At 65.4% G+C, this 57,671-nt stretch carries 49 protein-coding genes (2 of these 49 cut by a window edge); 25 read left to right on the top strand and 24 right to left on the bottom strand.

The genetic code is table 11. The features are described 5' to 3' along the window. From HPT29_RS11900 to HPT29_RS11880, 5 genes are all read left to right on the top strand, one after another. Positions 1–449, top strand: partial view of an ABC transporter substrate-binding protein gene (locus HPT29_RS11900; RefSeq protein WP_173950339.1) — the end only. 487 nt of this gene lie to the left of the window's left edge; only the last 449 of its 936 coding nucleotides appear in the window; its start codon lies off the left edge, out of view; the stop codon is at positions 447–449. A 76-nt stretch (positions 450–525) separates the two neighbouring features. After that, positions 526–1,221, top strand: a complete 696-nt coding sequence (locus tag HPT29_RS11895; RefSeq protein ID WP_285892607.1) for an L-ribulose-5-phosphate 4-epimerase — start codon at positions 526–528, stop codon at positions 1,219–1,221. 48 nt (positions 1,222–1,269) lie between these two features. Further along, a complete protein-coding gene (locus tag HPT29_RS11890) occupies positions 1,270–2,874 on the top strand; it encodes a ribulokinase (protein WP_173950338.1) in 1,605 nt (534 codons plus the stop codon). A 53-nt stretch (positions 2,875–2,927) separates the two neighbouring features. Next, positions 2,928–3,878, top strand: coding sequence for a carbohydrate kinase family protein (locus HPT29_RS11885; RefSeq protein ID WP_173950337.1), 951 nt, complete (start codon positions 2,928–2,930; stop codon positions 3,876–3,878). A gap of 17 nt (positions 3,879–3,895) precedes the next feature. Next, positions 3,896–5,158 (top strand): AGE family epimerase/isomerase, encoded by a 1,263-nt coding sequence (locus HPT29_RS11880; protein ID WP_173950336.1) that lies wholly within the window; start codon positions 3,896–3,898, stop codon positions 5,156–5,158. Here HPT29_RS11880 and HPT29_RS11875 read toward each other — a convergent pair. Next, positions 5,149–6,084, bottom strand: coding sequence for a ribokinase (locus HPT29_RS11875; protein ID WP_173950335.1), 936 nt, complete (start codon positions 6,082–6,084; stop codon positions 5,149–5,151). The two genes, HPT29_RS11880 and HPT29_RS11875, sit on opposite strands and share 10 nt — an antisense overlap. Positions 6,085–6,501: 417 nt before the next feature. On the opposite strand from HPT29_RS11875, the gene HPT29_RS11870 reads away from it, so the two are divergent. Then, positions 6,502–7,236: a PhoH family protein gene (locus tag HPT29_RS11870; RefSeq protein ID WP_210272488.1), complete on the top strand. Its 735-nt coding sequence runs from the start codon at positions 6,502–6,504 to the stop codon at positions 7,234–7,236. Positions 7,237–7,388: 152 nt separating this feature from the next. Here the strand turns inward: HPT29_RS11870 and HPT29_RS28625 are convergent, their stop codons facing one another. Next, complete coding sequence (locus tag HPT29_RS28625; RefSeq protein WP_285892606.1) at positions 7,389–7,976, bottom strand: cold-shock protein; 588 nt, start codon at positions 7,974–7,976, stop codon at positions 7,389–7,391. A gap of 224 nt (positions 7,977–8,200) precedes the next feature. Next, positions 8,201–9,355 carry a zinc-binding metallopeptidase family protein gene (locus HPT29_RS11855; RefSeq protein ID WP_173950333.1) on the bottom strand — a complete coding sequence of 385 codons (1,155 nt, stop codon included), beginning with the start codon at positions 9,353–9,355 and terminating at the stop codon, positions 8,201–8,203. Positions 9,356–9,571: 216 nt separating this feature from the next. Between HPT29_RS11855 and HPT29_RS11850 the strand changes: the two genes are divergently transcribed. Continuing rightward, positions 9,572–9,700, top strand: coding sequence for a hypothetical protein (locus HPT29_RS11850; protein WP_256439515.1), 129 nt, complete (start codon positions 9,572–9,574; stop codon positions 9,698–9,700). A 673-nt stretch (positions 9,701–10,373) separates the two neighbouring features. Then, positions 10,374–10,760 (top strand): response regulator, encoded by a 387-nt coding sequence (locus HPT29_RS11845; protein ID WP_173950332.1) that lies wholly within the window; start codon positions 10,374–10,376, stop codon positions 10,758–10,760. Positions 10,761–10,771: 11 nt separating this feature from the next. On the opposite strand, the gene HPT29_RS11840 is transcribed toward HPT29_RS11845, so the two are convergent. Beyond that, positions 10,772–12,178, bottom strand: a complete 1,407-nt coding sequence (locus tag HPT29_RS11840) for a cytochrome P450 (RefSeq protein WP_173950331.1) — start codon at positions 12,176–12,178, stop codon at positions 10,772–10,774. Between the two features lie 126 nt (positions 12,179–12,304). Here HPT29_RS11840 and HPT29_RS11835 point away from each other — a divergent pair, with 126 nt between their 5' ends. Both HPT29_RS11835 and HPT29_RS11830 read left to right on the top strand, forming a co-directional pair. Beyond that, positions 12,305–12,985 (top strand): TetR/AcrR family transcriptional regulator, encoded by a 681-nt coding sequence (locus tag HPT29_RS11835; RefSeq protein ID WP_259060601.1) that lies wholly within the window; start codon positions 12,305–12,307, stop codon positions 12,983–12,985. Positions 12,986–13,314: 329 nt separating this feature from the next. Further along, a complete protein-coding gene (locus HPT29_RS11830; protein ID WP_173950330.1) occupies positions 13,315–13,743 on the top strand; it encodes an SET domain-containing protein in 429 nt (142 codons plus the stop codon). A 174-nt stretch (positions 13,744–13,917) separates the two neighbouring features. Here the strand turns inward: HPT29_RS11830 and HPT29_RS11825 are convergent, their stop codons facing one another. From HPT29_RS11825 to uxaC, 6 genes are all read right to left on the bottom strand, one after another. Next, positions 13,918–15,396 carry a mannitol dehydrogenase family protein gene (locus HPT29_RS11825; RefSeq protein ID WP_173950329.1) on the bottom strand — a complete coding sequence of 493 codons (1,479 nt, stop codon included), beginning with the start codon at positions 15,394–15,396 and terminating at the stop codon, positions 13,918–13,920. A 171-nt stretch (positions 15,397–15,567) separates the two neighbouring features. Then, on the bottom strand, positions 15,568–16,410 hold the full coding sequence (locus HPT29_RS11820; RefSeq protein ID WP_173950328.1) for an ABC transporter permease: 843 nt from the start codon (positions 16,408–16,410) through the stop codon (positions 15,568–15,570). A 5-nt stretch (positions 16,411–16,415) separates the two neighbouring features. After that, the gene (locus HPT29_RS11815; RefSeq protein WP_173950327.1) at positions 16,416–17,327 is read right to left on the bottom strand and encodes an ABC transporter permease; all 912 of its coding nucleotides are present in this window, start codon (positions 17,325–17,327) and stop codon (positions 16,416–16,418) included. Beyond that, positions 17,327–18,412, bottom strand: coding sequence for an ABC transporter ATP-binding protein (locus HPT29_RS11810; RefSeq protein ID WP_173950326.1), 1,086 nt, complete (start codon positions 18,410–18,412; stop codon positions 17,327–17,329). Before HPT29_RS11810 ends, HPT29_RS11815 begins: the two co-directional genes overlap by 1 nt. Positions 18,413–18,460: 48 nt before the next feature. Then, positions 18,461–19,648, bottom strand: coding sequence for an ABC transporter substrate-binding protein (locus HPT29_RS11805; RefSeq protein WP_173950325.1), 1,188 nt, complete (start codon positions 19,646–19,648; stop codon positions 18,461–18,463). Positions 19,649–19,698: 50 nt separating this feature from the next. Then, positions 19,699–21,102, bottom strand: coding sequence for a glucuronate isomerase (gene uxaC / locus HPT29_RS11800; RefSeq protein ID WP_173950324.1), 1,404 nt, complete (start codon positions 21,100–21,102; stop codon positions 19,699–19,701). Positions 21,103–21,224: 122 nt separating this feature from the next. On the opposite strand from uxaC, the gene HPT29_RS11795 reads away from it, so the two are divergent. Together HPT29_RS11795 and uxuA are read left to right on the top strand one after the other, a co-directional pair. Next, positions 21,225–21,953 carry a GntR family transcriptional regulator gene (locus HPT29_RS11795; protein WP_173950323.1) on the top strand — a complete coding sequence of 243 codons (729 nt, stop codon included), beginning with the start codon at positions 21,225–21,227 and terminating at the stop codon, positions 21,951–21,953. A 68-nt stretch (positions 21,954–22,021) separates the two neighbouring features. Beyond that, entirely contained in the window at positions 22,022–23,218 is a 1,197-nt protein-coding gene (gene uxuA / locus HPT29_RS11790; protein ID WP_173950322.1) for a mannonate dehydratase, read from the top strand. Positions 23,219–23,407: 189 nt separating this feature from the next. Here uxuA and HPT29_RS11785 read toward each other — a convergent pair whose 3' ends face one another. Beyond that, positions 23,408–24,556: an amidohydrolase gene (locus tag HPT29_RS11785; protein WP_173950321.1), complete on the bottom strand. Its 1,149-nt coding sequence runs from the start codon at positions 24,554–24,556 to the stop codon at positions 23,408–23,410. 393 nt (positions 24,557–24,949) lie between these two features. On the opposite strand from HPT29_RS11785, the gene HPT29_RS11780 reads away from it, so the two are divergent. Continuing rightward, a complete protein-coding gene (locus HPT29_RS11780; protein ID WP_173950556.1) occupies positions 24,950–25,834 on the top strand; it encodes an SDR family oxidoreductase in 885 nt (294 codons plus the stop codon). Here the strand turns inward: HPT29_RS11780 and HPT29_RS11775 are convergent. From HPT29_RS11775 to HPT29_RS11730, 10 genes are all read right to left on the bottom strand, one after another. Next, positions 25,818–26,645 (bottom strand): uroporphyrinogen-III synthase, encoded by an 828-nt coding sequence (locus HPT29_RS11775; RefSeq protein WP_173950320.1) that lies wholly within the window; start codon positions 26,643–26,645, stop codon positions 25,818–25,820. The genes HPT29_RS11780 and HPT29_RS11775 overlap by 17 nt on opposite strands. A 21-nt stretch (positions 26,646–26,666) precedes the next feature. Then, the gene (gene cysG, locus HPT29_RS11770; protein ID WP_173950319.1) at positions 26,667–28,142 is read right to left on the bottom strand and encodes a siroheme synthase CysG; all 1,476 of its coding nucleotides are present in this window, start codon (positions 28,140–28,142) and stop codon (positions 26,667–26,669) included. Beyond that, positions 28,114–30,774, bottom strand: coding sequence for a nitrate reductase (locus HPT29_RS11765; protein WP_173950318.1), 2,661 nt, complete (start codon positions 30,772–30,774; stop codon positions 28,114–28,116). Before HPT29_RS11765 ends, cysG begins: the two co-directional genes overlap by 29 nt. A 9-nt stretch (positions 30,775–30,783) precedes the next feature. After that, positions 30,784–31,116: a nitrite reductase small subunit NirD gene (nirD, locus tag HPT29_RS11760; protein WP_173950317.1), complete on the bottom strand. Its 333-nt coding sequence runs from the start codon at positions 31,114–31,116 to the stop codon at positions 30,784–30,786. Continuing rightward, positions 31,113–33,563 carry a nitrite reductase large subunit NirB gene (nirB, locus tag HPT29_RS11755; RefSeq protein WP_173950316.1) on the bottom strand — a complete coding sequence of 817 codons (2,451 nt, stop codon included), beginning with the start codon at positions 33,561–33,563 and terminating at the stop codon, positions 31,113–31,115. The genes nirD and nirB overlap by 4 nt, the downstream gene beginning before the upstream one ends. A gap of 12 nt (positions 33,564–33,575) precedes the next feature. Further along, positions 33,576–34,370 (bottom strand): ABC transporter ATP-binding protein, encoded by a 795-nt coding sequence (locus tag HPT29_RS11750; RefSeq protein WP_173950315.1) that lies wholly within the window; start codon positions 34,368–34,370, stop codon positions 33,576–33,578. Between the two features lie 12 nt (positions 34,371–34,382). Further along, the gene (gene ntrB, locus HPT29_RS11745) at positions 34,383–35,285 is read right to left on the bottom strand and encodes a nitrate ABC transporter permease (protein ID WP_173950314.1); all 903 of its coding nucleotides are present in this window, start codon (positions 35,283–35,285) and stop codon (positions 34,383–34,385) included. Positions 35,286–35,303: 18 nt separating this feature from the next. Further along, the gene (locus HPT29_RS11740) at positions 35,304–36,596 is read right to left on the bottom strand and encodes a CmpA/NrtA family ABC transporter substrate-binding protein (protein WP_173950313.1); all 1,293 of its coding nucleotides are present in this window, start codon (positions 36,594–36,596) and stop codon (positions 35,304–35,306) included. A 383-nt stretch (positions 36,597–36,979) separates the two neighbouring features. After that, positions 36,980–38,281: a CmpA/NrtA family ABC transporter substrate-binding protein gene (locus HPT29_RS11735; protein WP_432807302.1), complete on the bottom strand. Its 1,302-nt coding sequence runs from the start codon at positions 38,279–38,281 to the stop codon at positions 36,980–36,982. Continuing rightward, the gene (locus tag HPT29_RS11730; protein WP_173950311.1) at positions 38,278–38,910 is read right to left on the bottom strand and encodes an ANTAR domain-containing response regulator; all 633 of its coding nucleotides are present in this window, start codon (positions 38,908–38,910) and stop codon (positions 38,278–38,280) included. The genes HPT29_RS11735 and HPT29_RS11730 overlap by 4 nt, the downstream gene beginning before the upstream one ends. 307 nt (positions 38,911–39,217) lie before the next feature. Here HPT29_RS11730 and HPT29_RS11725 point away from each other — a divergent pair, with 307 nt between their 5' ends. The 10 genes from HPT29_RS11725 (at position 39,218) to HPT29_RS11680 (ending at position 49,586) form a co-directional block, all read left to right on the top strand. Further along, complete coding sequence (locus HPT29_RS11725; protein WP_173950310.1) at positions 39,218–39,994, top strand: FadR/GntR family transcriptional regulator; 777 nt, start codon at positions 39,218–39,220, stop codon at positions 39,992–39,994. Next, on the top strand, positions 39,984–41,042 hold the full coding sequence (locus HPT29_RS11720; RefSeq protein ID WP_259060582.1) for an ABC transporter ATP-binding protein: 1,059 nt from the start codon (positions 39,984–39,986) through the stop codon (positions 41,040–41,042). Before HPT29_RS11725 ends, HPT29_RS11720 begins: the two co-directional genes overlap by 11 nt. A gap of 8 nt (positions 41,043–41,050) precedes the next feature. Next, positions 41,051–42,142, top strand: coding sequence for an ABC transporter ATP-binding protein (locus HPT29_RS11715; RefSeq protein ID WP_371823210.1), 1,092 nt, complete (start codon positions 41,051–41,053; stop codon positions 42,140–42,142). Between the two features lie 42 nt (positions 42,143–42,184). After that, a complete protein-coding gene (locus HPT29_RS11710; protein ID WP_173950308.1) occupies positions 42,185–43,684 on the top strand; it encodes an ABC transporter substrate-binding protein in 1,500 nt (499 codons plus the stop codon). A gap of 77 nt (positions 43,685–43,761) precedes the next feature. Then, positions 43,762–44,709, top strand: coding sequence for an ABC transporter permease (locus HPT29_RS11705; protein ID WP_173950554.1), 948 nt, complete (start codon positions 43,762–43,764; stop codon positions 44,707–44,709). Then, entirely contained in the window at positions 44,706–45,581 is an 876-nt protein-coding gene (locus HPT29_RS11700; protein WP_173950307.1) for an ABC transporter permease, read from the top strand. Before HPT29_RS11705 ends, HPT29_RS11700 begins: the two co-directional genes overlap by 4 nt. A 28-nt stretch (positions 45,582–45,609) precedes the next feature. Beyond that, the gene (locus HPT29_RS11695; protein WP_173950306.1) at positions 45,610–47,403 is read left to right on the top strand and encodes a gamma-glutamyltransferase family protein; all 1,794 of its coding nucleotides are present in this window, start codon (positions 45,610–45,612) and stop codon (positions 47,401–47,403) included. A gap of 12 nt (positions 47,404–47,415) precedes the next feature. Then, positions 47,416–48,141, top strand: a complete 726-nt coding sequence (locus tag HPT29_RS11690) for a DUF1028 domain-containing protein (RefSeq protein WP_173950305.1) — start codon at positions 47,416–47,418, stop codon at positions 48,139–48,141. 79 nt (positions 48,142–48,220) lie between these two features. After that, a complete protein-coding gene (locus HPT29_RS11685) occupies positions 48,221–49,072 on the top strand; it encodes a sulfite exporter TauE/SafE family protein (protein ID WP_173950304.1) in 852 nt (283 codons plus the stop codon). A gap of 4 nt (positions 49,073–49,076) precedes the next feature. Continuing rightward, a complete protein-coding gene (locus tag HPT29_RS11680) occupies positions 49,077–49,586 on the top strand; it encodes an opioid growth factor receptor-related protein (RefSeq protein WP_259060581.1) in 510 nt (169 codons plus the stop codon). 20 nt (positions 49,587–49,606) lie between these two features. Here the strand turns inward: HPT29_RS11680 and HPT29_RS11675 are convergent, their stop codons facing one another. From HPT29_RS11675 to HPT29_RS11665, 3 genes are all read right to left on the bottom strand, one after another. Continuing rightward, positions 49,607–51,328: an ABC transporter ATP-binding protein gene (locus HPT29_RS11675; RefSeq protein WP_173950302.1), complete on the bottom strand. Its 1,722-nt coding sequence runs from the start codon at positions 51,326–51,328 to the stop codon at positions 49,607–49,609. Positions 51,329–51,385: 57 nt separating this feature from the next. Next, positions 51,386–52,108 (bottom strand): ATP-binding cassette domain-containing protein, encoded by a 723-nt coding sequence (locus HPT29_RS11670; protein ID WP_432807292.1) that lies wholly within the window; start codon positions 52,106–52,108, stop codon positions 51,386–51,388. Positions 52,109–52,239: 131 nt separating this feature from the next. After that, on the bottom strand, positions 52,240–54,375 hold the full coding sequence (locus tag HPT29_RS11665) for a TonB-dependent siderophore receptor (protein WP_259060703.1): 2,136 nt from the start codon (positions 54,373–54,375) through the stop codon (positions 52,240–52,242). A 590-nt stretch (positions 54,376–54,965) separates the two neighbouring features. Here HPT29_RS11665 and HPT29_RS11660 point away from each other — a divergent pair. Both HPT29_RS11660 and fhuB read left to right on the top strand, forming a co-directional pair. After that, positions 54,966–55,871 (top strand): iron-siderophore ABC transporter substrate-binding protein, encoded by a 906-nt coding sequence (locus HPT29_RS11660; RefSeq protein WP_173950552.1) that lies wholly within the window; start codon positions 54,966–54,968, stop codon positions 55,869–55,871. 4 nt (positions 55,872–55,875) lie between these two features. Continuing rightward, positions 55,876–57,671: the 5' portion of a Fe(3+)-hydroxamate ABC transporter permease FhuB gene (gene fhuB, locus HPT29_RS11655; RefSeq protein WP_259060578.1), read on the top strand. The gene runs 160 nt beyond the window's last position; only the first 1,796 of its 1,956 coding nucleotides appear in the window; its start codon is at positions 55,876–55,878; its stop codon lies beyond the right edge, outside the window.

The following is a 57,671-nucleotide window of genomic DNA, read 5'->3' as shown; positions in this document are numbered from 1 at the left end:
ATCGCGTAAAGGGCTGCAAGAACGTCTTCTCCAAGTTCCCGGACATCAAGGTTCTCTCGGACAACCAGGACGCCAAGGGCTCCCGTGAAGGCGGCTTTGCCGTCGGTCAGAGCCTGCTGACCCGCTTCCCGAAGGTCGATGCCGTGTTCGCGATCAACGATCCGACCGCCATCGGCATAAACCTGGCCGCCAAGCAGCTCAACCGCAACGAGTTCATCATCACGGCGGTCGACGGGGCCCCGGACATCGAGACCGAGCTGAAGTCGGGCAACTCCCTGATCAAGGCCTCGGCCTCCCAGGACCCCTACGTCATGGCCGCCCAGTCCTATGAGCTCGCGGTCGGCATCGTGAACGGCAAGAAGCCCGAGAAAAACGTGATTCTGCTCGAGCCGAAGCTGATCACGGCCGACAACATCAAGGACTACAAAGGCTGGCAGGCCGTCCGCTGATTTCATTTGACATTCGGCGGCCACGGCGCGAGCTGTGGCCGCCTTTTCCTTTCATGGGCCATCAGGAGCCGCCCCGATGTTGAAGCAGCTGCGCGAGCAGGTTCTGGAAGCCAATCTGGAAGTGGTGCGCCGCGGCCTGGTCCTTTACACGTTCGGCAACGTCAGCGGCATCAGCCGCGAGGACAACCTTGTCGTCATCAAGCCGAGCGGCGTGCCCTACGAGCGCATGAAGGCCGACGATCTCGTCGTCGCGGATTTCGACGGCAAGGTCGTCTGGGGCGAGTTGCGCCCCTCCTCGGACCTCGACACCCACATCCACCTCTATAAGTCCTTTCCGCAGATCGGCGGCGTGGTGCATACCCATTCCGAACACGCAGTTGCCTGGGCGCAGGCCTGTCGTCCAATCCCGGCACTCGGCACCACTCATGCCGATTATTTCTACGGACCGGTCCCGATCACCCGGGAGCTGACGGCCGACGAGATCAGGAACGATTACGTCCGTGCCACGGGCGTGGCCATTACGGATGCTTTCGGCAACCGGGACCCCATGGAGGTGCCGGCCGCCCTCGTGGCCGGCCACGGCCCCTTCGCATGGGGCAGAACGCCCGATGATGCCGTTCACAACGCGGTCGTTCTGGAAGCCGTGGCCCGCATGGCGATGTACACGTTCTCGCTGCAACCGAACGCGCCCGGGGTTTCTCAGGCTCTCCTCGACCGGCATTACTTCCGCAAGCACGGCGCGACCGCGACCTATGGCCAGGCTGAGAAGTAACCTCGTGCCTCCGTTTCAACTGCTTACACCCCGCTCCGGGAGATAAAAATGGCCGTCGTAGCCGGTGTCGATTTCGGCACCCTGAGTGTCCGGGTCACCCTCGTCGACGATCGCAATGGCCCACTCGGCCTCGCCACGGCCGAGTACCCGCTTCACCGGAAGCGCGAGAACCCCGACCACGCCACCCAGGCCCATGCCGATCACATGGATGCGCTCGCCCGCGCCATGCGCGGTGCCCTCGATTCCGCTGGCATCAAGGGAGAGGACGTAGCGGCACTTGCCATCGACACAACCGGCTCCAGCGTGGTCATGGTGGGTGAGGGACTGGAGCCGCTCGACGAGTATTACCTCTGGTGCGACCACCGGGCGAAGGCGGAAGCCGAGCAGATTACCCGCCTCGCCCATCAGGAGGGCCTCGAAGCGATCGAGTGGTGCGGCGGCGTCTATTCGCACGAATGGGGCTTTTCAAAGCTGCTGCACTGGCTGCGCCACAACCCGGACAGGCGCGACCGCCTCGTCACGGCGCTGGAGCATTGCGACATGGTGGCCGCGACCTTGACCGGTGTCACCGATCCCGCTCGCCTCAAGCGGAGCATCTGCGCCATGGGCCATAAATGGATGTGGAACCCGCGTTGGGGAGGCCTGCCCCCGCAGGACTTCCTGTCCAAGGTGGACCCCCTGTTCGACGGAATCCGCGAGAAGCTTGCCGGCGACTATGTCACGTCCGACGTCGTGGCCGGGCACCTCACGCCCGCCTGGGCGGGGCGGCTCGGCCTGAAGGCCGGCATCCCGATTCCAGTCGGAGCCTTCGACGCCCATTGGGACGCCATCGGGGCAGGCTGCCGGGTCGGCGATGTGGTGAACGTGGTCGGCACCTCGACCTGCATCATCGCGATGGCCGAGAATACGAGCCTGATCGAGGGCGTGTGCGGCGTCGTGCCCGGCAGCGTCGACCCCAAGCTCGTCGGCATCGAGGCGGGGCTGTCGGCCACAGGCGACATCTTCGAGGCGATCGCCCGGCGGGCCGGCACGAACGTCAAGGATCTGTCGAAAGGCCTGGAGCAGTACAGGTCCGGCCAGACCGGCCTGCTGCGCCTGACCTGGGACAACGGCGACCGCACGGTTCTCGTCAAAGCGGATCTTGGGGGCATCACCCTCGGCTGGAACCTATTGCACACCGCGCAGGACGAGCTGTTCGCCGCTATCGAAGGCACTGCCTTCCACACCCGCATCATCCTGGAACGCATGGCCGAGGGCGGGGTACCGGTCGAGAGGGTCATCAATGCGGGCGGCATCCCGCAGCACAACGCGGTGCTGAACCAAGTTTACGCAAATGTGCTCGGCCGACCCGTGCTGGTGCCGAACGGCATCCCGACGGGCCTAGGCTCCAGCATCTTCGCGAGCCTCGCTGCCAAATCGCATCCGGATCTCGACAGCGCTCAGGAAGCGATCTGCCTTCCCTTCCGCACCTTCGAGCCGGATCCGGCAGCCCACGCGATCTACGAGCAGCTCTTCGCCCATTACCGGACCCTCTATTTTGGCTTCGGGGGCGTCTCTGGACCGGTCTCGCTGGATCATATATTGCGCGACCTCAAGCGGATCGCGGCTCTTCCCTCTCAGCCCGTTCCGCCAGATGCTATGCCCGACCCTTGACCGGGCAAGGCAGGCGTTCATGACTGTCATTGCGGTGTTGTTCGGAGGCTTTGATGATCCTGGTATGTGGCGAAGCCCTGATCGACCTCTTCATCGGGGCATCCTCTCAGACCGGCTTTCCGGCAGAGGCCGTTGCCGGTGGGTCGCCCTTCAATGTCGCCATCGGGATCGGCCGGCTCGGGCGCCCTGCGGCGTTCCTGTCCACCCTGTCGGACGACGTGTTCGGCACGTTCCTGGCCGGAAAGCTCGCCGAATCCGGGGTGAGCCCGGACTACATCCAGCGCTGCCCGAACTACACGACGCTGAGCGTGGTCGCGACCGACGCGTCGGGGCAACCGCAATACTCCTTTTACGCGCCCAATAGTGCCGACCGAGCTCTCACGCCCGAGGCTCTTCCCACCGAACTGCCGGCGAACGTGAGCGCCATCGCGGCCGGCTCATATGCCCTCGGCGTCGAACCGATCGCGAGCGCCATCGAAACCCTGCTGCGCCGGGAGGCCGGATCGCGTGTGATCTCGCTCGACCCGAATGTCCGGCCGCGCGTCGTGGGCGACTTGGCGATTTATCGCGAGCGCTTCGAGCGCCTGCTTGCCCATGCCGATATCGTCAAGGCGAGCGACGAGGACGTCGAAATTCTCTATTCCACCCACGATCTCGCCGCCGCAGCCCGCGACTGGCTTCAGCGCGGCCCGAAGCTCGTTATCGTGACCCGCGGCGAGAAGGGACCTCTGGCAGCTTTCGGCGACAGGATCGTGGAACGCCTGGCTCCCAGGATCGATGTGGTCGACACGGTCGGTGCCGGCGACACGTTCCATGCCGGTCTGCTCTCCTGGCTCGACGCCAACAATTTGCTCACGCCTCAAGGAATCGCCGGATTGACCGATGCGCAGGTCACGGCAGCCCTCGATTTCGCCGCCGCGGCGGCTGCGATCGTCTGCACCCGCCGCGGCGCCAACCCTCCCTTCTGGGCCGAGGTCGAACAATTCATGGCGGCACGCGCCTGATCACAACGGAACCTGTTATGACGATGTCCCAGCCCGTCCTTCCTCCCGTCGGCCCGACCTGGCGCTCCAACCGGTTCCACCGGAAATGGCTCTTCGAGCAGGCCAACAACCTGTTCGGGTTCTTCCAGCACGGCATCATCAACCCGGCCGGCGGCTTTTTCGATCTCGACGATGCAGGTCAGCCCATCGAGACGGCCAACCCGGTCAGGCAGATCCACAACACCACCCGGATGGTGCATTGCTTCGCCATCGGCACTCTGCTCGGCCGGCCCGGATGCGACGCGATCGTCGATCATGGCATGAACTACCTTTGGAATGCCCATCGCGACGCCCAGCACGGCGGCTATGTCTGGTCGCTCGACAACGATGGTCCTAAGGACGACACGAAGCAGGCCTATGGACATGCGTTCGTGTTGCTGGCTGCGTCGAGCGCCAAGGTCGTCGGTCATCCGCTCGCAGATCGTCTGATCCAGGACATCACCAAGGTCCTCGAAGAACGGTTCTGGGAGGAGCAGCACGGCGCCGTGACCGAGGAGTTCTCCCGGGACTGGCAGCCGTTGAGCCAGTATCGCGGCCAGAACTCCAACATGCACCTGACCGAGTCGCTCATGGCCGCCTTCGAGGCTACCGGCGATCGGAACTATCTCGACAAGGCGGAGCGCATCGCCGGGCTGATCATCGGTCGTCACGCCGCCGCTCTCGGTTATCGTGTCGCCGAGCATTTCCATTCGGATTGGAGCCTGGACAAGGAGTACCGTGGGTACGACGTATTCCGTCCTTACGGCACCACGCCGGGGCACTGGCTCGAATGGGCGCGCCTCGTCCTTCAGCTCTGGACGCTCGGGGGCAAGAGGCATGCCTGGATGCCGGAGGCCGCCCGCGAGCTGTTCCGGCAGTCGATCGAGCTCGGATGGGACAAGGACAAAGGCGGCTTCTTCTATGCGCTGGACTGGGACGATAAGCCGAGGCTCCCCCAAAAGCTCTGGTGGCCCTGTGCGGAAGCCATTGGCGCTGCCGCTTTCCTGAACGAGCACAGCCCCGGCGACTTCCACGAGCAGTGGTACCGCCTTCTCTGGGGCTTCGCCGATCGCCACCTGATTGACCATCGGCAGGGCGGCTGGCGGCCGGAGCTCTCGGAGGACCTCAAGCCGGGAACGACCCTTTTCACCGGCAAGCCCGATCTCTACCACGCCCTGCAGGCCTGCCTGATCCCCCTGTTCCCGGCGGCCGGCAGCCTGACCAAGGTCATCCCCGAGGGCAGCGCCAGCCCTCAGTCCTGAGCGAGGTGCCGGTCCAGAGCCTCACGCAGGGGCATTCCCGCCTGTGCGCCGGCCGTGAGGCAGGACAGGGATGCGGCGGCGCAAGCCCGTTCCATCGCCCGGCCGATCTCCAGTCCCTCGTCCAGTCCATTGGCCAGAACACCGACGAAGGTGTCACCCGCGCCGGTCGTATCCACCGGGGTGATCGGGCGTGCCGTCACATGGGTCTGAGCGCCGTCCGGCGCGATGGCATAAGCGCCGCGTGCACCTGCCGTGACGATGCAGGTCGGCCCGAACGAGCGGGCGATTGCCGATCCGGCCTTGAGGAAATCGTCCCCTGCCGGCTCACCCACGATACCGGCGATCGAGAGAGCCTCGTGCTCGTTGACCACGAGCACATCCGTGACGGCCAGGAGTTCGGACATGGTCGAGCGCTCCCCGACCGCCGGCACGGGCGCGAAGTTCCAGACCACCTTGACGCCGGCGCGGCGCGCCCGCGCGGCGACATCAAGATTGTCGGCGATCGGCACTTCCATCTGGAGCACCAGAACGGAAGCCTTCGACAAGAGGGATTCGGGCAGATCGGATGAACGTAGCGCCATATTGGCGCCGCTGGCGACCGTGATGGCATTCTCTCCCGTCTCGTCGACGGTGATGAACGCGCAGCCGGTAGGCTCGTCGGTGACTCTGATCGTGCTGACGTCGACCCCATTCTCCTCGAGGTTCTTGAGGCAGGCTATCCCGAAAGGATCGTTGCCGACCGCGCCGGTCATAGCGACCTCCATGCCCCCTCCGCGGCTGATCCGAGCGGCGGCGACGGCCTGATTGGCTCCCTTGCCGCCGAAGAAGCTGTCCGCCCGGCGGGACAGAACGGTCTCTCCCGGACGGGCGATCCGCTGGACCCGCGCGACGAGGTCCATGTTGATCGAGCCGAATATGATGATCATTCCGCAAAGCCTTTGTTTTCGGCGATTTCCTTATCATTCGAAGGGCCGAAATGGCGAGTGTCCGCAGTGCCGGAGTGCTCTCGGAGGCTCCCGATCTGAGCCATCCACAGCTATTTCCCTCCTGTACCCTACAGAGGGATTATGCCCTGGAACCAAGCAGGCTGCCTCAACATTTGACTCGCAGGTAGGCGTAGCAGCGGTAAACTGTCATCAGAATCAAAGATAGTTTGCCACTGGCAGCTAGAAGAACAGGCTTTGATGGGCAGGCAGGTTGATCCTCACCGTCCGGATCGCGGAAATCCACCGCCCGCAACGACTCGCTCTCGAATCCACCCCTCTCCCGGAAGTTCCCCCAGACGCCTCTGCGCGGCGCCTGGATAGGTCTCTGTGCGCAGTTTCAAAACCCGGAGTTGGTCATTGAGCAAGCATCATGAGAAGCAGAGACGCAAGACCCGCCGCTCCCTCGAAACAGCGCAGGTCTTCGACCTCACGGGATCAAAATTCCAGGCCGAGCGCAGCCTCCCTCCCATCAAGCCGCTCAATGCAACCCAGGACGAGTATCTCGACGCCCTGAAGAACAGTGCCCAGGTCGTGGTCCTCGGCCCGGCCGGTACCGGAAAGACCTGGATCGCGGCCACTTATGCAGCCGATCTCTTCCGCCAGCGGCGTATCCGGAAGATCATCCTCACCCGTCCCAACGTCCCGAGCGGCCGATCCCTGGGGTTCTTTCCCGGCAGTCTCGAGGAGAAATTCGGTCCTTGGGCGGCGCCCGTGATCGAGGCGATCAAGGAGCGGATCGGCTCAGCCGCCTATGAGATCGCCGTCAAGAACGGCGACATCGAGATGGTGCCTTTCGAAGTCATGCGGGGGCGGTCCTGGCGCGACGCCTTCATCCTGCTGGACGAAGCGCAGAATGCCACGCCGGCCGAAATGAAGACCTTCCTCACCCGCATAGGCGAGGACTGCACCGTGGTGATCAATGGGGATGTGAGCCAGTGCGATCTGCGCGAGAGCTCGGGCCTGCGCACGGTCATCCATCTGATCAAGTCGCAGATGCTACCGGTTCCAATCATCGAGTTCACGCTCAATGAGATCGTGCGGTCCGGCGTCTGCGAGATGTGGGTGCGGGCCTTCGAAGAGGTCCATTGCTAAGGCATTGATCCCAAAAGCGGACCTCGCTTTTGGGATCATCCCTGCCTTGCCGGGGCTGGACCGTATTTCATCCATGCCAAAGCCGGGCCCCTTTCCGCCCGATCAGGCGGAAGGAGACCCGGCTCAGCTTAGGTCGAGAAAGACGGAATGCGTCAGGCGAGTTCGATTGCGCCGACCTCGGGGCCTTTGCGGCCCTCGACGATCGCCACCCGGACCGCTTGCCCCTGCTCGAGCTGGCTGAGGCCCGCGCGTTCCACGACGGAGATGTGCAGGAACAGGTCCTTACTCTCACCTTCAACGGACACGAAGCCGTAGCCCTTCACCGAGTCGAACCACTTGACGGTGGCCGGCACCTCCGGCGGGCCGCTGACCGGGCGGGCGCTCGGACCGCCGCTGGGACGGCCGAAACCGCCGCCTGACTGGCCAGGACCGCCCGACCGCATCGGCCGCGGCGCGCGTGCCCCGCGCGGGGGCTCCGGCTCGGCCGTGCTTGCGTCGACGCTGACGATTTCCTGGACCTGCGGGCCCTTCTGGCCTGCGCCAACCCGGATGACAAGGGTCGTGCCCGATTCGAGTGCGGTATAGCCCGCAGCCTCGACCTGCCGGACGTGCAGGAAGGCCTCGCCTGACCCATCGGTCATTTCGACGAAACCAAATCCCTTTTCGGGATTGAACCATTTCACCCGCGCTTCCGTCTCCGGTCCGGACGCTGGAGCGCCGTAGGATGTCTGCTGCCGCATGGGCCGTTCATAAGATGTTGGTGGAGCGAAATCGCCCCAGTGATCTTCGGGTTGACCGCCAAATTGACGTCGGCGATCACGGTGATCATTTCCCCGGCCCATCAGGACTGCCTTCTAAAGTCTCAAGTTTCGTAAACGCTATAGGCGTAACGCCCCCAACCATTGAGGGCAAGAAAATAACTACTCACACCTAGACATTTCACGCAAGGTCTCAAAAGAGCGTGTCATGCGGATTGTGGGGCGCCGACGCGAGAATTCAGCCCTCCGATCACGGCTTTCAGAATATGATCGCCTTCTCCCTCCCCGGGCCCGCGGCCGCTCCAGGCATGAATGCGCTCGTGGATGAAGCCGAGTTTGGCGATCACGGCCGGGGCGAGCACGAAGGGGTAGAGATCCGGCTGCCCCATGCTGCGGTTCAAAGAGTTCACGGCGAAGGTCAGGGGCAGCCAGGCGGTGATCAGACGATTCAGGTCCGTCTCGCTGTGGGGGTCGAAATCGATCTCCGCCGCTAGTTCCGAGCCGCGACGGATTCCGGGGCGCACCTTCAATCCGAAGGCGCTCGCGGTCTCCAACGTGTCGACGATATGGAGATAGTGCGCCCAGGTCTCGGCGAAATCCTCCCAAGGATGGGAGGCTGCATAGGCACTGACGAATTCGTCCTGCCAGTCCTCCTTCGGGCCCCGGGCGTAATGGACCCGCAGGGCCTCGCCGTAATCCCGCCGCTCGTCCCCGAAAACCTGGCGGAATCGGTCCAGGCTGGGATCGTTCCGGACCAGAACGTTCCAGAAATAGTGGCCGATTTCATGCCGGAAGTGGCCGAGGAGGGTCCGGTAAGGTTCTCCCATTCCGTGGCGTCGCCGCTCCCGCTCGGCATCGTCCGCCTCGGCGATGTTGATGGTGATCAGGCCATTGTCGTGCCCGGTCAGGATCGACGGACCATCGGGAGACTTCTCGGCAGGGTCCGCCAGAAAGTCGAACGCGAGCCCCTGCGGGTCCTCGCTGCGCGTTGCCAGCGGCAGGTCGAGCCTGAGCAAAGTGTAAAATAGACGCCGTTTCGCAGTCTCCAGCCGGCGCCAGCGTTCGCGATTCTGCTCGAGCGCGAGGTCCGGTACGGTGCGATTGTGCCGGCAAGCCCGGCAGTAGGATCCATCGCCATCGGCGGATATCAGCCAGTTGCACGCATTGTGTTCTGCATTCGCGCAGAAGCGGACAGGCGTGTCGGGCTGCGCCAGAGCCGTCCAGCCCCCCTCGCGACCGGGTTCCAAAGCGCTGATCTCCTGAATCGACGGCAGGTACCCGAGCCGGCGGCCGCAACTTTCGCAGCGACTGTTCTCGAAATAAAGTGGCTGACCGCAGGCCTGGCATTCAAAGAGCTTCATGGAACGACCTGCCGCTTCCCGTATCCGCCATATCCGGGCTGGCGAGCCCCGACGGCACTTCAACGGCAACGGCCGGTGAGCCTGTTGGTTCGCAAGTCTTTGCACCGTCGTCAGCGCTTCACTGCTCATAATTTAAGCTTCCTGGATGGAGCCTATCATTTCATCATTCCCGGGCAGCGACCTCATTGTCCGGACTATCCAGAAAAGGGACGGCTCATGACACCTGTTGCCAAGCAGGCGACGCAGGACGGCACGTTCACCGTCTATCTCGGCGACCGCCCCGTTGCCTGGGGCCTGACCAGCCATGCCGCGGATGCCCTGATGGAGAGGCTGCTGCGGCGCTGAAGGCGCGCTCGCCCCGCCCATCGATGCGATCCGGACCGGAGGTCGCGGGAGCCGATGCCGACTGCTGCAGGCAAATGGAAGATCGATGGATGTTGGTGTCACCAGTTCTGGTGAGTCGACGAGAGATCCAGCTGCCACCATCCGGTCTCCATGGGCCGTTGTCAGCGCCCCGCCGCTCCCCCCTAACGGATGCGGCTGAGAGGCCTCTGGACGGCGCCGGGCTCCGGCGAACCGGTGCGGGCGTTCCAGAAACCCGCTCACCCTCGATAGGCTGCTGGTCGTTCGCGTCACGTTATCGTGAGGCCCGCGCACCGCGTCGGCAGCAGGAGGCCCTCAAAGATCTTGGACAGGTCAGCTTCCGGAACGAATTCTTGCAACCGGGTCGCGAATTCGGGCAGTTCAGCATCGGCGCGCAGATCACGCGCCCTATCGACCAGCCGGGCACAAGGGTTGCACCAGTCGTTCGCTCAGAAATTGTACGCCGGCGAGGTGTATAATCAGCCTCCGGCGGGGCCCTTTACTTCGCCGCCTCGCCCGCATTACGATGCTTTCTTAGGCCATACTAACCTAAGATAGTGAAGGCGTGTCAAACCGTCGATTATAGTTGTTGCATCTGATTCGCTTAACGACGTCGCAAGGCGCAGTGTCAGAAGCAATGTGGCTTGGAGGGGCTATGTTCGAGGGTCGCACAAAGCGGGTCCTGATCGTCGAGGACGAGGCGATGATCTCGATGCTGATCGAGGACATGGTTCTCGATTTCGGATGCGAGGTCGTGGGCCCCGCAGCGCGACTGGACCATGCCCTGACCCTCGCGCTCCAGGCCGACATCGACATCGGCATCCTCGACATCAACGTGGACGGAACCGTCGTCTTCCCGGTCGCCGACGTCCTGCGCTTTCGCGGAATCCCGTTCATCTTTTCGACCGGCTACGACTTCCGCTCGCTCCCGGAGCGGTTCCGCGAATGCCCGGCCCTGTCGAAGCCGTTCTCCTACGATAATTTCGCCGACACGCTCCGCACGACGCTGGCCGGCACGTCCGACGCGACCGAAATCGCCTGACGCGTCCGCGCTCACGACATCTGCGTGACCGCCCCCTGGAACGGATGGCGCCGCTCGACCGACATCTCCGCCTCCCGTCTCGGTCGCAGCGTGACCTTCATCATCGGGTCGGGCATGGCGTCCGATCGCGCCCGCAGCCTGACGGCCTGCAGCAGCACCGCCATGATGGCGACCGCCTCCATGGTGGCGAACGCGCTGCCGATGCAGATGCGCGGCCCCGCGCCGAACGGCATATAGGCATAGCGATGCCGGGCTTTCGCCGGCTCGGGCGCGAAGCGCTCCGGATCGAACCGCGCAGGATCGGTCCAGAGCGCGGCATGATGATGGACCGCATGGATCGGCACGATGACGACCGCGCCTTCCGGCACGCGGAAGCCGCCGAGCGCGAAGGAGCGCGTCGCCGTGCGCGTGATGATCGGGGCCGGCGGATAGAGCCGCATCGCCTCCGAGAAGACCTGCCGGGCATAGGCGAGCTGCCCGATGTGCTCAGGCCGGACGGGGCCGCCCTGCGTCACGGCGTCGATCTCCGCGACGACCCGCGCTTCCTGCTCGGGATGGCGGGCCAGCAGAAGGAACGTCCAGGCCAGGCCCAGCGCCGTAGTCTCGTGTCCGGCCGTCACGAAGGTGAGCAGGTTGTCGGCGATCTCCTCGTCGGTCATCGTCCGGCCGCTCTCCGGGTCCGATGCGGCGAGAAGCAGCGCCACGAGATCCTCGCGCCCGTCCGGGTTTCGGCGCCGCTCGGCGATCATCCGGGTGACGGAGGAGCGCAGGTACGCGGCCGCGGCCGCGGCGCGGCGACGGCCCGGATAGGGAAGCCAGTCGGGCAGATCGAGAATGCTCAGCGCGAAGACCCAGCCGGTCGGCTTGAGATAGTCGGTGATGCCGCGCTCCACCCGCGCCACGTCGATCTCGCCCGGCCCCGACATCATGGTGTCGACGATGATGTCGAAGGTGGTGCGCATCATCTCCCGGCCGATGCCGACCGACGCGCCGGCCCCGGGCGCGAGCCAGCGCTCCCGAGTCTTCTCCGCGGCGGCGATCATGGACGGCAGCAGGCCCAGGAGCTTCTCGTGCCGGAACGCGGGCGCCACCGACTGGCGCTGCCAGCGCCAATGGGCGCCGTCCGCCGTCAGCAGCCCGCGACCGAGGGCCGGGCCCAGGGCTCGCCGGACGTCCTCGCCCTTGTTCAGCGCATCGGCATTGCGCACCAGGGCCTCGTGGATCAGGGCCGGATCGGCCAGCAGGATGCGCCGGCGTCCGGCCACCTGGGAGTACACCACCGGCTCGCGATAGATTTCCGGCGGCAGGGCCTGCAACGGGTCCCGCACCAGGGCGGGCACCACCGAGAGCGGCGAGCGGCGGCTCACCGCGACGCCGGGGCACTGATCTGAAATCCACGGAAGGGTCTCGATGCTCATGAAGGTTCCTCTCGCACGGCCCGGCCTCGATGCCGGCCCGCGCCGGCTTATAAGGTGCTCACCTTAGACCGCTTGCGATTTAAGGTGAGCACCTTATATGCGCAAGTGCGACATAGAGGATCAGCCGTGATCGAGCCAGGAGCGACCCCGAGGGCGAAGCGGAGCCGGAAGGCGGCCGGCACGCGCGACCACGTGATCACGGTCTCTCTGTCGCTCTTCAATGCGCGCGGGCCCGACCGGGTCACCACGTCGCAGATCGCCGAAGCGGCCGGCATCAACGAGGGCAATCTCTACTACTACTTCAAGACCAAGCAGGCCCTGATCCTGACCATCTTCGACCGCTTCGAGGAATCGGTGGACCAGCTGTTGAACCGCAGTCCGGGCGCGGGCGCCGACCCGGCCGCCTACGTGGCGTTCCTGACCGAGTGGTTCGAGATCGTGTGGACCTATCGTTTTCTCTACCGGGACTTCATGGGCCTCATCGCCATGGCGCCGGAGCTGCGCCGCCGCATCCGCACCATCAGCGACCGCATCCGTTCGCCCGTCCGGCAGCTCATCGGCCACATGCGCGGGGCCGGATTGATGGAGCTGTCCGACGACGCGCTCGATGCCTTGCTTCACAATCTGTGGATCGTGTCGACCTACTGGGTGGTCTATCTGGATGTGCAGGAAGGAGTGCGGGCCATCAAGAAGGCGCATCTCGAATGGGGCCTCAGGCAGGTCGCGAGCCTGTTTCAGCCGCACCTGACGGAGGCAGCGCGCCACTGGCTCGCCGCGCAGGCGGACCAGGGTCGTCCTTCGCTTTAGAACTCCACGTCATCACCGGCCTCATGCCGGTGATCCCGATCGATGAGCGCGGCGATGTTCCATATCGGGATGGCCGGGACAGGCCCGGCCATGACGTGGAGAGGGTGTAGCGCACACCGGACGACCACCCTCCCCGTCATCACCGGGCTTGTCCCGGTGATCCCGCTTTCATGAAGCGCCGCGGCTCACCGCACAAGGGGCGCCGGCACGTGGCTGGCCAGGATGCCAAAATTGTCCTCTGGATCTGGAGAAGATCGGCCACCGACCCAATTTCATCGCTCCGCGTTTGCCGCTATGGAGCACTCGTGTCCCCTGGAGCGTCCGACCTCATGAAAACCAAGCCGCCGGAAGGTCCCTTTCGCATCGGACGGTCGCCGACCGGCCTCGGCCTGTTCGCCACCGACGTGATCGAGAAGGGCTCCTTCATCATCGAGTATGTCGGGCCGAAGATCACCAACGAGGAAGTCCAGCGCCGGCGCAACACGCGCTATCTGTTCGAGATCAGCAGCCGCTGGACCATCGACGGATCGCCGCGCTGGAACACCGCCCGCTACATCAATCACGGCTGCCGGCCGAACGCCCAGGCGACGGTGTCGAGGGGCCGGATCCGCATCAAGGCGATCAAGCGCATCAAGCCGGGCGACGAGATCACTTACAATTACGGCAAGAACTACTTTGAGACCTTCATCGAGCCGATGGGCTGCAAGTGCCAGTCCTGCGAGCGCAAGCGCGCGAAGCAGGCGCGCGTTCCGACATAAACGCGGCAGCGAAGGCTCGTGGGGCGCCACGCCCCCGCTCCCGTCATGGCCGGGCTCATCCCGGGCATCCCGATGCTGAAAAACACTGCGCCTCTCGGGTCGAGATCACCGGCACAAGGCCGGTGATGACGTGCAGGTGGTGTGAGCCGGTCATAACGGGGAAGACGCGTTCCCTTACTCGGCTGCGAACTCCGCAACGGCGCGCTTCGCGCCTCTCTCGTACAGGCGAGCCAGATTCGCCGTCACGGCTCCCGTGAAGCGCGGATCCTTCGGCAGGTCGTCGCCGAAGATTTCGCGCACGGCGAACAGGGCGCCGGCCAGCGCGTCGGCCGATGGCCCTGCCCGGTCGGCGAGCTCGCGCAGCCGCGTCGCCATGGGATCACGCACATCGATGGGCGCTCCCTTCTCGTCGATGCCCGTGACGTAGCGCATCCAGGCCGCCACACCGAGGGACAGGCGCGCGATGGACGCGCCGCCCTGCAGGCGGTCGCGGACCGTCCCCAGGAGGCGCTGCGGCAACTTCTGGGAACCGTCCATGGCGATCTGCCAAGTGCGATGCTTCAGGGCGGGATTCTTGAAGCGGGCGATGAGCGCCCGCTTGTAGGCGGACAGATCGGCGCCGGGCGGCATGTGCAGGGTCGGCGTGACCTCCTCGTCCATCAGCCCCTCAATCAGCCGCACGAAGGCCGGATCCGCCATGGTGTCGGCAACCGTCTCGTAGCCGGAGAGATAGCCCAGATAGGCGAGCGTCGAATGGCTGCCGTTGAGCAGCCTGAGCTTCATGTGCTCGTAGGGCTCCACGTCGGCGACGAACTCGGCGCCCGCCATCTCCCAGGCGGGCCGGCCCTGCGGGAACCGATCCTCGATCACCCACTGCGTGAACGGCTCGGTCACCACCGGCCAGGCGTCCTCGACACCGAGAGCCTGTCCGATGCGCTCCCGGTCCTGGTCGCTCGTCGCCGGCACGATCCGGTCGACCATGGTCGACGGGCAGGACACCTGGTCGGCCACGAAGCGGCCGAGATCGGGATCGACCAGCTCGGCGAAGCGGGTGAGCACGCGCTTCACCGTACGGCCGTTCGAGGGAAGGTTGTCGCAGGTGAGCACCGTGAAGGGCGGGATCCCGGCCCGCCGCCGGCGGCGAAGCGCCTCGACGATGAAGCCCGGGGCCGAGCGCGGCGTCTTAAGGTAGGCCAGGTCATGCACCACGTCGGGATGGGCCTCGTTCAGGGCGCCGGTGGCCGGATCGTGGCAATAGCCCTTCTCGGTCACCGTCAGGGTGACGATCCTGGTCTGCGGATCGGCCATCGCGTCGAGGAGATCCTCCGTCGCCCGAGGTGCCACGATGACCCGCCGGATCGATCCGATGATCCGAAGCGCCTCGCCGTCCTGCGAGCGGACCGACAGGGTGTAGAGGCCGTCCTGCGGCTGGAGGGCGTCGTAGGTGTCCGGGCTGCGCAGGCTGGCGGCCACGATGCCCCAGCGCGGATCCTGACCGAGCACGTCGTCCGTGTAGACGGCCTGATGGGCCCGGTGGAAGGCCCCGACGCCGAGATGCACGATCCCGGTCTTCAGCGCCCTCCGGTCATAGGCCGGGCGGCGGATACCCTCCGGCAGATCGGCGAGAGAATCATCGTTCAGGCGATCCGGCATCGTGTCCTCGAGGTGTCGGTCATCAGTCTCTGCTCCTGCGCCCTTCGACGATCCTACCACGTCATCACCGGCCTTGTGCCGGTGATCCCGATCATGGAAAGCGCCCTGCTCTTCAAGTCGAGATGGCCGGGACAGGCCCGGCCATGACGTGAGTGGATCCCGGGTGCCCCCTCAATGCGCCGGCTGCTGCTTCGCCCGGGTGACGATCTGCGTCGGGTTGACGAAGCGCAGCGCGATGATGAGCCAGACGAGAGTCGTGACCATGTAGATCACCGCCATGGCGTCGATCGACTGCACGGCCCGTACGCCGGCCGCGAAGACCGCATAATAGAGCGCCACCACGAGGGTCTGGCTCGTCGGGCCGGCGACCAGGAAGGTGAGCTCGAACATGGCGATGGTCCGGACCAGCACCAGCAGCAGGGCCGCCAGGATGCCCGGCAGGAGCAGCGGCAGGAGCACGTGGACGAAGAGCTTGAACGTGTTGGCCCCGAACACCCGGGCGGCCGCCTCGATCTTCGGGTCGATCTGCTCGATGAACGGGATCATGACCAGGATCACGAACGGCACGGTCGGCACGAGGTTGGCCGCCACCACGCCCCAGAACGTGCCCGCAAGGCCGGTCTGGTAGAGCACGGTCGCGAGCGGGATGCCGAAGGTGATCGGCGGGATCATCAGCGGCAGGAGGAACAGCAGGATGAGAAGCCGCTTGCCCGCGAAGTCGCGGCGGGCGAGCGCATAGGCGGCCGTCACGCCGAGAGCGCCGGAGATGAACACCACGGCGGCGATCACCTGGAAGGTGACCATCAGCACGTCCCAGAGCTGGAACTCGCTCCAGGCGGAGGAATACCAGCGCGTGGTGAAGGCCACCGGCAGCCATGTGCCGAGCCAGCGGGTGGCGAACGAGCTCGTCACCACGGTGGCGATCATGGCGAACAGGTTGATGACGAAGAAGCCGACCAGGAACCAGATGGCCGCGGCCCAGAGCTTGGACCCGAGTGTCGTGTCGCGGATCATCGGCTTTACCCTTTCGCGCCGGAGGCAGGACCGCGGTAGAACAACCCGCGGGAGGCGAGCACCGCCACCACGATGGCGAGCTGCACGAAGCCCATGATCATCGCGATCGCCGACGCCATGGAGTAGTCGTATTCCTCGAAGGCCGCCGTGGCCGCGGCGATCGAGATCACGCGGGTCACGCCCGCGGGTTCGCCCAGCAGCACCGCCGACGGGAAGACCGAGAAGGCCTGCACGAAGGACAGGCAGAACGTGATGGCGAAGCCCGGCATCAGCAGCGGCAGGTAGACGTGGCGGAAGCGCTGCCAGGCGCTGGCGCCCAGCGTCGCGGCCGCCTGCTCGAGGGCCGGGTCGATGCCGGTCACGTAGGACAGGGTCAGAAGGAAGGTGAACGGGAAGCCCGTGATCACCAGGGAGGCGAAGACGCCCCAGTAATTGTGCACGAGCTTCAGGGGCTGCGAGATCAGCCCGAAGGTGATCAGGGTGCGGTTGAACCAGCCCTGCGGCCCGAGATAGTTCAGCAGGCCCTCGGCCACGAGCACGGTGCCGAGGGTGATCGGCAGGACGAGGATCGTGGTCAGCAGGCGCTGGCGCCGCATCAGGCGCACGCGGAACGCGATCGGCACCGCCAGCAGCAGGTTGATCAGCGTGACGGGGATCGCGAGCCGGAGCGTGTTGGCGATCGTGTCATACAGGAACGGGTCCGAGAAGAAGCGCTTGTAGTTGGCCAGCCAGTCGCCGCCGGCCTTCGGCTCGAAGGACAGAACGAACCCGAACGCGAACGGATAGACGAAGAGGAGCAGGCTGAAGATCGCCGCCGGAACGACGAGCAGCGTCACCGCGTCGAAGCCTCGCGCGGCGAGGCGCTGGCGCAGGCTCGGGCCGTGCTCGACGGGGGTCACGGGAGCAAGGGCGTCCATCACTGCCTCCCCTGGATCGGCTCCGCGAAGACGAGAACGCGCCCGTCATCCGCCCGCAGATGCACCTGCGAACCGGGCTCGACCGGCTGGTGCGACCGGAACACGAAATCGAGACCGCCGGCCGAATGGGCGGTGCCGACGAACTCGCGTCCGCGGTACTCGATGGTGTCGACGGTGACCGCGATGGCGTTCGGCCCCGCCTCCCCGACCATGAGGTCATCCGGCCGGATGGCCGCATAGGCGGCGGATCCGGCGGACAGGGTCTCGCGGGCGACGCCGCTGATCCGTGCGCCCTCCACATCGAGGACGGCCCGGGCGCCCTCGGTGCCGACGACCTTGCCTTTCAGCTTGTTGCGGAAGCCCATGAAGTCGGCCACGTCGAGATGGCCTGGCGCCTCGTAGAGCTCCTTGGGCGTGCCGACCTGCCGGACCACGCCGTCGCGCAGCACCACGATGCGGTCGGCGAGCGACAGGGCCTCGTCCTGGTCGTGGGTCACGTAGATGGTCGTGGCCCCGAGCTCGTTGTGGATGCGCCGGATCTCGGCGCGCATCTCGAGGCGGAGCTTTGCATCGAGATTGGACAGCGGCTCGTCCATGAGCACGAGCGGCGGCTCGATGACGATCGCGCGGGCGATCGCCACGCGCTGCTGCTGGCCGCCGGAGAGCTGGCCCGGCAGCTTGTTCTCCTGGCCCTGCAGGCGCACGAGGCTGAGCGCCTCGTCGACCTTGCGGTCGATCTCGGCCTTCGGGGTCCCGCGCATCTTGAGCCCGAAGCCGATGTTCTGGCGCACGTTGAGATGGGGAAAGAGCGCGTAGTTCTGGAACACCATCCCGAACCCGCGCTCCTCGGGTCGCAGGGTGTCGACCCGGCTCTTGTCGAGCCAGATCGCCCCGCCGGTCACAGGCAGGAGACCCGCGATGCAGTTCAACGTCGTCGACTTGCCGCAGCCCGACGGCCCGAGCAGCGCGATGAACTCGCGCCGCCGGATCGTGAGGGAAACGTCGCGCAGGGCGTTGAGCGCCCCGAAGTCGCGGCTCACGCGATCGAGCCGGACTTCGTCGAACTGGGAAAGGGCAATGGTCATCGCGGGTCCTTGTTGTCGTCTTGTCTGCGCGGTCTTGCTTGCGCGGACTTACTTGCGCTTGCCGCCGCCGACCTGCTCGTCCCACAGGCGGAAGGCGACCACCATCTGGTCGGGCTGGAGCGGAAGCTCGATCGGGTTCTCGGCGATCCACTTCTCGTATTCAGGACGGCCGAATTCCTTGATCGCCGCCTGGCTCTCGGCGGGCGCCATGTCGAGGGTCACGCCCTTCACGGCCGGGCCCGGATAGAAGTAGCCCTCGTCGTAGGTGTAGGCCTGCTGCTCCTTGGTGAGCAGGAAGCTCATGAGATCGAGCAGCACCGCGAGCTTCTCGTTCGGCAGGCCCTTGGGCACGCACATGTAATGGGCGTCCGCCACCCAGTGGAAGCCCTTGAGCGCCGCCACCTTGGCCTCCTTCGGCACGACGCCCAGAACGCGCGGGTTGATATCCCAGCCGGTGGTCGACACGGTCATGTCGCGGGAGCCTTCGCCGAGCTCCTTCATCACGGCGCCCGTGCCGGACGGATAGTACTCGATGTTCTGGCCGAGCTCCTTCAGGTAGGCCCAGGTCTTGTCCCAGCCCTTGGCCGGATCCTGCGGGTTGCTGTCGCCCAGGATGTAGGGCAGGCCCATGATGAAGGTGCGGCCCGGGCCGGAATTGGCCGGACGCGCATAGAGGAAGCGGCCCGGATTGGCCTTCGTGTAGGCGAGCAGCTCCTCCGCCGTGGTCGGAACATTCTTGACCTTGTCGGGCATGTACTCGAGCAGCGGGCCGGACGGGTAATAGGTCACGACGACGCCCTGCCCTTTCGCCAGACCCTGCATCTTGGCGGCGGCCGGCTGATAGATGTCGTCGAGCTTCGGCAGGGAATTCGCCTGGCCGGGGACGAGGTCGACCCAGAGCTTTTGCTCGATACCGGCGGAAAGCGCGTCCGTGCCGGTGAGCACGAGGTCGATGTCGACCCGGCCCGCATCCTGCTGCGCCTTGATCTTGCCGGCGAGCTCCGGCGCCGTCGCCTTGGTGAAGGTGATGCGCGAGACGAGGTTGGGCTTTGCCTTGCGGTAGTTCTCGATCGCCTTCTGGGTCAGCGCCAGGTTGCCGGCCACGTCGATGATGTTGAGCGTCACCGGACTCGTGGGCAGGGTCGCCTGCGCGAAGGCTTTTCCGCCGAGGGTCGCAACGCCGGCAGCGCCGGCAACGCCGCCGACGAAAGTCCGCCTGGTGATCAGGTTCGTCATGTCTTCCTCCCGTTCTGTGCGACATGGCTCATGGTCGGCCATGTCCCGTGTCACAGCTTGTAGGCCTCTTTCGCGAGGCGATAGGCGAGATCGTAGGCCACCTCGTGCGCCTCGCCCTCGTCGAGGCGGTGCGTCGTCACGAGGTTGGCGAGATAGGCGCAGTCGACCCGGCGGGCCACGTCGTGCCGGGCCGGGATCGACAGGTAGGCGCGCGTGTCGTCGTTGAACCCGACCGTGTTGGAGAAGCCGGCGGTCTCCGTCGTGAGCTCGCGGAAGCGCCGCATGCCCTCGGGCGAATCGAAGAACCACCAGGCCGGGCCGAGCTTCAGGGCCGGATAATGGCCCGCGAGCGGCGCGAGCTCGCGCGAATAGCTCGTCTCGTCGAGGGTGAAGAGGATGAGCGTGAAACCGGGCTCGTTGCCGAACCGGTCGAGCAGCGGCTTCAACGCCCGGACATAGTCCGTCTGCAGCGGGATGTCCGCCCCCATGTCGCGGCCGAAGCGCCGGAACAGGGCCGCGTTGTGGTTGCGGAAGGAGCCCGGATGGAGCTGCATGACCATGCCGTCCTCGACGCTCATGGCGGCCATCTCGGTGAGCATCTGCGCGCGGAACAGCTCCGCGTCCTCGGGTCCGGCATCGCCGGCCACGACCCGGCGGAACAGCGCCTCCGCATCGGCCGGCGAAAGGTCGGCCGTGCGCGCCGTCGGGTGGCCGTGATCGGTGGAGGTCGCGCCGTACTGGCGGAAGAAGGCGCGCCGGTTGCGGTGCGCGTCGAGATAGCCGTTCCACGTGGCCGTGTCGCAGCCGGTGATCCCACCGAGGCGCACGAGGTTTTCACGGAAGCCCTCGAATTCGGGATCGATCACCGGATCGGGACGGTACGCCGTCACCACCCGCCCCGACCAGCCCGAGCGCCGGATGGTCTCGTGATGCTTCAGCGGATCGAGCGGGCTCTCCGTAGTGGCGATCGCCTCGATGCGAAAGCGCTCGAAGAGCGCGCGCGGACGGAACTCCGGCGTACGCAGGGCCGCATCGATGCGGTCGTAATAGGCATCCGCGTTCGTGGCCGACAGCCGCTCGGTGAAGCCGAACAGGGTCGCGAAGGTATGATCGAGCCAGAGGCGTGTGGGCGTGCCGCGGAAGAGATGGTAGTGGGACGCGAAGCGGCGCCAGATCGCCCGCGGATCGCGCTCGACCGGGCTGCCGTCCTTCGCCGCGAGCCCGAGCTCCTCCAGGCGCACGCCCTGGCTGTAGAGCATGCGGAACACGTAGTGATCGGGAATGACGAAGAGCGTGGCGGGATCCGCGAACGGTTCGTTCTCCGCGTACCAGCGGGGATCCGTATGGCCGTGCGGAGAAATGATCGGCAGATCCCGCACCTGTGCATAGAGCCGGCGCGCCACCTCGCGGCTGGCGGGATCGACAGGAAACAGCCGGTCCGGATGGATCAGCATGGCGTACTCCCTCGGGCTTCGTCCGGCCCATTTCCGGACCGGCTGCAAGCGCCTCATTGAGCAAACCTTAAGACGATCCACGCTCCTTTGCAATGGTCTACTAGTATGGTAGTGTGCCACTTATGACCAATAGACCGACCCTCGCGAAGATCGACGTCAGCCGGGAGCCCATGGCCCGGCAGGTCACGCGCGCCCTTCGCCAGGCCATCGTCAGCATGAAGTTCGCACCCGGCGAGATGCTGTCGGAGCAGGATCTCGCGCAGCGATTCGGCGTGAGCCGTTCGCCCGTCCGCGAAGCGCTGATCAAGCTGAGCGAGGCGGGGCTGGTCCGTGTGCTGCCGCAGCGGGGCACGCAGGTGGTGAAGATCTCGCGCGCGGCCGTCGAGGATGCCCGCTTCATCCGCGTCGCGGTCGAATGCGCGGTCGTGCGCGAAGCGGCCCTGAAGGCCTCTCCCGTGCTGATCGCGGAACTGAACGCCAGCCTGGCCCGGCAGCGGCGCGCCCAGCGGGCCACCTCGTCGGACGATTTCATGGCGCTGGACGAGGAATTCCACCGCCTCTTGGCGGAAGCAGCCGGACGGCCGGCGGCGTGGCGCATGATCGAGGACGTCAAGCCGCAGATGGACCGGGTGCGCTATCTCGACGTGAAGCAGGCGACCCCGCGCCATCTCATCGTCGCGCAGCACGCGGAGATCGTCGACGCCATCAAGGCGTCCGATCCCGTCGCGGCCGAGACAGCCATGCAGCAGCACCTCAGCGAGATCCTGCGCTCCCTGCCCGAACTCGCCGCGAAGCACCCCGACCTCTTCGAGCCCGAGGCCGGTGCCCTGCCGGAGGTGCTCAGCGCGTGACCGCTTCCAGACAAGAATTCGCCCCCTCGGCCGACGCCCCCGTTCGGCCCCACCCTTGAGAGGCAAGCATGGAACAGACCTGGCGCTGGTTCGGCCCCGACGATGTCGTTCAATTGTCCCACATCCGGCAGACCGGCGCGACCGGGATCGTCACGGCCCTGCATCAGATCCCTTATGGGGTGATCTGGAGCGTCGAGGAGATCGAGAAGCGTAAAGCGCTCATCGCCGCCGATCCGTCGCTCGGATTGCGCTGGAGCGTGGTCGAGAGCCTGCCGATCCACGAGCGCATCAAGATCGGCGAAGGCGACCTGACGTCCCTGTTCGACCATTACCGCCAGTCCATGCGCAACCTCGCGCAATGCGGCGTCACGACGATCTGCTACAATTTCATGCCCGTGGTCGACTGGACCCGCACCGAACTCGCCTACCCGCTTCCGGGCGGCGGCACGGCCCTGCGCTTCAACATCCATGAATTCGCAGCCTTCGACTGCTACATGCTGGAGCGTCCCGGCGCGGAGGCGGATTATTCGGCGGACGTGCTGACGCGCGCGAAGGAATGGCATCTCCGCTCGTCGGAAGCCGACCGACGCAAGCTCCTCTCGAACATCATGGCGGGTCTGCCCGGTGCCTATGACCGCTACGACGTTCCGGGCCTGCGCGTCATGCTCGACCGCTACCGGGACATCGACGCCGCGGCCCTTCGCGAGAACCTGGCCCGCTTCCTGCGCGAGGTGATCCCGACCGCCGAAGAGGTGGGGATCCGCATGTGCATCCATCCCGACGATCCGCCGCGCCCGCTCATGGGCCTGCCGCGCATCGTGTCCAACGCGGACGACATCGCCTTCATCCTGGATGCTGTCGATGCGCCGGCGAACGGCCTCACGCTCTGCAGCGGGTCGCTCGGAGCCAATCCGGTCAACGACGTTCCGGCCATTGCGAAGCGCTTCTCGGACCGGATCTGGTTCGCGCATCTGCGCAACGTGGCCAAGGATCCCGACGGCTCCTTCATGGAGGCCGATCACCTGGGCGGCGACACCGACATGGTGGCCCTCGTGACGGTGCTGCTCGAGGAGCAGAAGCGCCGCAAGGTTGCCGGTCATCCGCACTGGCGCATTCCGATGCGACCGGACCACGGGCACGAGCTTCTCGACGACGTGGGCCGTCCCACCCATCCGGGCTATCCGATCATCGGCCGGATGAGAGGGCTGGCCGAGCTGCGCGGCGTCATGCAGGCGGTCTCGGCCCTGCGCGGTCTGCCGCTTTAGGGTTTTCGTCTTCACCCCACCATATCTGGAACCGCCCCTTCGACGTCATGGCCGGCCTTGTGCCGGCCATCCCGATTGTTTGAAGCACTGCGCCTCACCGTATCGAGATCACCGGCAAAAGGCCGGTGATGACGTGGGAAGGAATGCATCGGCTCAGCGCATGACACTCGCACCAGCCCCGCGCCCAACCTATCCGAGCAGATTCCGCAATGTCCGCATGAACACGCGCGCGCCGATCCCGATCAGGTCGTCGGGGAAATCGTAATCGGGGTTGTGCAGGCTCGGGTAATCCTTGCCGGCCCCGAGGAAGAACATGGCCGCCGGCGCCCTCTGGCCGAAGCGTCCGAAATCCTCGGAGGCCCGCAGCGGAAGCTCACCCTCGTCATGCGGCACGCCCTCTTCGTCCAGCGCGCGGCGGAGATGGGCCACGGCCTCCGGTGCGTTCTCGCAATGCTGGAAGATGTCGTCGTGGGAGATCTCGACGCTGAGCCCCCGGTTGCGGGCGGCGCTCAGGACGAGATGTTCGGCGCTCACGCACAGATCCTCCATGCCGGCATCGGTCATCGTGCGCAGGGTCGCCCAGATCTCGGCCCGTGCCGGGGCGACGCCGAAAGCCGGCTCGCCGATCTTTACATGGGTGACGGTGACCATCGCGAAGTCGTTGTCCAGCGGACCGCCATGACCGAGCGCCGTGAGCGCCGGCATCAGCTCGGCCACCACAGGCACGGGCGACAGGCCGGTCTCCGGCATCGACGCATGGGCGGTCTTGCCGTTCAGGACGATGCGCATGCCTCGCGACGCGCAATTGACCGGCCCTTCCGCCAACGCGACATGCCCGAAGGGCAGCCCGGGGAGATTGTGCAGGGCGAATGAGAAATCAGGGCTGATCTCGCGAAAGCGCGGGTCGGCCACGACGGCGGCGGCTCCGGAGCCGTCCTCCTCGGCCGGCTGGAACAGCAGGACGGCCCGGCCGCGCTGCGGCCGCTGGCGTCCGAGCGCGCGTGCGAGACCGGCGAGGATCGCCGTATGTCCGTCATGCCCGCACAGATGTCCCTTGCCGGGCGTGGCCGAGCGGTGGGGCGCATCGGAGATTTCCTCGATCGGCAGCCCATCGAGCTCCGAGCGAATCAGGATGGTCGGGCCCGGTTCCCTGCCCTCGTAGACCGCCGCGATGCCATGCCCTCCGAGCCCGGAGATGATCCGGTCCGGACGCGTCGGCGCCAGGAATGCCCGCACGCTGCCAGCCGTCTGAACCTCCTCGCGGGAGAGTTCGGGCATGCGATGGAGCTTTCGCCGAAAAGCCACCAGATCGACCATGTCCTCGTTGGTCAAAACCATGGATCGCCTCCATGCCGGAGTTCGATGGGAGCAGAGCCGCTCGACCGATGACAGCCCGGCCTGTTTCGGCTGCCCGTTATGGCCCGGACGACCCGCCCTGATCAAGCCGTCGAAAAGTCGGGGTCGGGGAACGGAAGAACGGTCACGAATTCTGCGGGGTTGTCTTCGTCTCTCTCCGTCATCACCGGGCTTGTCCCGGTGATCCCGGTTGTCGGAAGCGCCGCGCTTCATCGGATCGGGATGGCCGCCACAGGGCCGGCCATGACAGGTGGGTCAAGCCGGTGGCTCCGGGTTCCAGGTCACGCCGACCCGTCGGGCGGGCGATTGCCGGGTCTGCCCGGTCGCGCTAGGGTCCGACCGACGACCCCTTGCATGGCAACACTTATTCATCTCATGAATCTGTTCGTTTTCGGTCTCGGTTATTCCGTCCGCCAGTTCATCGGCCTTTACCGCGACCGCTTCGCAGAAGTCGGTGGCACCGTCCGGTCGCCGGAGAAGGTTCGGGCCATCGCGGGGGACGGCTTCCAGGCTTACCGGTTCGACGGCGCCGACTTCGATCCCGGCATCCTGGATCGGATCGCCCGGGCCGATGCGCTTCTCGTCTCGATTCCGCCATCGGGCGAGACGGATCCAGTGCTGGAGCACTTTTCTCAGGCCATCGCGGCGGCGCCGAACCTGCGCTGGGTCGGCTACCTGTCCACCGTCGGCGTCTATGGCGATGCGGACGGCGCCTGGGTGGACGAGACGACGCCGCCCAATCCCGCCACGGTCCGCTCGCGCCACCGCATCGCGGCCGAGGGGCAATGGCTGGCTCTCGGCCAGAGCGCTCCGTTCGCCGTGCAGGTGTTTCGCCTCGCTGGCATCTATGGGCCGGGCCGCAACGCCCTGGTGAAGATCGCCGACGGCAGCGCCAAGCGGATCGTCAAGAAGGGTCAGGTCTTCAACCGCATCCACACGGCCGATATCGCCCAGGTGCTGATGGCCTCCATCGAGCGCCCGCACCGGAACGCGATCTACAATGTCGCGGACGACGAGCCGGGTCCTCCGCAGGACGTCATCGCCCATGCGGCGGAACTGCTCGGACGCGAGCCGCCCCCGGAGGTGCCGTTCGAAGACGCCGACCAGACCCCGATGGCGCGCTCCTTCTACTCGGACAACAAGCGCGTGAGGAACACGCGCATCAAGACAGAGCTCGGGGTGGTTCTACGTCATCCCACCTACCGGGAAGGTCTGAAGGCTCTGCTCCAGGCAGGCGACGGGATCACACAGGCGCGCTGACGCCGTCGGATTGCGACAATCTCCGGCCGAAGGCCATCACCAGCGGCTTGAGATGATAGCTGTCCTGCGGCATCGCCCCGACGGGCCAGCCCGCCGTCTCGACCGCTTCCGCCGTGACCGGCCCGACGGCGGCGATCAGGGTCCGATGCATGGCCGCATCGAGGTCCGCGTCCCTGCCGAACCGCCGCGCCACCTCCTTGAGCCGCCGCACCTGGGCCGAACTCGTGAAGGCGATCAGGTCGACGGTGCCCGAGGCGAGCTCCCCGATGAACGCCAGGACCCGTTCGTCCTCCTCGTCCGAGGCATAGCGATAGCTCAGGACCGGATCGACCGCCGCGCCGGCGGCTTCGAGGAAGGCCGGCAAGGCCTCCTCGCCGCCCGGGTAGAGCAGAACGCCGACGCGCTTGCCCGCGACGGGGAGGCCCGACAGGGTTGTCATCAGCCCGGCGGTCGTCGGCTCCTCGGCCATCACGTCGGGCGCGAGGCCGATGCCGCGCAGGACTTTCGCCGGCTTGGGCCCGCGGGCGACCTTACAGGCCCGGCCCAAAGCGGCGACCGCATCCGCTTCGACGCCTCGGCGGCGCGCGAAGCCGAGAAGCCGAGACAAGCCCTCCCCGGTGTAGAGGACCACGAAATCATGCTGGCCCTGGACGAGTCGGTCGATCCAGGCGTCGACGGGAGCCGGGTCCTCCACGTCGTGGATCGACACCAGCGGGCAACGGACCGCAACCGCGCCATGCCGTTCGAGCATCCGCGTGAACAGGTCCAGTTCCCGACTCTCGGGTACGGCGATGCGGCGTCCATCCAGCATGATCCTGCCTCTCTGGTCCGTTCAGGCGGTCGCGTCGAGCGCCGCCTGATGGCCGAGCCCCATCGTACCGGTTTTTGCCGCCCGCATGAACACGCGGCCAATCCCGACGATGACGGGCTTCGACGGATCGCGCCGCTCGCTCGCCCGGCCGAGATCGGCAAGAGCCCCCGTCCAGCGTTCGTCGCCGCGGGACACGTTGGACACCATCACGGCCGGCAGCCCCGGCGAGCAGCCCGCCGCGATCAGGCGATCGGCGATGGCGCCCGCGGTGCCGCCGGCCATGTAGAAGATTGTCGTGGTGTTCGGATCCGCGAGGCCCTGCCAGTCGAGGCCGGCCGGCAGCGCTCCGGTCTTCGCGCATCCCGTCACGAAACGGACCGACTGCGCCATGTCGCGATGGGTGAGCGACACGCCGAGCGCGGACGCCAGGGCGATGCCGGCCGTGATCCCCGGCACCACGTCGACGGGAATGCCCGCCGTCTCGAGATGCTCGATCTCCTCGCCGGCGCGGCCGAAGATCATCGGGTCGCCGGATTTCAGCCGCACCACGTGCTTTCCCTGGCGGGCCAGGCGGGTCATGAGGTCGTTGATGTCACCCTGCGCGCAGGAGGCGCGTCCTCCCCGCTTGCCGACCATGAGGCGCTTCGCCTCGCGGCGGGCGAGCTCCAGCACGTCCTCGGACACGAGATCGTCGAAGAGGATGACGTCGGCCGATTGCAGCGCCCGCATGGCCTTGAGCGTCAGCAGCTCGGCGTCGCCGGGCCCTGCCCCCACGAGCGTCACGCGCCCCACTCTCGGCGCCGGCGCGGAGGCGATCTGCTCCAGCACCGCCTCCACGCTAGTTCCGAAGCTGTCCGGTGACCGGCCCCGGAAGGCGAGATCGGCGAAGCGCTCCCAGAAGGCACGCCGCGCCGCGCCGGGCGCGAGATGCTCCATCACGCGCTCGCGCAGGTACTTGGCGAGGGCCGCCCAGGAGGCCACGGAGGGATGCAGCAGCGTCTCGATCTTGCGGCGGATCGCCTGGCCGAGGATCGGCGCGGCGCCGTCGGTCGAGATGCCGATCACCACGGGCGAGCGGTTGACGACCGATCCGAACTGGAAATCGCAGTGGCCGGGCTTGTCGACCACATTGACCGGTATGCCGGCCGCGCGTGCCGCGGCGGCGAACGTCTCCGCTTCGTCCTCGTCGTCGAGATCGGCCACCGCGAGCGCTGCATCCGTCAGGATGGCCGCAGACCAGGCGTAGCGATGAAGCACGAGCGTGCCGTCGGCCGCGCCGCGCGCGAGCAGGGCGTCCATCTCGGCTGAAAGGTCGAGGGCATAGATGTCCACGCGGGCGCCGGCAGCCGCGAGCAGCTCCGCCTTCCAGGCCGCGCCGGGCGTGCCGCCGACCAGCACCGCGCGCCGATCCTTCAGGTCGAAGAAGACCGGCAGCTTGGCCAGCCGGCCGAGCCGGCCCGGCTCCGCTTCAGACGGCTTTCTTAAGGGCTGCAGCATCGATCAACCTCCTGATTTCAACGCGGCAGGAGCCGCAATTCGTGCCCGCGCGGAGAGCCTCGCCAACCGCCTCGACGCTTGCGGCGCCGTTCTCGACGGCGGCCGCGATCTGGTTCGCGCCGACCGAGAAGCACGCGCAGACGATCGGACCGGGATCCGACTGGTCGGCGCCGGGACGTCCGCTCAGCAGGCGAAGCCGATCGGCACCCCGGATGTCTGACGCTGCCAGGTGCTCGACCACCCATGTCCGCGACACGGCGACCGGCTGCGGAGCGATGAAGAGCGCGCCGAGCAAAATGTCACCCGAGAACGTCGCGAGCCGGAAGCTCGCCTGGTCCTGATCGCTGTAGGACAGCGTTTCAGGCTTCTCGCCGCAGCCGATCAGAGCGGCGGCATATTCGGCCCAATCCTGCGCCGGCGCGGTGCCGGCGAGCTCGATGCGCCAGCCCCCTTCGGCGCGGGCGATCGCCCAGTACTCCGCCGGGATCGTCCCCGGCCTGTTGCGCACCACCGCGAAGCCGTACCAGGCGACCTCGTACGGCTCGATGCGCGCATGGGAGAACTTGAGACCGGGCTGACCCGAGACCGGATCCGCCGCCGGCAGAACCGCCGAGCCGATGCGTCCCTGCGCGGCGTGCTGGTCGGTCCAGTGCATGGGGACGAAGATGCTGCCCTTCTGCTGGCGCTCGGTCACGAGCGCGCGCACCACGGCCGCTCCCTGAGGGCTGACGATCCGCACCAGGGCGGCGGGACCGATGCCGGCATCCTCTGCATCGTCGGGATGGATCTCGCAGAAGCTCTCCGCATAATGGCTCATCAGGCGCGGCGTCTTCGCCGTGCGCGTCATCGTGTGCCACTGATCGCGGATGCGGCCCGTGTTGAGAATCAGCGGAAAATCCCCCGACACCTCCGGCAGCACGATCTGCGTCGGCACGAAGCGCCCTCGCCGGTCGGGCGTGTAGAATCTTCCCTCGGCGAAGAAGCGCGTCGTGATTCCGTCGAGCGCCTCGCCTGCCCGGCGCGGCCACTGGAACGGCGCCAGCGCGTCATAGGCGCTCTCGCTCAGCTCGGCGCAGGCCGAGATGTCGAAATCGCGGGTTCCGTCGTTCGCGAGGCCGGACAGCGCCGCGTGTTCGCGGAAGATCTCCGCCGGGGACTGATAATCGAATGCCTCGGAAAAGCCCATGCGGGCGGCCACGTCACAGACGATGCGCCAATCAGGCCGCGCTTCGCCCGGCGGCTTGAGAAACGAGCGCTGGCGCGAGATGCGGCGCTCGGAATTCGTCACCGTGCCGCTCTTCTCCGCCCAGGCGGCGGCCGGCAGAACGACATGGGCATGGCGCGTGGTGTCGGTCCGCACGACGTCGCTCACGACCACGAACGGACAGGCGCGCAGGGCCTCCTGGACGGCATCGGCATCGGGCATGGAATCGGCCGGATTGGTGCCCATGATCCAGAGTGCCTTGACGTGCCCCTCGCCGACGGCCCGGAAGAGATCTACGGCCTTCAGGCCGGGCCGGGTGGCGATCCTGGGGCTGCCCCAGAAGGACCGCACCAGCTCGCGATGGTCGGGGCGGTTGATGTCGAGATGCGCGGCCAGCATATTGGCGAGCCCTCCCACCTCGCGCCCGCCCATGGCATTGGGCTGGCCGGTCAGCGAGAAAGGCCCCATGCCGGGCCGCCCGATGCGGCCGGTGAACAGGTGGCAGTTGATGATGGCGTTCACCTTGTCGGTGCCGACGACCGACTGGTTCACGCCTTGCGAATAGGCCGTGACGACCCGCTCCGAGCGACTCCAGAGCGTGTAGAACTCGCGGAGCTGCTCAGGCGGAAGGTGTGTGGCCTGAAGGGCGCCCGGAAAGCCGCAGTCCCGCGCGGCCAACAGGGCCGCGTCGAGACCCGAGGTGTGGCGCTCCACGTAATCGCCGTCACGCAGGCCGATCCGGTCGAGATGGTCGAGCAGACCCGCGAACAGCGCCCCATCGGAATTGGGCGCGATCGCCAGATGGAGATCGGCCGCCTCCGCGGTCACGGTGCGGCGCGGATCGATCACCACGATCGTCGTGCCGCGCCGCTCGCGCGCCGCCAGGAGCCGCTGGAACAGGACGGGATGGCACCAGGTCATGTTCGAGCCGACGAGGACGACGAGATCGGCCTCCTCGAGATCCTCGTAGGTGCCGGGCACGGTGTCGGAGCCGAACGCGCGGACGTGACCGGCGACCGACGAGGCCATGCAGAGCCGGGAGTTGGTGTCGATATTGGCCGCGCCGATGAAGCCCTTCATCAGCTTGTTGGCGACATAATAATCCTCGGTGAGGAGCTGGCCGGAGCCGTAGAACGCGACCGATTCCGGGCCATGCGCGGCAATCGTCTCCGAGAACCGCCGTGCCACGAGTTCGAGCGCTTCATTCCAGTCGGCGCGCCGCCCGCCGATCTCAGGGCGAAGCAGCCGGTCGTCGAGGCCCAGCGTCTCGCCCAGCGCCGAACCCTTCGAGCAGAGGCGGCCGAAATTGGCCGGGTGCTGCTCGTCGCCCCTGATCGCGACCGTGCCGTCCTGCTGCGGGGTCGCCACGACGCCGCAGCCGACGCCGCAATAGGGGCATGTGGTCCGGGTCGGGGATCCGGTCGCCATCCATCCTCCTCAGGCGGCTCGCGCCATGAGCGCGGAAGCGGCAAGCAGGATGCGACTTCCCTCGATCCGCAGCGGGATCCTGTGCGCGCAGCCTTGGTCGGCTCCCTGCGCCTCGCCGCTCGCCAAGCTGATCACCCAATTGTGGAGCGGACAGGTCACGGAATGGCCGTGCACGATGCCCTGCGACAGCGGTCCACCCTTGTGGGGGCAGCGGTCGCGCAGGGCGAAGAGCGTTCCGTCCGCCGCCTTGAAGACCGCGATGTCACCGGACGGCGCCTGCACGACGCGCGATCCGAGAAGGGGCACGTCGTCGACCGTGCCCACGTCGATCCATTCGCTCATTCCGCCGCCTCCGCCAGGGTGAAGTTCGCCATGGGCCTGAATTCGTGCGCATCCCGGCCGGCGACCCGCTCGGCCCATGGATCGATCTGCGCATTGCGCTGTGAGATCACGAAGCGCTCGTAGAGGTCACGGCGCTTGCCGAGGTCGTCCACCACCATGGCCCGGATCGACTCCACCCCGACCCGGTCGGCCCATTTGTACATGCGCTCGAGGTAATGCCCCTGCTCGCGATAGAGCTGTGTCAGGGCCGCGATCACCTCGATGCATTCGTCCTCCTCGGCCACCTTGCAGAGCACCTGCGTGCCCTTGATGTGAATGCCGGCGGCACCCGCGAAATGAATCTCGTAACCGGAATCGACGCAGATCACCCCAACATCCTTGCAGGTCGCTTCGGAGCAGTTCCGCGGGCATCCGGAGACGCCCATCTTGACCTTCGCCGGGGTCCAGGAGCCCCACATGAACCTCTCGATTCTGACGCCGAGGCCGGTGGAATCCTGCGTGCCGAAGCGGCACCACTCCTTGCCGACACAGGTCTTCACGGTGCGCAGGCCCTTGGCATAGGCATGGCCCGAGACCATGCCGGCATCGTTGAGATCGGCCCAGACCGCCGGCAGGTCCTCCTTGCGCACGCCCAGCAGGTCGATGCGCTGCCCGCCCGTGACCTTCACGGTCGGAATGTTGTATTTCTCCGCCACGTCCGCGATGGCGCGCAGCTCGCGCGGGTTGGTCAATCCGCCCCACATGCGCGGCACGACCGAATAGGTGCCGTCCTTCTGGATGTTGGCGTGGACGCGCTCGTTGATGAAGCGCGAGCGGCCATCGTCCTCGTAATCCTCCGGCCAGTCGCACAGGAGATAGTAGTTCAGGGCAGGCCGGCACTTGGCGCAGCCGCAGGAGGTCTTCCACCCGAGCTCCTGCATCACGGCCGGGATCGATTTCAGCTCCGCCGCCCGGATCAGCCGGCGCACGTCGTCATGGCCGAGGTCGGTACAGGCGCACATGGGCTCGACGGTCGATTTCGCGAACTTGTCTCCCAAGGTGAGGGTCATCACCTGCTCGACGAGGCCCGTGCAGGTGCCGCAGGAGGCCGAGGCTTTCGTGTGCGCCCTCACCTCGGACAGGGTGCTCAGGCCCTTTTCGTTGATCGCCTGCACGATCTTGCCCTTGCAGACGCCGTTGCAGCCGCAGATCTCCGCATCATCCGGCAAGGCTGCAACGGCCGCCGTAGGGTCCAGAGGAGCGCCTCCGACGTAGGACTGGCCGAAAATGAGGGTATCGCGCAGCTCGGAGACGTCCGTCTCCCTGCGCAGGAGGTCGAAGAACCAGGATCCATCCCCGGTCTCGCCATAGAGCACCGCCCCGACGATGCGGTTCTCCTTGAGCACGAGGCGCTTGTAGACCCCGCGCGCGGCATCACGCAGGACGATGTCCTGGCGGTCCTTGGCCTCGCCGAAATCGCCGGCCGAGAACAGGTCGATACCGGTGACCTTCAGCTTGGTGGCGGTCACGGAACCGGTATAGGCGGCCGTCTCGTCGCCCGCGAGCTGTGCGGCCACGACCTTGGCCATCTCGTAGAGCGGAGCCACGAGCCCGTAGCAGAGCCCCCGATGCTCGACGCATTCGCCGACCGAGAAGATGTCGGGATCGCTCGTGCGCATGTCGTCGCCCACTAGAACGCCCCGGTTGGTGTCGAGCCCGGCTGCTTTCGCGAGCGCCACGTTCGGCCGGATGCCGACGGCCATGACCACGATATCGGCCGGGATCTCGGTGCCGTCGTCGAGCCTGACGCCGGTGACATGCGTCTCGCCCAGGATCGCATGGGTGTTGGCCTTGCACCTCACGGCGATGCCGCGATCCTCGAAGGCTTTCTGCAGCAGGTATCCGGCGGACGGATCGAGCTGGCGTTCCATCAGCGTGGGCATGAGGTGCAGAACCGTGACCTCCATGCCCTGCGCCTTCAGACCCGCCGCAGCCTCAAGCCCGAGGAGACCGCCGCCGATGACGATGGCCCGCCCGCCGCCTTGCGCTGTTACGAGCATCTTCTCCACGTCGTCGAGGTCGCGGTATGTGACCACGCCCGGCAGAGCCGCGCCGGGGATCGGCACCACGAAGGGCATCGACCCGGTCGCCACGATGAGCTGGTCGTACTCCGCCGCGGTGCCGTCAGCCGCAATCACGCGCTTGGCGACGCGGTCGATCTCCACAACCGGCTTGCCGCGATGGAGCGTGATGCGATGCGCCTCGTACCAGGCTTCGTCGTGGATCAGGATATCTTCGTATGTCTTCTCACCCGACAGGACGGGCGAGAGCATGATGCGGTTGTAGTTCACGCGCGGCTCGGCGCCGAAGATCGTGACCTCGTAGGCTCCAGGCACGCGCTCGAAGAGTTCTTCCAGGACGCGGCCGGCGGCCATTCCGTTGCCGATGACGACCAGCTTCTTGGGCATCGTCGCTCTCCTTCAAGCTGCGAGGGTCGGAGCCCGGTGGCGCGCATAGAGGAACTCCAGCACGGCCGCACGGGCGTCGTTGTAGGTGGGGTTGCCGACGAGTTCGAGGCGTCGGCGGGGACGCTCCAGATCGACTCTCAGGTCCTCGCCGATCGTGGCGGCCGGCCCGTTCGTCATCATGACGATCCGGTCGGACAGCAATACGGCCTCGTCCACGTCGTGGGTGATCATGATGATCGTGTTGCCGAGCCGGCCGTGGATCTCCATGACCTGATCCTGAAGGTGCGCGCGGGTCAGGGCGTCGAGGGCGCCGAACGGCTCGTCGAGCAGCAGAATCTTCGGCTCCATGGCGAGTGCCCGGGCGATGCCGACTCGCTGCTTCATGCCGCCGGAGATCTCATGCGGCCGCTTGTTCTCCGCATGGGCCATGTGGACCAGTTCGAGGTTGTGGCGCGTCCAGTCGCGGCGCTCCGCCTTCGACTTCTTGCCCCGAAAGACCTTGTTGACCGCAAGCTCCACGTTCTCGCGCACGGTCAGCCACGGCAGCAGCGAGTGGTTCTGGAACACAACAGCACGGTCCGGTCCCGGGCCGCTCACGGCCCTGCCCTCCAGGAGCACGCCGCCCTGGCTGGGCTCGAGGAGGCCGGCCACGATGTTGAGCACCGTCGACTTGCCGCAGCCGGAATGCCCGATGATCGAGACGTACTCGCCCTTGTCGATGGAGAGGTTCACGTCCCGCAGCACCTCGGTGCTCGCGCCGGCGCGCTGGAACGCGATGCCGACATGATCGATCTTGAGATAGGCCATGGTGCCGCCTCCTTACTGCGCAGCGGTGCCGCGGGTGAGCAGGTGGCCGATGGCCGCGATGGAACGGTCGAGCAGGAAGCCGACCACGCCCACATAGACCAGGGCCACGATGATGTCCGAGATGAGGGAGGAGTTCCAAGCATCCCAGATGAAAAACCCGATGCCGACGCCGCCGATCAGCATCTCGGCCGCCACGATGGCGAGCCACGACAAACCGATGCCGATGCGAAGGCCGGTGAACATGTGCGGCACGGTGGCCGGCACCATGATGCGGGTGAAGAACTCGATCGGCGACAGGCGCAGGACCTTCGCGACGTTGCGATAATCCTGCGGGATGTTGCGGATGCCGACCGATGTGTTGATCAGGATCGGCCACACGCTGGTGATGAAGATCACGAAGATGGCGGAAGGCTGCCCGTCGCGGAAGGCCGCCAGGGACAGCGGCAGCCAGGCCAGTGGCGGGATGGTGCGCAGCACCTGGAACACCGGATCGAGGCCGCGCATGGCGAGCGTCGACTGGCCAAGCAGGACGCCAACACCGATGCCGACAATTGCAGCAAGGATATAGCCGTAGCCGACGCGGACCAGGGACGCGCTCACGTGCCAGAACAGACCTTGGTCGATTCCATTTCCGACCTTGAATGGATTGACGATGATCTCCCAGCTGTCGTCGATCACCTTGAGCGGGCTCGGCAGCGCCGAGGTGGGACTCGACGCCAGGATCTGCCACAGGACGAGCAGGAACGCGATGGTCAGAACGGGCGGTGCCAGTTGCCTGACGATGCCTGTCCCGATGCGCGCGCCACGAGAGAGAACGCCGACCGGCTTCGGCGCCAGCGGATACAGAGCCGCCTGCTGGACGGGCGGTCCTGCCTTCGGGTTCGGGAGAGCGACGACGCGGGCGGAATGGACCATGAGCCTGTTCTCCGGGGTTTACGCGATGCGCTTGATGGGAAGGCTGGCGAGATAGGCCTGCGGGTTCTCCGGATCGAAGACCTTGCCGTCGAAGAAAGTCTCCTTGCCGCGGCTGTCGCTGACCGGAAGGTCGCCCGCGGCGACACCGAGCGTCTTCGCGGCTTCGCGCCACAGGTCGGCGCGGTTGACCTTGTCGACCAGCGCCTTGGCGTCGGTGTTCGTCTCGAACTTGCCCCAGCGCATGTTCTCGGCGATGAACCAGAGGTCGTGCGACTTGAACGGGAAGGAGGCGTGATCGCGCCAGAACTTCATGATCCCGGGCGAGTCCTTCACCACCTTGCCGTCGATGCCGTAATCGTACTCGCCCTTCTGGCGCGGCAGGATGTCGGCGACGGGAACGTTGAACCAGGCGCGGGTGCCGACGATCCGGCACATCTCCTCCCGGTTCTCGATCTTGTCGCACCAGGCCTGCGCTTCCATGACCGCCATGAGCAGCGCCTTCGCGGCGCGGGGATGCTTGTCGACCCACGCGGCCCGCAGACCGAGCGCCTTTTCCGGATGCCTGTTCCAGAGCTCATAGGTGTTGGCCGCCGTGTATCCGAGCTTCTGGTTGATGAGCTGCGCGTTCCAGGGCTCGCCGACGCAGAAGGCGTCCATGGTGCCGACCTTCATGTTGGCGACCATCTGGGGCGGCGGCACCACGATGGTGGACACGTCCCTGTCGGGGTCGATGCCGCCGGCCGCGAGCCAGTAGCGGATCCACAGGTCGTGCGTTCCGCCCGGGAACGTCATGGCCACCTTCGGATCGCCGCCCGCTGCGCGCTTCTTCGCGAAAGCCTCCTTCAGGGGCGATGAATCGAGACCGAGCTTCAGCCCGTTGTATTCGGCCGCGACCGAGATAGCCTGCGCGTCGAGATTCAACCGCGCCAGGATGTACATCGGAGTCGGCACGCCGCCCTGCGTGACCTTTCCGGTCGAGATCAGGTACGGCATCGGGGTCAGGATGTGCGCGCCGTCGATGCCGTTGGCCTCCGAACCCAGCACGAGGTTGTCGCGCGTCGCGCCCCAGGAGGCCTGCTTCAGCACCTCCGCGTCAGGCAGTCCGTGCTTGGCGAAGAAACCCTTTTCCTTGGCGATGATCAGGGCGGCCGCATCGGTGAGCGCGATGTAGCCGAGCTTCACCGTCTTCGTCTCCGGCTCGGCGCTCTGGGCGAACGCGCCGCCCGGCAAGGCGGCCTTCGCGGCAGCGAGCGTCAGGGCCGCGCCGGCTCCGCGGAGCGCGTCTCGGCGGGTGATCTTCGGTGTCTGCATCGTGCTTCCCCTGTTCCTGTCGCCAGCTGCCGCGGACGGGACCGATTGAAACGTCGTCGTGGCCGATCCGCCGGAAGCCGCGAGGCTCGATCGGACGCAGATCGCCTGTTGCCCGGTCGTGCAGACCCGGCTGAAACGCAAAAAACGCCGCGAGATGAACTGAAGGCCGCACAGGCGCGGGCACAGCTGATCCGGCGACGTCGTTGTCGGGAAACGCCTTCGAGAGGCATCAACGGCCCGTCATCGTTGACCGGCCTCATCGTCGAGAGGGGTCCGAACCTCGTTGTCCCGCCCGTCTCTCACTTAGAAAAGGTACAGACTGCCCAACTTGTGCTCAAGGTCATAATTTGTGCACTGCGCCTTTGTTGTGTGCGGTGCAATGCTCAATGGGCGACCCCGGAGCCGAGGTCTTTGCGAATGTCGAAGCCCGCCACATAAGCCGGGATGTCATCGGGTGAGAACCGGCGTCCGTCGATGAAGGACTCCGTCTCCACGCCTTCGATCCTGCTGTCGCCGGCGGGAATGGAAGCGCTCGTATGCCCGAGGATCTGCCGGTACATCTCTGGACGATAGGCGGCGCGGACCCGGGCGAGACCAAGCTCGCCGTAAGCGACTTGACCCCAGCGGACCATCTGGCTGTAGATCCACAGGGCCTGGCTGAGCCACGGGAAATTCGCGCTCCGGTCATGGAACGTCATGTAGTTCTCAACCTGCCGCGTTCTGCCATTGGGGTCGACCGTGAGTCGCCCGGAGAGAAGCCGCCGGATCATCTCGGACGGAACCCCGACATGGGCAGGGTGGGCCATCATATCGGCCAAGTCGCCGTGGTTCTGCCTGTCGTCGCACCATCGGGCCGCGGCATCGAGGGCCACCACGAGACGCGACAGGGTCTCCGGGTTCTCCTCCGCCCATTCCGGACTGACGCCCAGGACCTTCTCGGGAGCGGAGGGCCAGATATCCGCCTTGGTCGCCACCATGCGACCGACGCCCTTCTCCACGGCGATCATGTTCCAGGGAGCATTGACGCAGAATCCGTCGATGGCGCGCGCCGTCATGGCATCGACCGTGAGCGGAGGCGGCACGACCGTCATGGTCACGTCGGCGTCCGGATTGATCCCCGCGGCCGCGAGCCAGAAGCGGAACTCGTAATTGTGGGACGAGAAAGGATAGGTCATGGCGAAGACGAGAGGTTTCCGGCCGGACTCCCGTCTCCGCTCGACGACCTTCTTCAGGGCCAGGCCGTTGGTGAGCGCGTCCTCCGAACCGTCGAGCCCGGCGGCCGCCTGCATCTCGCGATAGAGATCGACCGAGAGCGTGATCGCGTTGCCGCCCCGCCCCAGCGCGAAGGGCGTGAAGCAGGGATAGGGGTTGGATCCGAGATGGAGCTGGGACGCGATGGGCATCGGGCTCAGCATGTGCGCCACGTCGAACTGGCGAAACGCCAGGCGATCCCGGATGTTGGACCAGGACACGTCCTTGACCAGTTGCAGGCGAAGGCCCTCGCGGCGGGCAAAACCCTGCTCGGCGGCGGCGACCAGGATCGCCATATCGACCAGGGGAATGAACCCGACCCGGACCAGCCGCTCCGGGACCGGGCGCCCCTTCGTGCCCGAGGGAGCCTCGTTCACCGATCCGGCCTGACGCACGGGGCCGCTCCCCGCCTGTTCCACATTCAACACGCTTATTTCTCCAGAAGGGAGGCCGCCGTCACGACGCTCTGGGCGATATCGACGAGCTTCCGCTTCTCGTTCATGGCAGTCTGGCGAAGGAGGCCATAAGCCTCCTGCTCCGAGAGTTGCCTGGTTCTCATGAGAATGCCCTTGGCCCGCTCGATCACTTTGCGGGATGCCAGCTCGCTGCGCGCCTCGAGCAGCTCGCGTTGCAGACGGTCGAAGGCGTTGAAGCGGCTCACCGCCATGTCGACGATCGGCTTCACTCGCTCCTTGCGCAGACCGTCGACCACATAGGCCGACACGCCCGCCTCGACGGCTGCCTGGATCATGGATCCGTCGGAGCGGTCTACGAACATGGCGACCGGACGCGACACGAGCTTCGACACCTGAAACATCTGCTCCAGGACGTCACGGCTGGGATTCTCGATCCCGATGATGATCACGTCGGGATCGACCGTGCTCAGGCGCCGGAGCATGTTGGTCATCGTGTCGATGACCTCGACGTCCAGTATCCCGGCCTCGCGCAATCCATCGAGCAGGATGGCCGCCCTGATGCTGTTTTCCTCGATGATCGCAACGCGAAGCGGCCGCTGACCGGTATGTGTATCTCTGGTCAAGTCCTGGAAGCTCTCGCTGCGCATGCCCATTCAGCGAAGGAAGAAGCAAGTTTCAGGCCAACGCGCTCTCCCTGGAGCGTCGCGCCTGAACCGGCCCATACCCTGCGCAAACTTTGAGCACCTCAAGGCCACGCTCACCACAAAGCGAAGGCTCACGGGCCGGTCCGCTGATCAACCAAGCATCGTTATTTGACTAAGGAACCATCACCGAACCAGTTGCAAATTGGTTCAGGCTTGGGATAGCCTTGTTTCGTTGAAGCCCGGTCGTACGTAACATCGGATCGCGATTCCAGGGCCGGCAGCAAGATTGGTTCGTACGGACTGGATTTCGATGACCAACGCCGACTCATTGCTGGACAGCTCGAACTTCGCCCTGGGAAGGTTGCGGGCTCTCCTGGACGACAGCTCACTCGACGGCGACCGGCGTCTTCCGTCCGAGCGGCTTCTCGCTGCACAGATCGGGATCGGCCGTCGGGCTCTGAGGCGGGCTCTCGAGGTCCTTGAGGCCGAGGGACGGATCTGGCGTCACCAGGGCAAAGGAACGTTCCTGGGTCCGCGCCCGGCCCATACGCCGACCAATCTCGAGGAACTGGCCAAGCGCACTCACCCGCTCGAGGTGATGGATGTGCGCCTGGAAATCGAGCCGGCTCTTGCCAGGCTTGCGGCCATGCGGGCCACGAACGGGGATATCGAACGCCTTCTCCGGCTGGCCGACAAGGCGGCCTTGAGCTCGGACGCCGACGGGCGCGAGCTTTGGGACAGTGCCCTGCATCGCACCATAGCGGAGGCCGCTGGCAACTCTCTTCTTCTCGCGATTTTCGACATGGTCGACCGCATCCGGCAGGATACGACCTGGCAGATCCTGCGAGAGCGCGCGCGATCGAGCGAGCGCCAGAAGATCTATGTCGAACAGCACCGCCGCGTGATCGCCGCCATCTCCCAGCGCGAGGCCCATGCAGCCGAGCAAGCGATGCGCGAGCACCTCGAACTGGTGCGGGACGGCCTCCTCAAGGTCATGACCGCCCCCCTGCCCGATCGGATCGACGGACACATTCAGAATTTTCCCGACACGGCCAAGAACAAGGACAAGATTCGCCATGGGACATGAAGCGGCCCGACACTCGACCGCCCAGGTTCACGCTCCGAGCAATGCTGCCTTTGCGGCCGAGCCGCCGCTGCTCGCGGTCGAGGGCCTCTCGGTGCGCTTCGACGGGGCACCCAAGGGAGTAAACGTGGTCGACGACGTCTCCTTCTCCGTCCGCAAAGGCAAGACGCTCTGCATCGTCGGGGAATCCGGCTGCGGCAAGAGCGTGACGTCGCTGGCCCTGATGGGCCTTTTGCCGACGCCGCCGGCCCGGATCGTCGCCGGGACGGCCCGGTTCGACGGACGGGACCTTCTGACTCTCTCGGAGCGCGAGCGCGCGGATCTGCGCGGTGACCGGATGGCCATGATCTTCCAGGAGCCGATGACCTCGCTCAACCCGGCCTTCACCATCGGCGACCAGATCGCGGAGGGTATCGTCCGGCACCGCAAGGTCTCCAAGGCCGAGGCCATGGAGCGGGCGCTCGACATGCTGAAGAAGGTGCGCATCCCGGCTCCTGAAAAGCGACTGCGCGCCTATCCCCACGAGATGTCGGGCGGCATGCGCCAGCGCGTCATGATCGCCATGGCGCTGGCCAACGATCCGCAACTCCTCATCGCGGATGAGCCCACGACCGCCCTCGACGTGACGATCCAGGCCCAGATCCTCACCCTGATCCGCCGCCTCCAGGAGGAGACCGGCACGGCGATGATCCTCATCACCCACGATCTCGGCGTCGTGGCCGAGGTCGCCGACGAGGTCGCGGTGATGTATGCGGGACGGGTGGTCGAGAGCGGGCCGGTGAATGCGATCTTCGAGGATCCCCAGCATCCCTACACCATCGGCCTCATGGGGTCGGTCCCCTCGCTCGGCCGTCGCCAGGGACGCCTCGCCACGATCCGCGGCACGGTGCCGCCGGCGGAGCTGATGCCCAAGGGCTGCCGCTTCACGCCACGCTGCCCGTTCTCGGACAGCCATTGCGCCAACGATCCGCCGCCACTAGCCGAGATCAAGCCCGGCCACCAGGCGCGGTGCTGGTACGCCCCTCTCGAACTTCACCGTGGAGCCGCATGATGAGCGTGATGCCCTCAGACGACATCATCCTCGAAGGCATCGGCCTCAAGAAGCACTTCGGTGGCGGCGGTCTCCTGTCGTCGCCCACGGTCGTGCGCGCCGTCGACGGCGTCTCGATGGGCATCAGGAGGGGCGAGACCTTCGCCGTGGTGGGGGAATCCGGCTGCGGCAAGTCCACTCTGGGACGCCTGCTGCTGCGCCTGATCGAGGCCACGGAAGGCGACGTCCGCTATGAGGGCCGCTCGATCGTCAAGCTGGACAAGGGCGAACTGCGCAGGCTCCGGCGCGAGTTGCAGATCATCTTCCAGGATCCTTACGCGTCCCTCAATCCGCGCATGAACGTGGGCGACATCATCGCCGAGCCCATCTGGCTGCACGATCTCGCCAAGGGTCGCGAGAAGCGGGAGCGCGTTGCGGACCTCATGCGAACGGTCGGCCTGCTGCCGACCCACGCGGATCGCTATCCGCACGAATTCTCCGGCGGCCAGCGCCAGCGCATCGGCATCGCCCGGGCGCTTGCCGGCGACCCCAAGCTGATCATCGGCGACGAGCCGGTTTCTGCGCTGGACGTGTCGATCCAGGCGCAAATCATCAATCTGCTGGAGGATCTGAAGGACCGCTTCGGCCTCACCCTCGTCATCGTGGCGCATGACCTTGCCGTCATCCGCCACATGAGCGACCGGGTTGCGGTGATGTATCTCGGCGAGATCGTGGAGCTGTCGGACACGGATTCTCTCTTCGACAATCCGCTTCATCCCTATACGCAGGCACTGCTTGCAGCGATCCCGATTCCGAGCCCGACGAACCGCCAGCCGAAGGTGCTGCTGCAGGGGGATGTTCCGAGTCCCGCCGCGCCGCCGTCGGGCTGCCGCTTTCACACCCGCTGCCCCCATGCCCGTGCCGTCTGCAAGGAGCAGCACCCTGCTCTCGAAACGGCGACGGACGGGCGGCAGGTGGCGTGCCATTTCTGGCGCGAGATCCAGGGAGCCGGCGCCGGCTCCATCGCCGCACCGCCGCCGAGCCCGGCGCTTGCTAGGCGTCTTGCGCTCTACCGAACTTGGCGCGAACGGCAGGATAAGCCCGTCGCGACGAGCGCCTGAACCCAGAGGACGACTCCCAGAGGATAATCGGAGGACAACCGAATGAAGAAGAGACTGCTCCTTGCCGTAGCCGCCGGGCTCCTTATGAGCACCGCGGCATCCGCCCAGACCCTGCGCATCGGCCTGAACGAGGATCCCGATGTGCTGGATCCGCACCGTGCCCGCACCTTCGTCGGACGCATCGTGTTCACGTCGCTGTGCAACAAGCTCGTCGACATCACGCCCGACCTGAAATTCACGCCCGAGCTCGCCACCGAATGGAGTTGGAGCGACGACGGAAAGTCGCTCACCTTCAAGCTGCGCCCCGGTGTCAAGTTCCACGACGGCGAGCCCCTCAATGCGGCGGCCGTGAAGGCCAATATTGACCGCGCTCGCACCCTGCCGGATTCGCTCCGCAAGAGCGAGCTGACATCGGTCGACAATGTCGAGGCCGTGGACGACCTGACCGTGAAGGTCAATCTCTCGCGCGCCGATGCGACCCTGCTGTCGCAGCTCTCCGACCGTGCCGGCATGATCATGTCGCCGAAGGCGCTTTCCTCCGCGGATTTCGGCCAGAAGCCCGTCTGCTCGGGTCCCTACAAGTTCGTCGAGCGCGTGCAGAACGACCGCATCGTGCTGGAAAAGTTCGCTGATTACTGGGACGCCAAGAACTACACCTTCCAGCGCGTCATCTTCCAGCCGATTCCGGACACGACCGTTCGTCTCGCGAATCTGCGCTCCGGCAACCTCGACCTGATCGAGCGCCTGGCGCCGAGCGACGTTCCGGCCGTGAAGGGCGACTCGAGCCTCGTCTTCGCGCCGGTCTCCGGCATCGGCTACCAGGGTCTGACGATCAACACCAACAACGGCGAGCGCTCCAAGACGCCGCTCGGCCAGGACAAGCGCGTCCGTCAGGCTCTCGAGCTCTCCATCGACCGCAACGTCATCAACGAGGTCGTCGGGGCTGGAATCTACCCGCCTGCGGGGCAGCCCTTCCCGGAAGCCAGCCCGTACAACAATCCGAAGTTCAAGGCGAATGAGCGCGACGTCGCCAAGGCCAAGCAGCTCCTGAAGGAGGCCGGCGTCGACCGGGTGAAGCTCGAGCTGACCTTTGGCACCGGGACGACGGCTCAGCAGATCGCCGAGATCATCCAGGCGATGGCGGCAGAGTCGGGCTTCGATATCTCGCTGCGCCCGACCGAGTTCGCCGCCATGCAGAAGGAGGCCCAGGCGGGCAACTTTGACGTGAACGTGATCGGCTGGTCCGGCCGCGTCGATCCGGACGGCAACATCCATCCCTTCGTCACTTGCAAGGGCGCCCTCAACGATGGCCGCTACTGCAACGAGCAGGTCGACAAGCTCCTGAACGACGCCCGCATCACCAACGACGAGGCCAAGCGCAAGCAGCTCTACGACTCTGCGCAGGAGATCCTGAAGCAGGATCTCCCGATCATCTACACCTACTACCAGCCCTGGCCCTTCGTTCACACGAAGAAGGTCCAGAACTTCAAACCCTATCCGGATGGCATGATCCGCCTGAAGGGTGTGAAGTTCGCCTCCTGAGGCCAGCCGAAAACAGCGTGCCCGGCTCAGCCGCCGGGCACGCCCCTGCCCTTCCTCGACATGGGTTCCACGAGCTGATGCTGCGCTACATCGGACGACGAATACTGATTGCCATCCCGACACTGATCATCGTGTCGCTACTGGTGTTTGCTCTGCAGAAGCTCCTGCCCGGCGACCCGGTGCTCACCATGGCGGGCGAAGAGCGCGATCCGCAGGTGCTCGCCTATCTGCGCGAAAAGTACCGCCTCGACGATCCGATCCCCGTCCAGTATTTCGCCTGGATCGGTTCGGCACTCACGGGCAATCTCGGGATTTCCCTGCGCACCGACATTCCGGTGCTCGACCTGATCATGAGCAAGCTCCCGGTAACGATCGAACTCGCCATCATGGCGATGATCGTAGCCCTGGCCATCGGCATTCCCGCAGGGATCATCTCGGCCGTAAAAAAGCGAACGACGGTCGACTACACGGCCAACGTCATTGCTCTGTCCGGCCTATCGATCCCCAACTTCTGGCTCGGCATCATGCTCATCATGCTGATCTCCGTCCGCTGGAAGCTCCTGCCCGCCTCCGGCTACGTGCCACCGACCGAGGACCTGTGGCTCAACATCAAGACCATGCTCATGCCGGCCTTCGTGCTCGGTACGGGTCTGGCCGCGAGCCTGATGCGCCATACCCGCAGCGCCATGCTCGGCGTGATGCGCTCGGACTACATCCGCACGGCCCGCGCCAAGGGCCTTCTGTCGCGGAAGGTCATCCTGAAGCACGCCCTGCGCAACGCACTCGTTCCCATCGTGACGCTGTCTACGCTCCTCTTCGGCGAGCTGCTCGCGGGCGCCGTGCTCACGGAGCAGATCTTCACCATTCCGGGCTTCGGCAAGCTCATCGTCGATGCGGTGTTCAACCGCGACTATGCCGTGGTGCAGGGCGTCGTGCTCTGCACGGCCGTGGGCTTCATCTTCATGAACCTGCTCGCCGATGTGCTCTACGTTCTCGTCAATCCCCGCCTGAGGCACGCCGCATGACCGCCACAGCCGCAATCGCCGACGACGTCGCGCTGCCGAAGAAGCGCAGCCGCGTCCTCGCCAAGTTCCTGAAGAACAAGAGCGCAGTGCTCGGCGGCCTCATCGTCCTGTTCTTCGTCCTCGTCGCCCTGATCGGCCCGTACTTCGCGCCCTACGACCCGATCAAGCCGAGCTTCACCAGCATCCGCAAAGCGCCCTCAGCCCTGTTCTGGTTCGGGACCGACGAGCTCGGGCGCGACCTTCTCTCCCGCATGCTGTGGGGCGCCCGGGCATCCATCATGGCCGGCGTGGTCTCCGTCACCATCGCGATCGTGCTCGGAGTGCCGTTCGGCCTCGTCGCCGGCTATTTCGGCGGCTGGATCGACGCGGCGATCTCCCGCGCCACGGACGCCATGCTGGCGATCCCCTTCCTGATCTTCGCCATCGCTCTCGCAGCCTTCCTCGGGCCGAGCCTCACCAATGCGATGATCGCCATCGGCTTGTCGGCCATGCCGATCTTCATCCGCCTCACCCGCGGGCAGGTGCTGACCGTAAAGGCGGAGGATTACGTGGAAGGGGCGCGGGCCATCGGTCTGCCCGATTTCTGGATCATGGCGCGATACATCCTGCCGAACGTGCTGCCCCCGATCCTGGTTCAGGGGACGCTCACCATCGCGACTGCGATCATCGCGGAGGCGAGCCTTTCGTTCCTCGGCCTGGGTCAGCAGCCTCCCAATCCCTCCTGGGGTTCCATGCTCAATACCGCCAAGAACTTCATGGATCAGGCTCCCTGGATGTCGATCTTCCCGGGCTCGGCGATCTTCCTGATCGTGCTCGGCTTCAACCTTCTCGGCGACGGCCTGCGCGACGCGCTCGATCCCCGCGAACAATAACAATCTTCGCCAACTTCGGATAAGACATATGTTTACGACACGCCCAGAGATCCTCGGCACCTTCGGCATCGTCACGTCGACACACTGGCTCGCTTCCGCTGCGGGCATGTCGATGCTCGAGAAAGGCGGCAATGCCTTCGATGCCTGCGTCGCCTCCGCTTTCGTCCTGCAGGTCGTCGAACCCCATCTCGTGGGACCGTCCGGCGAAGTGCCGGCGGTGTTCTATTCCGCAAAGACCAAGAAGGTCGAGGTGCTCTGCGGCCAGGGCACGGCTCCGAAGGGCGCCACCATCGCGCATTACAAGAACGAGGGCCTCAAGCTCATCCCCGGCAACGGTCTTCTCGCCACGGTGGTGCCCGGTGCCTTCGATGCCTGGATGCTGCTGCTGCGCGACCACGGCATCTTGTCGCTGCGGGATGTGCTGGAGCCTGCCATCTACTATGCCGAGCAGGGACATCCCCTGCTGCCGCGCGTATCGGACACCATCAAGGGTCTGAAGGAGTTCTTCGAGACCGAATGGCCGACCTCCGCGGCCGTGTTCCTGCCCGGCGGCGAGGTGCCGAAACCCCGCCAGCTCTTCCGGAATCCGCAGCTCGCCGATACGTGGAAGCGCATCATCCGTGAGGGCGAAGCCCGCGGCAGCGACCGCGAGGCGCAGATCGAGGCGGCGCGCAACGCCTTCTACAAGGGCTTCGTGGCCGAGGCCATCGACGCGTTCGTCCGCAAGACGGAGGCCATGGACCAGAGCGGCTCGCGCCATCGCGGCGTCCTCACCGCCGACGACATGGCCCAGTGGCAGGCATCCTACGATGCGCCGCAAACCTACGAGTACCATAACTACCGCGTGAACAAGATCCGGCCCTGGGGACAGGGACCCGTGTTCCTGCAGACGCTGGCGCTCCTGAAGGGCTTCGACCTCGCCGCCATGGGGCCGACCAGCGCCGAGTTCATTCACACGGTCGTCGAGTCCATGAAGCTCGCCTTCGCCGACCGTGAGGCCTATTACGGCGACCCCGACTTCGTCGACGTGCCGATCGAGACCCTTTTGTCGGATGCCTACAACGACGCAAGACGCAAGCTCATCACTGACAAGGCCTCCCGAGAACTGCGGCCCGGCCGCGTCGAAGGCTACGAGTCCCAGGTGGAGCGTACCCTCAAGGCGCTGCGCGAGCTTTCGACGACCGACAGGAAGGTGTCGGGCGGCGAGCCGACGCTCCAGTCCATGCGTTCGGCCCGCAAGGGCGACACGGTGCATATCGACGTGGTCGACCGCTTCGGCAACATGATTGCCGCGATGCCCTCGGGCGGCTGGCTGCAATCCTCGCCGGTCGTTCCGGAACTGGGCTTCATGCTCAATTCCCGCGCCCAGATGTTCTGGCTCGAGGAGGGCCTCCCGGCAAGCCTCGCCCCGGGCAAGCGCCCGCGGACCACGCTCACCCCGACCCTCGCGGAAAAGGACGGCGAGCCCTACATGGTCTTCGGATCTCCCGGCGGCGACCAGCAGGAGCAGTGGCAGCTCCTCCTCTTCCTGAGGCATGCGCACCACGGCCTGAACCTGCAGGAGGCGATCGACCAGCCGATGTCTCACACGGCGCACTTCCCTTCCTCGTTCTATCCGCGCGAGCAGAAGCCCGGTCACCTCATGGCCGAGGAGACCTACGGCGCGGCCGTGCTCGACGATCTTCGCGCCCGTGGACACGAGGTCGAGGTGGCGCCGGCCTGGACGGTCGGACGCCTCGTGGCCGCCAGCCGCGACAAGGATGGCCTGCTTCACGGTGCCGCGACGCCGCGTCTCATGCAAGCCTATGCGGTCGGCCGCTGAGGAGAAAACGCCATGACATGGTCGATCATCGCCAAGGATCCTGAAACCGGCGCCTTCGGCGTCGCGGTGACCACGAAGTTCTTCGCCGTGGGGGCGCTCTGCCCCCATGGTGCGGCCCGCATCGGTGCTCTCGCCACGCAGGCGCTGGTCAATCCGCTTTACGGCACGGACGGCATCAAGCTTCTGGCCGAAGGTCGAAGCGCCGAGGAGATCGTCGCCGTTCTCACGGCTCAGGATCCCGGCCGCGGCTCGCGCCAGCTCCACGTCATCGATCGCGACGGGCGCTCAGCTGCCCATACGGGCCAGGACTGCATCGACTGGTGCGGTCACCTCACGGATGACGGCGTCTCCGTGGCGGGCAACATGCTGGCCGGGCCGGCCGTCATCGAGGCGACCCTAGAGACCTACAGGAAGCGCATGGATCTGCCTTTCGCCGACCGTCTCATGACTTCTCTCGACGCGGGTCAGGCCCAGGGCGGCGACAAGCGCGGCAAGCAATCCGCCGCCATCAGGATCTGGCGCGACGAGCCCTACCCCGTGCTCGATCTGCGCGTGGACGATCATCCGGAACCCCTGGACGAACTGCGCCGCCTCTACCGGGTCGCCCATGAACGTTTCCTCGCCTTCATGGACGCCATGGCGACCCGCAGCAACCCCGGTGGCATCACGGACCGATCCTGGATCGACGAGAGGGCGCGCGAGTACCAGGAACGGATCGCGGCAAGCACCTCTTCCTAGGGCAGGCCTGTATCTGCCCCCTTGCCCGAAGGTCGAAAAGACCCTACGGCGATTTCACTCCCTTGCGATGGACTCCTCGATGTTTGGCATTCCCCTGTTCGATCTCGCGTGGCTTGTGGTGGCGCTCCTGGCCGCGGGCGCTATCACGGGCCTGCTGGCCGGCGTGTTCGGCGTCGGCGGCGGCGCGGTCGCGGTGCCAATTCTCTACGAGCTCTTTCGCATCTTGGAGGTGCCCGAGGAGGTGCGCATGCCGCTGTGCGTCGGCACCTCGCTCGCGATCATCATCCCGACATCGATCCGTTCCTTCAATGCCCACAAGGCCAAGGGTGCCGTCGACATGTCGATCCTGCGGGTCTGGGCCGTGCCCGTCGTGCTCGGTGTTATCGTCGGCAGTATCGTTGCCCGCTTCGCCCCGGCGGACCTGTTCAAGACCGTGTTCGTGGTGGTGGCCGGAATCTCGGCCATTCGCCTTCTCTTCGGCAAGGATACCTGGCGCTTCGGTCTCGATATGCCGGCCAAGCCGATCATGGTGATCTACGGTTGGATCATCGGCGTTCTGTCGGCCCTGATGGGAATCGGCGGCGGCCAGCTCTCCAATCTTTTCATGACCTTCTACAACCGCCCGATCCACCAGGCAGTCGCGACCTCCTCCGGTCTCGGCATCCTGATCTCGATACCCGGCGCTATCGGGTACATCTATGCCGGCTGGCCGCACATGGCCGATTACCCGAACGTGATCGCCTTCCAGCCGCCGCTGGCTTTGGGCTATGTCTCGCTTCTGGGCTTGGTGCTCTTCATCCCCACCAGCACGTGGATGGCGCCCATCGGGGCGCGCTTGGCACACCGGCTGTCCAAGCGCCGCCTCGAGGTGGCATTCGGGGTCTTCCTGCTCCTGGTCTGCGCACGTTTCGCCGCCAGCCTCGTCGCTTGAGCCAATGAATGCCAGCACTCAACCCTCAAACGGGAAACAAGGGATGAGCAGTTCAACGGCAGCACCTCTCCATGCCTTCCTGGCGGGGACCGGACGCGACGACCGAGGACGCCTCGCGGCCGAAGTGCTCGATTTTTCCGACGAGCGATTGGAGCAGGTGCACGACTATATCCAGTGGCTGTTTCCCCTTCCCACCCGCAGCGGCGCCCAACCGGGAGCTCCGGTCCTCACGCAGGCCGAGATCGCAGCAATCAGGGCCGACGGGCACGCGCAGGATACTCTGAAACGTGCAAGCGAGCGGATGCTCAGTTTCTATCGGGGTACCCGCTGGTGGCTTGCCACGTTCGATCACAATCATCTGCGCATCACCCGGATCATCCATAGCCTGAGACTGCTCGTCGGCCCGGGCGAAGCGCAGAAATTTCACAGCGCAATTCTTGAAATCAACGCTGCGTCAGGATCACCGGTCAACACCCGGAGCCTCGCCTACTGGTCCGAAGCAGCGGGTTCCTGAGCCAATCAGATCGATTTGCCTCAGGCGAACTGCGCCGCGCTCAGCCGCTTGTATATCCCATCCTGCGACAGGAGTTCGTCGTGGTTGCCCTGCTCCACGATGACCCCACGATCGATCACGGCGATGCGATCGGCGTTCACAATGGTGGCGAGACGGTGGGCGATGACCAGGGTGGTGCGCCCCTTCGACAGCTCGCCGAGCGCCTGTTGGATCGCCCGCTCGGTCTGCGTGTCAAGGGCAGATGTGGCTTCGTCCAGGATCAGGATCGGCGGGTTCTTCAGGAAGATCCGCGCGATGGCGAGGCGCTGTTTCTGGCCTCCGGACAGCTTCACTCCACGCTCCCCGATGATCGTGTCGAGGCCGTTCGGCAATGAGGCGATCACCTCGTCGAGCCGGGCCCTGCGAGCGGCCTCCAGAATCTCGGCCTCGGTCGCTTCGAGCCGGCCATAGGCAATGTTCTCGCGGATGGTGCCGGCGAACAGGAACACATCCTGCTGTACAATGCCGATCTGGCCGCGCAGCGATCGCAGCGTCATATTGCGGATGTCGATCCCATCGATCGTGATCTCGCCCTCGTCGATCTCATAGAACCGGGGCAGCAGCGAGCAGATGGTCGTCTTGCCTGCGCCTGACGGACCAACGAACGCAATGGTCTCGCCGGCGCGGATGCAAAGATCGAGACCGTTGAGGATGCTGCGATCCGAGGCATAGCCGAACCGGACATTCTTATATCGGATGTCGCCCCTGAGCTTGCCGACGTCCCTCGCGCCGGGTCGGTCGGCGATGTCCGGACGCATATCGAGAAAGGCAATGTAGCGTTTGAAGCCGGCGATCCCCTTCGGATAGGTCTCGATGACCGAGTTGATTTTCTCGATCGGACGGAAAAAGACGCCCACGAGAAGCAGGTAACCGACGAAGCCGCCAGCACTCAGTTCGCCCCGAAGCACCAGATAGCTGCCGGCCACCATGACGACCATCTGGATCAGGCGCATGCTCAGGTAGCTGAGCGAGGTCGAGGCCGCCATGATGCGGTAGGCCTCCAGTTTCGTCTTGCGATAGCCCTGGTTGTCGACGGCGAACAGCTGCCGTTCGTGGTCCTCGTTGGCGAAGGCCTGAACCACGCGGATTCCTCCGACATTCTCCTCGATGCGCGCGTTGAAATCACCGACGCGGCTGTAGAGTGCCTGCCAGTTCCGGGTCATGCGGCCACCATAGCGGGTCGTGAGCCAGGCGGTGAGCGGGACGACGAGCGCCGTGATGAGGGCGAGCTTTACATTGACCGTGAACATCAGGATGAACGCACCCACCAGCGTCATCACGGCGATGAAAAGGTCCTCGGGCCCGTGATGGGCCACCTCCCCGATCTCCTCCAGATCTTTGGTCAGGCGAGCCACGAGATGCCCGGTCTTCTGGTTGTCGAAGAATCCGAACGATAGTTTCTGGAGATGATCGAACGCCTTGCGCCGCATCTCGGTTTCGATGTTGATGCCGAGCATGTGGCCCCAATAGGTCACGGTCGCCATCAAACCGGCATTGAGGACGTAGACTGCGAGCAGCAGCGCCGAGGCGAGCGCGATCAGCCCCCATTGGCCGGTCGGCAGCAGGGTATCGATGAACAGCTTGACGGCAATCGGAAAGCCAAGCTCGAGCAGCCCCGAAGCCACAGCGCAGGAGAAATCCAGCACGAACAGGCGGCGATGAGGTCGGTAATAGGCAAAAAGGCGGTTGAGCAGCGGTCGCATGTCAGGATTAGCTACCGCCGCCAGCCGGAGAGAGCAAGCGTCGGCTTTGAGACGGCATCAGCGGACGAAGCTCACCGGTTGGCCCGTTATAGGATGAGGAATGACCTCCATGGCGACACCGTAGATCGCCTGCAACTGCCGGGGCGTCATGATCTCGCCGGGCGTGCCGCGGGCAATCAGCCGCCCAGCCCGAAGAGCCAGGATCTCGTCGCAGAAGCGAGCCGCCATATTGACGTCATGGAGAACAACAACCACGCCGAGACCACGCTCGCGTGAGAGGCGCTGGACGAGTGCGAGCACCTCGACCTGGTGGGCCACATCGAGGGCCGAGATCGGTTCATCAAGAAGCAGGAACCGGGCGTCCTGCGCCACCAGCATGGCCAGCCAGACCCGTTGTCGCTCGCCTCCGGAGAGGGTGTCGACAAGCCGGTCCGCAAGGGTCTCCACATCGGTGAGCGCCATGGCCTCTCTCGCCTTCCGGTGGTCTGTCGCTCCGAAACGGCCGAGAGGGCCATGCCACGGATAGCGGCCCAACGCGACGAGCTCCTTGACGAGCATGCCGGAGGCCGGCGGCGTCTGCTGGGGCAGATAGGCAACCTGCCTCGCGAAGGGCCGCTCGCCCCACTGGCTCAGTTGTCTCCCTTCGAACGTGATCGAGCCGCCGGAGGCCGATTGCTGGCGAGCCAGCAACTTAATCAGTGTCGATTTGCCCGAACCGTTGTGGCCGATCAGTCCGATAACGCGCCGACTGTACAGCGTCAGAGAGAGGGGATGCAGCAAGGTGCGTCCTGGAATAGCATAGCTCACGTCCGCCAATTCGAATGATAGGACCGCGGCATCCGATCCTTGCCCCGATCCCTTCCTCGGCTCCGGCGTGTCTGTGCGGGCGCCCTGCCGCGGCACCCCCTCGATCACCATTTGTAGCTCGCCTTGAGAGTTGCGACGCGCCCGGCACCGTAGTTGCAGGTGTACTGCGTGTCGCACGACGATACATATTCGTTATCGAACAGATTGTTGACGTTGAGCGCGACCGCGAAGTTGTCTCGGGTATAGCGGATGCCGGCATCGAAGACCGTCGCGGCTGGCACTTTCAGGGTATTCTCGTTGTCGGCATACGAGAAGCCGACGTAGCGAACACCTGCACCAAAGCCGAGCCCTTTGAATGAGCCGTCCTGGACCGTGTAATCGAGCCAGCCGGATGCAAGAATTTCCGGGACGACGTTGGGGCGATTCCCGATCAACAGCGGGTTGGTGTCCTCGGTGATTTCGATGTCGTATGCCGTGAATGCCGCGATCGCCTTCAGGCCGGCCGTGATGTTGGCTTGCGCTTCGAGCTCGAAGCCGCGGGATCGGACCTCGCCCAGTTGGACTTCGAAGAAAGAATGCTCCGGGTCGGTCGTGTTGACGTTCTGACGCGTGAGGTCGAATAGGGATGCGGTGATCAGGGCATCGGCAAACATCGGCTTGTACTTGAGGCCGACTTCAACCTGCTGCCCGGTCTCCGGCGCGAACGACTGGCCGAAGAAGTCGGAGCCTATGACCGGATTGAAGGTGCGCGACACCGCGACATAGGGTGTCATTCCGTTGGTGAACTCGTAACCGAGTCCCAGGCGTCCGCTGAACTCGCCGGCCTCGTCGCTGAAATTGGCCGCACCGACCTTGTCGGTGCTCTTCGTCGAGACGTGATCGTAACGTCCGTTCAGCGTCGCGATCCAGCCGCCGTAGCGGATCTGGTCCTGTGCGTAGAACCCGACTTGGTTCATGGTCAGGTCCTGGTCGAGATAGGGAATCGTCGGGCCCTGGGGCACCCCATAGATCGGGTTGACCGGGCTGATCGGCGTGCCGCCCCCGGAGGCCTGGATCTGATCGATGTTGTAGTACTTGTAATCCAGACCGAGGAGCAGCGTGTGAGCGAGCGGCCCGGTGCCGAACTTTGCCTCCGCCTGATTGTCGAGAGACAGCGTGTTCACCACCGTGTGGTGATTGAAGCCGACGCGGAAGAGCAGGAAATCCGGACCGAGCGGCGCTCCTCCAAGATACCCGAAAGGATAAGGTCCCCGCTCCTTCGAATCCGTGTGCGCATAACGGAAATTCTGCCGCAACGTCCAGACGTCGTTGACCGCGTGCTCGAATTCATAGCCGATCATCGCCTGTTCGCGGCGATAGAGATCGATATCGGGTTCGCTGTAGTAAAACCGGCGTGAGATGCGCCCGAAGGGTGCGGGCACAACGGTGCCTACATAGGGCAGGAACCCGCCCGTGTGCATCAGATCCATATGCTGGTAGGACGCCAGCACGGTGAGCTCGGTGCCGGCATCGGGACGGAATGTGAGCGCCGGCGCGATAACTCCCCGGAAATCATCGGCCTTGTCGGTTTCCCAGCCACCGCCGGACATCTTGCCCGTCAGGCGATACGACCACACCTTGTCCTTGTCGAGCGCCCCGCCGAAATCGAAGGCCGCGTAGCTATTGCCCCAGGAGTTTACGCCCGTTTCGACGTAGCGAAGCGGTTCCGTCGTCGGACGCTTGCTGATGAGATTGACGATGCCACCGATCGAGGACCCGCCGTAGAGAGCAGCGGACGGCCCCTTGAGCACCTCGATTCTTTCGAGGACGAACGGATCGATATAGAACCCGCCGAAGCCATATTGATAGAGCGGCAGGTTGTTCAGAAAGACGCCGGTCTGGCCCGCATCGAAGCCACGGATGAAGAACCAGTCGGTATCCGAATCCAGACCGTAAGGCTGCGCGAACACACCGGCGGTGTACCGAAGAGCTTCGTCGACTTTCTGGACTTGGCGATCTTCGAGTTCTTCGCGACCGATGACGGACACCGATTGCGGAATGTTCTCGATCGGCGTGTCGGTCTTGGAGCCTGTCGTCGTGCGGTTGGGAACATAGCCGTTCACAGGCCCGGTGGCACTTCCGCCCTGCCCTTCGACAGTCACAGTCTCAAGGGTGATTTCCCCGGACGCGGACTGGGTCTGAGCCTCGGACGGCTCGGTCGACGCCACCATCATGGCGAGCGAGGCCAAGCTCACCCCCATACTCAATACACAACGACGCTTCATGGATGTCCCCAGGGGTTTCAATCGCACGGAGCCCTCCCGGGTCTCACATGCAGGCGCAATCAAGGAATTGCCGGTCCAGTCGCCTGACTATGAGTTCCACTAAGCTGTGGCAAGAGTTATGTTTTAAAACTACTCTAAACAGCAATTTAGAATTGCTATAATTCAGATTTATACTCTTTTAAAATGCTCTAAACTTGAGAGTGTTCTACGTTGACGTCGGCGCAATCCGACATTGTCGTCGACCGTTGAGCCGTCTGACGGAGCCATGCAGCACCGTCCGGTCGAGGAAAGCAGAGGCACCTTCGTCTGAACGGCCAATCTCGAACCATTCTAAGTTGATAGTAATTCTACACTTTTTGGTACAAAAATGTTGACGTGATCGCAGCCGCGGTTCATGACCACCGTCGGTGCCTGAACGAGGTCGGATCTTGTCTGGCCGCTGAATGGGTCGATCCGGCGTCAAGTCACCAAGCCATGCGGGGCATATCATCAAAGTATTGACCAAAGATTCGAAGTATATTTTCTACTCCGATCAAGATTCGAGAGTTCAGGTACGTCGCATGTCGATGCAGCCCACCTCATGTCACGCTGCATTCGCGGCGAGCCGACGCCACTTTCTGACAGCCGCGGTCGGTTCGTTCCTCGCCGGCAGCGTTAGGGCGCAGCCGCACCAGCGCACCGCCGTTGTGGACTGGGCCATGTTCGAGACCCTGCTCGCCCTGGACGTCACGCCCGTTGCCGCAACCGAACTCGTCCAATTTCGAAAAATCGCCGTCGAGCCGACTGTGCCGTCTCAGGTTGCCGATCTGGGCCTGAGAGGCTCACCGAATTTCGAGATGCTGCGCCTGTCCAATCCCGATCTGATCGTCAGTTCGCATTGGTTCTCCTGGATCCAGGATCGCCTCCAACAGATTGCTCCCGTGGCATCCTACGCGGTATACGAGCCCGGCCGCCCTCCCTACGCTCCAGCCGAGCAGATCACGATGACGCTCGGCGAAAAGCTTGGCCGGACTGCGCAGGCGCGGTCCTATATCGATGCAGCGTCCCTCGAGATCGCACGGGCCAGCCGCCGCCTTGCCGAGAGAACGCCACGGCCCGTTTTCCTCATCAACCTTGGTGATGCCCGGCACTTCAGGGCTTTTGGCTATGACAGCATGTTCGGCGACGTTCTCCAGCGCCTTGGGTTGAGGAATGCCTGGGCGAAGCGCACCAGCTATGCCGCGGCGGCACCAGTTCCCCTCGAGGCTCTCGCCGAGGTGCCCGAGGCCTGGATCGTCATCATCTCTCCAGTCCCTCCGGATGCACAAAGCACCCTGCGCGACAGTCCCCTGTGGAAGGCACTCCCGGCGGTCCGTGAAGAGCGCGTCGTGGTGCTCCCATCCATCAATCCGTTCGGCGCCCTTCCGGCGGCGCGCCGTTTCGCACGCCTGCTGACCGGCGCGCTCGCCGGTGCCGGAGGCGGCGTTGATTGAAAGCATGACACATAGACCGTTCACGTTGATGTGGTTCGTGGTGTTTGCCGCCGCCGTGGGTTTATGCGGCTATCAAATCCTGTGCCTTTTCCCGCTGGCGAGCGGACAGAGGTTCGATCTCAACAGCATCCTTCTGTTCAACAGCGTGCTTCCGCGTGCCGTTGTGGCGTTGTTGTCGGGCGCCGCGCTCGGGCTTTCCGGCGCCCTCTTGCAGCAGACCCTGCGCAATCCGATCGCCGATCCGTCGACGCTCGGCATTTCAGCAGGCGCGCAACTTGCCATGACGGCGGCCACCCTATTCGCGCCTGCGCTCATGGATACAACACGTGAGACAGTCGCCCTTGTCGGTGGGCTGACCGTCACGATCATGCTCATGGCTCTGAGCTGGCGGCGTGGGCTCGAGCCGATCACCATCGTTCTTGCCGGAATGGTAGTGTCTCTCGTCGCGATGGCACTGAGTGCGACGCTGATCCTCGCCAATGGCGAATACATGATGTCGCTCCTGATCTGGGGCAGCGGCTCCCTGACTCAGGAAGGCTGGGGCCCGGTCCGGGCACTTGCGTTCACGCTGCTGGTCACCTTCGCGGCTTGTTTTCTCCTGATCCGGCCGCTGGAGCTTCTCGGTCTCGCCGATGAGAGCGCGCGCAGCCTCGGGGTCAATCTTCTGGCCTTACGCCTCGCGACCCTCGCTCTCGCCGTATGGCTCGCGACCACCGTCACGGCTGAGGTCGGCTTGATCGGATTCGTCGGGCTCGCGGCTCCGACGCTGGCTCGGCTGGGCGGTGCCCGCACGCAGCGCGACATTCTCTTGGCCGCGCCGCTCATCGGAGCCGCCGTCCTGTGGCTCACGGACGGTCTCGTTCAATTTACGGCCCATGAATCAGCCGAGATGATACCGACCGGAGTTGCCACGGCTCTCCTCGGAGGACCGCTTCTCCTGTATCTGCTGCCAAGGCTCAACCTGCCCCGCCATGCATCGGTTTCCGGACAGCCCGCGCCCTCACGGCGCATCATGTATCCCACCCCTATGCTAGCGGCGCTCTCGTTCCTTGTCATCGCGATGATCACCTTGGCACTCCTCGTCGGGCGTGGCCCCGACGGCTGGAACCTTGCGACGGGCCGGCTTCTCAGCGACCTTCTTCCGTTTCGCGCACCACGCATCGTCGCGGCAGCGGCTGCCGGGGGCATGCTGGCGGCCGCCGGGATGATCCTGCAGCGCATGACCGACAACCCTCTCGCGAGTCCGGAAGTCCTCGGTGTGAGTGCGGGCGCCGGCATTGGACTCACAGCGGTTCTCTTCACGGTATCGAACGCGACTACGGGCATCCGCCTCGCTGGAGGGGCCGTGGGCGTCGTTGTCGTATTGGGCGCACTCCTCGCAGTCGCCAGTCGGCAGGACCGAAATCCAGAGCGGCTCCTGCTTGGAGGCCTCGCCGTCGGAGCGCTGTGCAACGCCCTTGTCAACGCAGCAATGATCACGGGGGATGTGCGCGCCTTTCAACTCCTCGCCTGGCTCAGCGGCGCGACGAACCATATCACTTGGGCAGAGGCATCGATCACCGTCGCGGTGGCGGCGCTCCTGCTCGGGCTCCTGCCTCTGATCTTCCGCTGGCTTGAAATCATGCCTCTTGGCCCCGATCAAGCGCGGGCGATAGGATTGCCGCTTCGCACCAGCCGGATGGCGCTCACCGTCGTCGCCGCTGGCTTGACGGCAGCCGCCTCGCTTGTCGTCGGCCCGCTGAGCTTCGTCGGTCTTGTCGCACCCCATATGGCGCGGCTGGTCGGGTTCGGCCGTGCGCA

The organism is Microvirga terrae, assembly GCF_013307435.2.
GTDB lineage: Bacteria > Pseudomonadota > Alphaproteobacteria > Rhizobiales > Beijerinckiaceae > Microvirga > Microvirga terrae.
Note: the sequence above shows the minus strand (reverse complement) of the source record. Positions and strands in the feature narration are given on the sequence as shown.

Excerpts from the sequence above, each read along its gene's own strand:
- nirB (WP_173950316.1), bottom strand. The coding sequence starts at position 33,563 with ATGCCCAAGAAGCTGGTCGTCATCGGCAACGGAATGGCCGCCGGCCGC.
- HPT29_RS11805 (WP_173950325.1), bottom strand. The coding sequence starts at position 19,648 with ATGACGAACCTGATCACCAGGCGGACTTTCGTCGGCGGCGTTGCCGGC.
- HPT29_RS11660 (WP_173950552.1), top strand. The coding sequence starts at position 54,966 with ATGCAGCCCACCTCATGTCACGCTGCATTCGCGGCGAGCCGACGCCAC.
- HPT29_RS11875 (WP_173950335.1), bottom strand. The coding sequence starts at position 6,084 with ATGATCATCATATTCGGCTCGATCAACATGGACCTCGTCGCGCGGGTC.
- HPT29_RS28625 (WP_285892606.1), bottom strand. The coding sequence starts at position 7,976 with ATGCGGCAGCAGACATCCTACGGCGCTCCAGCGTCCGGACCGGAGACG.
- HPT29_RS11880 (WP_173950336.1), top strand. The coding sequence starts at position 3,896 with ATGACGATGTCCCAGCCCGTCCTTCCTCCCGTCGGCCCGACCTGGCGC.
- HPT29_RS11665 (WP_259060703.1), bottom strand. The coding sequence starts at position 54,375 with ATGGGGGTGAGCTTGGCCTCGCTCGCCATGATGGTGGCGTCGACCGAG.
- HPT29_RS11775 (WP_173950320.1), bottom strand. The coding sequence starts at position 26,645 with ATGCTGGATGGACGCCGCATCGCCGTACCCGAGAGTCGGGAACTGGAC.
- HPT29_RS11680 (WP_259060581.1), top strand. The coding sequence starts at position 49,077 with ATGAATGCCAGCACTCAACCCTCAAACGGGAAACAAGGGATGAGCAGT.
- HPT29_RS11850 (WP_256439515.1), top strand. The coding sequence starts at position 9,572 with ATGACACCTGTTGCCAAGCAGGCGACGCAGGACGGCACGTTCACCGTC.
- HPT29_RS11690 (WP_173950305.1), top strand. The coding sequence starts at position 47,416 with ATGACATGGTCGATCATCGCCAAGGATCCTGAAACCGGCGCCTTCGGC.
- HPT29_RS11700 (WP_173950307.1), top strand. The coding sequence starts at position 44,706 with ATGACCGCCACAGCCGCAATCGCCGACGACGTCGCGCTGCCGAAGAAG.
- HPT29_RS11765 (WP_173950318.1), bottom strand. The coding sequence starts at position 30,774 with ATGGCGACCGGATCCCCGACCCGGACCACATGCCCCTATTGCGGCGTC.
- HPT29_RS11740 (WP_173950313.1), bottom strand. The coding sequence starts at position 36,596 with ATGCAGACACCGAAGATCACCCGCCGAGACGCGCTCCGCGGAGCCGGC.
- HPT29_RS11825 (WP_173950329.1), bottom strand. The coding sequence starts at position 15,396 with ATGCCGGATCGCCTGAACGATGATTCTCTCGCCGATCTGCCGGAGGGT.
- HPT29_RS11785 (WP_173950321.1), bottom strand. The coding sequence starts at position 24,556 with ATGGTTTTGACCAACGAGGACATGGTCGATCTGGTGGCTTTTCGGCGA.
- HPT29_RS11720 (WP_259060582.1), top strand. The coding sequence starts at position 39,984 with ATGGGACATGAAGCGGCCCGACACTCGACCGCCCAGGTTCACGCTCCG.
- HPT29_RS11885 (WP_173950337.1), top strand. The coding sequence starts at position 2,928 with ATGATCCTGGTATGTGGCGAAGCCCTGATCGACCTCTTCATCGGGGCA.
- HPT29_RS11840 (WP_173950331.1), bottom strand. The coding sequence starts at position 12,178 with ATGAGCATCGAGACCCTTCCGTGGATTTCAGATCAGTGCCCCGGCGTC.
- uxaC (WP_173950324.1), bottom strand. The coding sequence starts at position 21,102 with ATGCTGATCCATCCGGACCGGCTGTTTCCTGTCGATCCCGCCAGCCGC.
- HPT29_RS11895 (WP_285892607.1), top strand. The coding sequence starts at position 526 with ATGTTGAAGCAGCTGCGCGAGCAGGTTCTGGAAGCCAATCTGGAAGTG.
- HPT29_RS11725 (WP_173950310.1), top strand. The coding sequence starts at position 39,218 with ATGACCAACGCCGACTCATTGCTGGACAGCTCGAACTTCGCCCTGGGA.
- HPT29_RS11820 (WP_173950328.1), bottom strand. The coding sequence starts at position 16,410 with ATGATCCGCGACACGACACTCGGGTCCAAGCTCTGGGCCGCGGCCATC.
- nirD (WP_173950317.1), bottom strand. The coding sequence starts at position 31,116 with ATGAGCGAATGGATCGACGTGGGCACGGTCGACGACGTGCCCCTTCTC.
- HPT29_RS11795 (WP_173950323.1), top strand. The coding sequence starts at position 21,225 with ATGACCAATAGACCGACCCTCGCGAAGATCGACGTCAGCCGGGAGCCC.
- HPT29_RS11695 (WP_173950306.1), top strand. The coding sequence starts at position 45,610 with ATGTTTACGACACGCCCAGAGATCCTCGGCACCTTCGGCATCGTCACG.
- uxuA (WP_173950322.1), top strand. The coding sequence starts at position 22,022 with ATGGAACAGACCTGGCGCTGGTTCGGCCCCGACGATGTCGTTCAATTG.
- HPT29_RS11845 (WP_173950332.1), top strand. The coding sequence starts at position 10,374 with ATGTTCGAGGGTCGCACAAAGCGGGTCCTGATCGTCGAGGACGAGGCG.
- cysG (WP_173950319.1), bottom strand. The coding sequence starts at position 28,142 with ATGCTGCAGCCCTTAAGAAAGCCGTCTGAAGCGGAGCCGGGCCGGCTC.
- HPT29_RS11780 (WP_173950556.1), top strand. The coding sequence starts at position 24,950 with ATGAATCTGTTCGTTTTCGGTCTCGGTTATTCCGTCCGCCAGTTCATC.
- HPT29_RS11710 (WP_173950308.1), top strand. The coding sequence starts at position 42,185 with ATGAAGAAGAGACTGCTCCTTGCCGTAGCCGCCGGGCTCCTTATGAGC.
- HPT29_RS11830 (WP_173950330.1), top strand. The coding sequence starts at position 13,315 with ATGAAAACCAAGCCGCCGGAAGGTCCCTTTCGCATCGGACGGTCGCCG.
- HPT29_RS11685 (WP_173950304.1), top strand. The coding sequence starts at position 48,221 with ATGTTTGGCATTCCCCTGTTCGATCTCGCGTGGCTTGTGGTGGCGCTC.
- HPT29_RS11810 (WP_173950326.1), bottom strand. The coding sequence starts at position 18,412 with ATGACCATTGCCCTTTCCCAGTTCGACGAAGTCCGGCTCGATCGCGTG.
- HPT29_RS11715 (WP_371823210.1), top strand. The coding sequence starts at position 41,051 with ATGCCCTCAGACGACATCATCCTCGAAGGCATCGGCCTCAAGAAGCAC.
- HPT29_RS11890 (WP_173950338.1), top strand. The coding sequence starts at position 1,270 with ATGGCCGTCGTAGCCGGTGTCGATTTCGGCACCCTGAGTGTCCGGGTC.
- HPT29_RS11855 (WP_173950333.1), bottom strand. The coding sequence starts at position 9,355 with ATGAAGCTCTTTGAATGCCAGGCCTGCGGTCAGCCACTTTATTTCGAG.
- ntrB (WP_173950314.1), bottom strand. The coding sequence starts at position 35,285 with ATGGTCCATTCCGCCCGCGTCGTCGCTCTCCCGAACCCGAAGGCAGGA.
- HPT29_RS11675 (WP_173950302.1), bottom strand. The coding sequence starts at position 51,328 with ATGCGACCGCTGCTCAACCGCCTTTTTGCCTATTACCGACCTCATCGC.
- HPT29_RS11750 (WP_173950315.1), bottom strand. The coding sequence starts at position 34,370 with ATGGCCTATCTCAAGATCGATCATGTCGGCATCGCGTTCCAGCGCGCC.
- HPT29_RS11730 (WP_173950311.1), bottom strand. The coding sequence starts at position 38,910 with ATGCGCAGCGAGAGCTTCCAGGACTTGACCAGAGATACACATACCGGT.
- HPT29_RS11815 (WP_173950327.1), bottom strand. The coding sequence starts at position 17,327 with ATGGACGCCCTTGCTCCCGTGACCCCCGTCGAGCACGGCCCGAGCCTG.
- HPT29_RS11705 (WP_173950554.1), top strand. The coding sequence starts at position 43,762 with ATGCTGCGCTACATCGGACGACGAATACTGATTGCCATCCCGACACTG.